This is a genomic window from Marinomonas ostreistagni (assembly GCF_016888445.1).
GTDB lineage: Bacteria > Pseudomonadota > Gammaproteobacteria > Pseudomonadales > Marinomonadaceae > Marinomonas > Marinomonas ostreistagni.
In genome coordinates this window covers 1-57384 of sequence record NZ_JAFEKF010000008.1, presented here as the reverse complement: position 1 = coordinate 57384, position 57384 = coordinate 1, and the positions used below count along the sequence as shown (strand labels likewise).

Here is a 57384-nt window from a genome sequence, read left to right as displayed (position 1 = left end):
GACTGCTATTAACCGCAAAGCCAAGCGTGGCGACCAGCAGTGACACATTTAAAAAGATCGGCGTAATCGCAGGTACACCATACTCACCGTGAGCGTTTAAAATCCCGCCGGCGAGCGCGGTCAGCGAAATAAACAACAAATACGGGAACGTTACCGTCAACAAGGTCGCCGCCAAAGACAGCTGCTCAGTATTGTCGGCAAAGCCCGGTGCAAACACATACACCACCCACGGCGCCGCCACCATAAACACCGCCGTCACTAACAACAGCACCAGTGACAGTGAGCCAGTTACGACTGCCACCAGCTCACGCACGGCTGAGTGTCCCTGATTAACACGATAATCACTTAACACTGGCACAAAGGCTTGTGCAAACGCCCCTTCGGCAAATAAGCGCCGAAAAAAGTTGGGGATCTTAAACGCCACATAAAAAGCATCGGCCCCAGCACTGGCCCCCAATACGGACGCTAACGCCGCATCGCGGGCCAAGCCCAAGATGCGCGACAAGAAAGTACACACAGACACCAGCAAGCCAGAGCGTAAAAGTGATCGAGATTTGTTCGATTGAGAGGCGGCCATAAGATCATGATCTAACAAAAAATTTGCCCAAGAATAGCATTTAGCTGGTGGTCAAACAGCCAAAAAATACACTTTTCACATGGAATTATTTGTGTTTGGGGTTGTAGCAATGCTAAAAGCTGGTAAAATCCGCCGCGAGATTTTCAAGTTTAACTTGACATTCACAAGCGACCTAACAGCCCGTTTTGTCGTTTTAATTATTGAAAGATTGAAGGAGCCAGACTGTGGCAAACTCCGCCGGTTCAAAAAAACGTGCGCGCCAGGCGATCAAGCGTCGCGCTCATAACGGTAGCCTGCGCTCTATGGTGCGCACATACTTGAAAAAAGTAGATGCAGCTATTGAAGCAGGTAACAAAGAAGAAGCTCAAGCAGCATACTCTGTTGCAGTGTCTAAACTAGACAAAGCAGCTGACAAAGGCCTATACCACAAAAACAAAGCAGCTCGTCATAAGAGCCGCTTGAACGCTAAAATCAAAGCGTTGGCCTAATCCCATAAAAAAACCGGCGCGAGCCGGTTTTTTTATGTCTAGGAATCACCCTAGTTAAACAACAAGAACAGCCAGACTACACCCGCCAGACTTAAGCTCAGCATTACCGCTGCAGACCCCAAATCTTTTGCTCGCCCTGACAACTCATGCTTTTCATCGCTGATGCGATCCACTATCGCCTCAATGCTGGAATTGACTGTTTCCACGACCAACACCATACCGACCGAAAAGATCATCATTGCCTGTTCCAGTGCATTATCGCCCAGCCATAGCGCCAACGGCACCATCACTAAAAACAACCACACTTCTTGGCGGAATGATGCCTCGTAGCGCCACTGCGCACGCAATCCTTGATAAGAATAGCGCGACGCATGTAGGACGCGCTCCAAACCAATTTTACCTGGCTTTGCCATGTTTCCTCTGCTCGCTAGATTATGACCAAATCGTCGCGATGAATCAGCTCCGGCTCTCCCTCATAACCCAAGATAGCCGCACGCTCACTAGACGGCTTACCCAGCAACTTAAGCGTTTCAGCAATGGTGTAATTGGTCAGGCCTCGCGCCACAATGCGGCCGTTGCCATCAACACACTTGACCATGTCACCACGAGAGAAACTTCCCTCGGCATCCTTCACGCCCACCGGCAACAAGCTGGTGCCTGACTGACGTAAGGCTCGCACTGCACCATCGTCCAAAAACAACGTGCCACGGGTCTTAAGATGCCCAGCCAACCACTGCTTACGCGCGGCCAAGCGACCGTGTTCTGGCTGCAGCCATGTCCCGAGGTTTTCACCTTGAGCCACACGCAAGATCACACTACCTTCACGACCAGAAGCAATCACTGTATCCGCCCCTGAACGCGCCGCTAAGCGTGCCGCTCGCACTTTGGTCAACATACCGCCACTGCCCAATACGCCAGCGCCACCGCTTGCCATATCATCTAAGCTTTCATCGCTAGCAGAAGCATGGGATATTAATGTTGCATCTTTATGATCACGCGGATTTTTATCAAATAATCCATGCTGATCCGTCAAAATAATCAACGCATCCGCTTCCACCAAATTGGCGACAAGCGCTCCCAAAGTATCATTGTCACCAAAACGAATCTCATCGGTTACAACCGTATCGTTTTCGTTAACAATGGGTACAACACCCAGACTTAGCAGCGTACGCAGCGAAGATCGAGCGTTTAAGTAGCGTCGACGGTTAGACAAATCTTCATGCGTTAGCAGAATTTGTGCCGTACATAGGCCGTGTACTTCAAAGTGAGATTCGTAAACGCCTACCAACTCCATCTGCCCAACCGCAGCGGCCGCCTGTAGCTCGTTTACCTGTGTCGGTCGTGAAGAGAAGCCTAGGCGCTTCATGCCAGCTGCAATGGAGCCCGATGACACCAGCACAACTTCTTTGCCTTGTGCACGCAACTGGGCGATCTGCGCCACCCATTGACCAATATTCCCCACATCTAGGCCTTGGCCATCATTAGTGAGCAATGCACTGCCTATCTTTACGACCACACGTTGGGCGGCCGCAATCTTCTCTCTCGTTTCCATTTACTGCTTTTCTCGCTTTGTTTTATTGAACGTATTCTACGTCCACATCGTAATCGTCATCATCAAAGTCATCATCGTCATCGCCCTGAGCAGCGTTACGACGGTTCTTACGTAGCTGCTGAATACGTTCACGACCTTCTTCGTCGATCAAGGCACGTACCGCACGTTCTTGTGCTTGCGCTTCTTCATCATCGATAAGGTTCTGACGCATTTCATCCAACGCCGTCATCAGATCCAGACAAAGTACTTCTGTACCTTCGCCAGAGATGGCCGAGATACGATAGGTTTTACCTTCCCAACCCAACGCATCAATAACGCTTTGACAGCGCGCTTCACGCTCTTCTTCTGGCACCATATCGAGCTTGTTCAGCACCAACCAGCGCTCACGCTTCTCCGCCAATGCTGGCGAGAATTCGTGCAACTCATTCACGGCAATTTTTGCCGCTTCTGCAGGAGTGATTTCATCCCACGGCGCCATATCAACGATGTGCAGCAAAATACGGTTACGTACCAAGTGCTTCAAGAAGCGGATACCTAAACCAGCACCATCCGCAGCACCTTCGATGATGCCTGGAATGTCAGCAATGACGAAGCTCTGGTGCTTCTTCACTTTTACCACGCCAAGGTTTGGTACCAAGGTCGTAAACGGGTAATCAGCTACTTTTGGCTTGGCAGAAGACACCGAACGAATAAACGTCGACTTACCGGCATTCGGTAAACCTAGCAAACCCACGTCGGCCAGCACTTTCATCTCAAGCTTCAAGTTACGCTCTTCACCGACCGTACCTTTGGTGGTCTGACGCGGCGCACGGTTAGTACTCGATTTAAAGCGCGTGTTACCCAAGCCTTTGTGGCCGCCTTGCGCAACTTTTAGACGCTGACCAATTTGTACCAAGTCGCCAAGTGTTTCGCCGGTATCTTCGTCGATCACGGTCGTACCAACAGGCACTTTAATTTCTAGATCAGGCGCTTTGGAGCCTGTCATGTCACGGCCCATACCGCCTTGGCCATTTTCAGCGATGTACTTTTTGGTAAAACGGAAATCGATCAGTGTGTTTAATGACTCATCCGCCACCAACACAACACTACCGCCATCACCACCATCACCGCCGTCTGGTCCACCTTTCGCGACAAACTTTTCACGCCAAAAGCTCAAACAGCCATTACCACCTTTACCTGCGCGAACGTAGATCGTGGCTTCATCAACAAATTTCACAGCATCACCTCTTAGGTGCGTTATCAGAGTTCAGTGCCCTGATTATAGAATTTTTCCAAAAAAAAAGCCCCGCATTGCGGAGCTCTTTTTGATCATTCGCTTAGCGATTAGGCAGCAGCAACGACAGAAACTGTACGACGCTTGAACTTACCTTTCACTTCGAATTTCACTTGACCTTCAGCAACAGCGAATAGAGTGTGGTCTTTACCAACACGAACGCCTTCACCAGCGTGGAATTCAGTACCACGTTGACGAACTAGAATGTTACCTGGTACAACAACTTGGCCGCCAAAGCGTTTAACGCCTAAGCGTTTCGACTGACTATCGCGACCGTTCTTAGTACTACCACCAGCTTTTTTGTGAGCCATGATTTACTCCTAAATATTGAATCTGTAGAGGCTTAAATTACTTGATACCAGTAATTTTAACTTCTGTGAACCACTGACGGTGACCCGCGCGTTTCATAGAGTGCTTACGACGACGGAACTTCAAGATTTTAACTTTATCGCCACGGCCGTGAGCAACAACTTCAGCTGTTACTTTAGCGCCTTCAACAACTGGTGCGCCAACTTTAACGTCGTCGCCGTTGCTTACAAGAAGAACGTCGTCGAACTCAACAGCAGAACCAGCTTCAACAGCTAGTTTTTCAACTTTAAGAGTTTGACCTTCTTGTACGCGGTATTGTTTACCGCCGGTTTTGATCACTGCAAACATTGTTTCTCTCCAACTAAATTTACCCGGCTACTGGATTGTATTTGACCTACTTCTAGTGGCTAATTAATGGTAAGCCAATCAAAGACTTACACTTCACCATATGATAGGGAGCAAAATGTGGGTAAATCGGACGCCGAATTGTACAAAAGAGAACCAGCAAACACAAGCCAAATCGCCTTGTGATCAGGATTTTTACAGTTTTGGGTTGACCCCGTGTGGGCGCTTACCTAGCATTGACGCCACTTGCTATTCAGCTTGACTATTTTTTGGCTTCGGAAGTTCCATGCAACCAACTAAAATACATGATGTGGTGGCCGATGAGTTCGGTCAGGTAAATGACTATATCCTTTCGCAACTTAAAAGCGAAATCCCGCTCATTGAGCAAATCGGTTACTACATTATCAGTAATGGCGGAAAACGCTTACGCCCGCTGATGGTTCTACTGGCCGCGCGTGCCGCACAACCTAGTACAGGCTTGTCTGAAGCAGCGCTGACCAATGCCGTCAAAATGGCATCGATCATCGAATTTATCCACACTGCTACTCTATTGCATGATGATGTGGTCGACGAATCCGATATGCGCCGTGGCAAAAAGACGGCTAACGAGGAATGGGGCAATGCACCCAGCGTATTGGTCGGTGACTTCCTTTACACGCGCGCCTTTCAAATTATGGTCGATGTTGGCAGCTTCCAATGCATGGAAATTTTGTCCGGCACCACCAACATCATTTCCGAAGGCGAAGTACAACAGCTAATTAACTGTGGCGATCCTGACACTACCGAAGAGAGCTACATTAAAGTCATTCAGTACAAAACCGCCAAACTGTTTGAAGGCGCAGCTCTGTGTGGCGCAGTCGTTGCCGAAGGCAACACGGACTACCAAGAAGCCTTACGCCAATACGGCATGTATGTCGGTACCGCTTTCCAGCTGATTGATGATGTGATGGACTACACGTCCACCGCTGAGGAAATGGGCAAAAGCGTCGGTGATGATTTAGCCGAAGGCAAGCCCACGCTACCGCTTATCTTTACCATGAAGCATGGCACATCAGAAGCCAGCGCCCGCGTGCGTTCTGCCATCGAAACAGGCGGCCTTGATCATCTTGAAGAGATTCTAGAAGACGTCCGCGCTTGTGGTGCCATCGAGTACACTGAGCGCGAAGCACAACGCCAATCAGAATTGGCTATCGCCGCGATCAATGACCTACCCGAATCAGACTACAAAGCTGCGCTGATTGCATTGGCCAATGCTGCGGTACACCGTCGCACCTAATCCTTAACGACGAATCCGGCGTGCACTGCTTGTTGTGCGCCGGCCTCCCCTTCTACCATAATCGACTTTACCAAGGCAGCAGTTTGCTCTGGATACTGCAGCATAAAGCAGTGACCACCCGTCACCTTGATCAAACGAATATTGGGATTAAGCTGCTCGGCTAATTGGTACGCTGCCTTAAACATATCGTAGGTTTCATCCCCGTAGACAATATAAGTCGGCGTCGTCACGGACTTCACTAGCCGCCACAAGCCTTTGGGAGCGCTACCAAATACCGCCGCCTCAAGCCAAGTTGGGCAGTTCAAATGACACTTGCCATCATCCTCTTGGTGCATGGCGTAGCGCACATAATCCCATAAGCAGCGATCTTGCCAGCCCTTAAATGTACCTCGCCCCTGCAAGCTAGCAAACGCCTGTTGCGGACTTGGCCAAGTCGTACGGCGGCGCTCCGTTTGGCGCACTAAGGGTAATTTACGTTTCAAGCCTGACCAGCGAATACTGTTGAGCAACCAAATCATTTTCGGCGGATACAATGCTGGGTCCAACAGTATGGTACGCTCAAACAATTCAGGGTCTCGCGCACTCATCAACAAAGTCATGCAACCACCAAAGCTATGCCCGACACCGACTAATGGCTGATCTTGATAGACCTGATGATATTGGCGCAACACATTAAGAAAATTAGAGGCAGCTTTATTCCAACCTAAAAAGCGCGCCCCCGTAGGCGATTTGCCATGCCCTTGCGCATCTTGAACAATGAGATTGAGCTCGTCTGCGAACTGTTCTAACATGGCTTCGTAAGTTCGTACCGCAAAGCCATTACCATGAAGAAAATGCACATTCTTGGTCGCACAGGCTTGGCGATGAACATGAGCTGAGAGCACCACATCTTGGGCGGTCATATAAGACTGTTCAAAGGACAAAGTGGACACTGACAGCTCCTAAACGTTAACCAATACATCGAGTATGAAATTCTACAAGCTACTCAGTCTAGGCGCTATAGAAGCGCGGGCATTGTAAATTTTCGCTTTTGAATGCGTAAATAGACAAAAAAAACGGCCATTTACCGACTCCAAATTGGTTTTTTTCCGCTCAAACATTCATATTGTTTGCCTGAACCGATATAATCGCTTGGATTTTCATACTGCTAACTGGACCACACGTTTCACTCCTTTAGATGACTAAAGCAGGGGCGGTGGAAATAGGACTATAATGACTACAGCTTCATCGTTTGAAAAAGACGAACTTTTAAAGTGCGGCTACGGCGAAATGTTTGGCGAAGGTAACGCACAGCTACCTGTCGGCAACATGCTAATGCTAGACCGAATCACTCATATCTCCACAGAGGGCGGTGCTTTCGGTAAAGGTGAAATCATTGCTGAATTGGATATCAACCCAGACCTTTGGTTCTTTGAATGCCATTTCCCAGGTGACCCTGTCATGCCTGGCTGTCTAGGCTTGGATGCAATGTGGCAACTGGTTGGCTTCTTCTTAGGTTGGAAAGGCAATGATGGCCGCGGCCGTGCACTAGGCTCTGGCGAAGTGAAATTCACAGGTCAAATCCTACCTACCGCTAAAAAAGTAACGTTCCGAATTGACCTTAAGCGTGTGATCGAACGCAAGCTGGTTATGGGCATTGCGGACGGAAGTGTTTCTGTTGATGGCCGTGAGATTTACACTGCTAAAGACCTACGCGTAGGCTTGTTCACTTCAACTGAAAACTTCTAACAGATTAAGAGTATAAGAGGCACATAATATGCGTCGTGTAGTTGTAACTGGCCTTGGCATTGTTAGCTGCCTTGGCAATGACAAACAAACTGTTCTTGAGTCACTGCGTGAAGGCCGTTCTGGCATTCGCTTCGCGGAAGACTACCAAGAAAAAGGCTTCCGCAGTCACGTATGTGGCCGTATTGACCTAGACGACAGCGTGATCGATCGTAAAGTGCGTCGTTTTATGGGCGATGCTGCGACTTACGCATACGTTTCTATGGAACAAGCCATTGCTGATTCTGGTCTAAGCGAAGATCAAGTTTCTAACATCCGTACTGGATTGATTGCAGGTTCTGGTGGTGCGTCTGCACGTAACCTAGTGGAATCTGCTGACACGCTACGTGAAAAAGGCGTTAAGCGTGTAGGCCCATACCGTGTCACCCAAACGATGGGTAGCACCGTATCAGCCTGTCTTGCGACACCGTTCAAAATCAAAGGTGTGAACTACTCGATTACCTCTGCGTGTTCAACCAGTGCACACTGTATCGGTAACGCGATGGAGCTTATCCAACTAGGTAAGCAAGACGTTGTGTTCGCAGGTGGCGGTGAAGAAGAAAGCTGGACGCAAACATGCATGTTCGATGCAATGGGCGCACTGTCTTCTAAATACAATGACACCCCAGAAAAAGCCTCTCGCGCATACGATGCGACACGTGATGGCTTCGTTATCGCAGGCGGCGGCGGTATTCTTGTGCTTGAGGAACTTGAGCACGCTAAAGCACGTGGCGCGAAAATCTACGCTGAAGTCGTAGGTTACGGTGCAACATCTGACGGCTACGACATGGTAGCGCCATCTGGTGAAGGTGCTGTTCGTTGTATGCAAATGGCCATGAGCACTGTTGACGGTAAGATCGACTACATCAACACTCACGGTACTAGTACCCCTGCTGGCGACATGAAAGAGCTACAAGCCGTACGTGAAACGTTCGGTTCTGAGATCCCAGCGATCAGCTCAACTAAGTCTCTATCTGGTCACTCACTGGGTGCGGCGGGTGTTCACGAAGCTATCTACAGCTTGCTAATGATGGAAAACAAATTCATCACAGCGTCTGCCAACATTGAAGAGCTTGACCCTGAAGCAGGTGATATTCCGGTAGCGGTAACACGCCAAGACAACGTCGAACTGACACACGTTATGTCTAACAGCTTCGGCTTCGGCGGCACCAATGCCAGCCTAGTATTCAAAAAGTTTGAAGGCTAATCCGAGTAATTAATGCTACAAAAAAACCGCACAATGTGCGGTTTTTTTATGCCTATCATAAAGACCTGAACTTAAGGGTGTTGGCGCATCGCTGCGCGCATCCAAGTTTCCATCTCTTCATGGATTTGGCCAGTATCTTTGCCATCCACCTCAATCAAGGGGCCAATCACCACCGTGATGGTGCCAGGATAACGACGCCACGTGCGGCCCGGCCAAACATGACCCGCGTTGTGCACCAATGGCAAAATAGGCGCCTGCGCCGACGCGGCTAGCATCGCAGCCCCCTTATTAAAGGCGCGCTCAGAGCCTGGCGGCGTACGCGTACCTTCTGGGAAAATCAGCACCGAACGACCATCTTTAAGACGCTCTTTGCCTTGCTTTAAGATTTGCTTTAGAGCACCCGCCTTTTTCGCACGATCAATGGCGATCGGCTGCACCATGCGCAACCCCCAGCCAAAAAATGGAATCGACAACAGCTCTTTTTTCAGCACCGTCGAAATGGGGGTTTTCAACACTTGCAGCAAATAGGTTTCCCACTCACTTTGGTGATTCGACGCCAATACCACGGCGCGGCCCTCAGGCAAATGCTCACGACCAATAATCTCGACCTTGACGCCACAGATGACGCGAAATAAAAACAGTAAGATATGATTGTGAACGTTCAATACCGGCTGGCGCCATTTTTTAGGTAACATCCACGCCACTAGGGGCGCAAGCAATCCTGTAAACCCCGTTAGAATGCCGTAGCATACAGCAAACAGTACCGAGCCAATCAATGAGCGCAGTGAATTATGCGGTGTCATGAAGCGCATCTCCGTATTCAGTGTAAATTAGGCAGTCTGACGTTCTTGTTGCTGCAATAGTGGGTTGGCGTACATACGCAACACCGTTTCACGCAACGCATCAGGACAAGTCGCCATGTACTCTTCAAATACAGCGTCATCGCACGGCTCACCATTCAGCATTTTTAAGGCGGCCTTGTTGGTCGACTGAATCGCATATTGGCTGATGATCTGACGGTCCACTTCGGCGACCATCTCATCGGGAGTTTCGCAGCTTGCATCGATTACATCACCAAAGGTGACAATGACCTTCCCTTTGCGACCCACAATACCTTTACGAATGCTGTCAATGTCTTCAAATTCGGTTTTTTCGTAACGCCCTGTGGTCGACTTCTGATGTAACTCATGCGCTTTTTCAAAGGCACATGGATCATACTCATAAGAAATCGATACCGGCACGATTTTGAGATTTTTCATGGCCTCGGCAAAACTAACTTTCTGCTTCTTTTGGCTCATGTAAAACATCTTGATGATCGCCGGATCAGTTTGGTCGATACCATCTTTGGCACGACCTTCTTTTTGGGCAATCCAAATATTGCAGTGCTCTTTGGTCAACGAGTGAGTAATGTAATCCGACAGCTGGCCAAAGGCTGCCATCATTTCACGAATACCATTGGCTGAGCGCTTCACAATAAAACTCTTATTAAGACGCATCAGGTCCGACACAAACGGTCGACGCAGCAAATTATCACCAATGGCAATGCGCACTGTATCTAATCCATTTTTGTATAAACCGTAGTTTACGAAGGCTGGATCCATAGCAATGTCACGGTGATTAGAGAGGAATAAATAACCCTCATCTTTCGCTAGCTTTTCAATGCCACGATACTCCACATCCGCGGTCGTGGTTTTGATCATACGTTCCATGTAATTGGCCACTTGCGTCTGGAAAGCACGCACATCGCTGATTTTACGCACTTCCTTTTGCAAGACATGTTTAACCACCATAGCAAGTGGGCCACGGCTCCATTTAGGCCATTTAGCAAATTTAAAACCGACAATCGTATCGATAAAGTCCGGTGTATTTACCAAATTTTGTAACACCCCGGCGACCTCATCGTCGTTGTAAGGGCGTATATCATGAAACTGATCCATTGAACTGTCCATTTGGGTTTAAATTATCGTTGTGTTTATAAATTACAAACGTCGAAGCCTTGGTCGGCTAACAACTGTTTGTGGGCCGAAGATGTCACAACGGCCGTATTCTCGTTTGCTTGAGTAAGGTACAACTGCGCCACACGTTTAAGATCTTCGAGCGTCACCGCTAAGATATTAGCACGCAGGGTTTCACGGTAAGCTTGGCTACGGTTATGTAGCTGCAAGAAGAAATCACTCTGAGCTTCACCCGCTGGCGAGCCAGGTTTATCCATCGAACCAATCACTCCAAGAATCGCTTCCTCAAGCGCGCCATAATTATGATCGCTGTTGATCAGCCACTCAATCGACGCATCAAAATCTGCCAATGTCTCAAGTAGACGTGGATCACGGTATGAGAAGAAACGGAATGCACCCGCACTCGCATCAAACGTCGCACCACCGCCGTAAGCGCCACCCTGCTCACGGATAGCACGGTGTAAGAAGCCATTACGCAAGAAACCAGCTAGTACTGTTAGTGGAGCCACATCTGGATGATCACCTGCGACGGCTTTAAAAGACTTAGCACAGAAGCTCACCTGTGTCGCGGTAACCCAAGCTTGCTTCACCGTCTGCTCAACAGCGGGCAGGGTGAAATTTGACGCTTGTGCATGGTTGTTAACCGCGTCCCACGCTGGTGTAATTGCCGCCAACACTTCCTCTTTATAATGCGGCTCCGCTACCAACAGCACTTGCTTAGAAGCGCCCATTAATTTCTCATGAATCGACGCTAACGTGTCGCGTAACTCACCCATAGCCTGATCATCGTTGCGCAGCGCATCGTCTAATGCGATCAGCTCTTGGATGCCTGTCATACCACCCCACGCTTCTTGCTGAGCAGCCAAGCCAGACATACCTGCCGACGCGGCGCTCATTGCCAACACATGACCTTGACCCGTGATCGAACGCTCACGACGGGCGCGGCGTTGAGCGATAAGCTCTTTGATGCGACCCGCTTCGTCAAAACGAACTTGATTAAACGTCTGCGCCATTAATTCGGTCATCGCTGCAGCGTTTGGCACCAAGGCTTTGGAGCTCAGCACGAAGTAACCGTGCACTTGTTGCTTATCAGCCAGCTCAGTACGGATCGATGTCGACGCACCAAGGCCACCACACACCTGTGCTTGCAGCGATTGGATTGCCAAGTAATCTTGCTCGCCTAGACCGACTTCGGTCATTAGGTACGAGTAAATCGGTAGCAGCTTGGTTTCTTCTTCTGTCAGAGCAGGTAGCTCAGTGACCAGTTGCTGGTACACTAAACCATTAGTACCTTGTGGGTAGAAGGTAATCGGCAAGCTTTGCTCTAGCGCTTCATGATCGTACTCTGGAAGACGTGCAGGGACATCTTCTAGCCCAACTTTGGGCAACAGGCTCATGTCATCGACTTGCTCTTGGCGCGTTTTCAAAGCTTGGCTACGCTCAATGATATGTTGCGTTTGCTCTTCATTAAGGCCTGCTTTGATCTTGCTCAAGCGGTCTTTTTCAGCTTGGTTGCGGCGCGCCTCTAGCGCTTCATCAGGGCTCAGAGTCAGCGTAATACGGTGAGCGTTGTTCAGTAGCAGCTCACGCACCAAAGTTGGGATGTAATCTGGCTCTGCCACTTTGTCACGCATCTGTTCGATCACCGGATCTAGATCAAGCTGAGCGATCACATCACCTTGGTGCACAGCGGTCGATAGCGCCGTCAAAATCAGCTGTAAACCATACGGGTAGCTGTCGCCACCGATTTCACGTTGGCTCAGCTCTAGCTGGTGCAACATGGCATCAACCATCTCTTGCTCGACGCCATTGTCGGCGATGTCTTCGAGGGTCTGTAGGATTAAGGCTTCTACTTGCGCACTTTGCTCACGGCGCACACCTTCTAAACCACACATGAAACTCATCTCTTTATTGCTGTCTTCAAGGCCACAAAGTGGCGACGGTGACGAGCCCAACTCGGAGTTTTCTAAGGCACGACGTAGCGGCGAAGCCGAGTTATCCAGTAACACGCTCGACAGCAAATGCGCTTCGAATTGTTGAGCCAAATCGGTACTTTCGCCTAATAACCAGCCCACCACGACATGACTGCCGTCTTCTTTGGCTTCGTCTGCGGCATAGCCTTCTTCCACACGCAGAGGCGAGAAGTAACGCTTCACATTCGGCACGCTGACTTGGTCGTCCAAACGCTCAAAGCGGCTTAACACTTTGCTTTCGAACTCAGCTTGTAGCTCTTGAGCTGGAATATCACCAAAGGTCATGAACACCGCATTGGATGGGTGGTAATGCTTACGGTAAAACGCCAACAAGTCATCGTATGACAAATCTGGGATATCAGACGGCTCACCGCCTGAATTAAAGTGGTAGGTATTACTTGGGCACAGATATTTGGTCACTGCTTGCCACAATACCGACGTGGGCGAACTCATTGCGCCCTTCATCTCGTTGAACACTACCCCTTTGTAAGTCAGCTCAGACTCTGGGTTAGTCGGCTCGGCAAACTCCACACGGTGGCCTTCTTGGGCGAAATCAAGCGGATCTAAGCGCGAGAAGAACACTGCATCCAAATACACATCCAACAGGTTACGGAAGTCTTTTTTGTTTTTGCTGGCAAATGGATACGCCGTCCAATCAGACGAGGTGAACGCGTTCATAAAGGTATTTAAAGAACGGCGAATCATCATGAAGAAAGGATCACGCACTGGGAAACGCTCAGAGCCACACAACACGGTGTGCTCCAAAATATGCGCAACACCCGTGGAATCTGTCGGCACGGTTTTTAAGCCCACCAAAAAGACGTTTTCATCGTTGTCAGAGGCGATATGAAAGTGCTTGGCACCGGTTACCTTATGTTCGTACTCTTCAACAGTAACATTAAGTGCCTCGATAAATTCGCTGCGAACCGCCGTAAATGCTGGGTGGTGTGCGGTGTTCTGTGTCATGTGTTACCCCTATAAAATGCTCGTTCTATAACTAGAATGATTGGGAATTTTTTTTGCAAACTCAAGTAAGAGAGACGCTGCTTACAAGGACCTTACTAATGGTCTCAGCCCTAGCGTTTTTGGTGACGCTCCCAGTTTTCTAGGCGCGCTTTCTCACTTTTACGAAATAATACATAGACGGCGCCGAGGCCGCCGTGATGTCGCTGAGCCGTATGGAAGGCCATGACATCATCTAAGTCTTTGAGCCACTTATTAATGTGGCTTTTAATCGTCGCTTGATCTTGCGGGTCCGGTGTACGGTCACCTTTGCCATGCACGATAATACCGACGCGAATGTCGTGGCGCATACAGTCCTCGACAAACTGAAACACTTCTACGCGCGACTGCTCTACCGTACGGCGGTGCAAATCTAGGCGCGACTCAATGCCATACTTACCTTGGCGTAACTTCTTGAATACGCCATCTTGCACGCCATCCTTTTTGTACTCCAGCATATCATTGGGATCGACACGCTCGACATAATCTTTGGATAGGTAGTTACGGTCTACAACCTCTGCTAGCAGCGCGGCTTTTTTGCGCTCCTGATAATCCACTTCGCCCTGCTTTTTACCGAGGTAAACTTCGGTCTTTTGCAGCGGGCGGATCCCTTGTACTTCTTGCGCGAACAAAGAGAAATCATCATCCTCTTGCATACGTCACCTCAAACTGTGCACCCCATACCGTATTTATGACAGCTAGAGACAGGAAAGGCTCCCGTGGGAGCCCCGTGCAAGCTGTAGGGTGGGCTTCTGGTTAACCCAGTGAAATTAAAAACGAATCCCGTGAGTATAACAGCAATCTGCCTCGAACCACTAATCTACGGCGCTTCCACCGTTAACGCTTACGTCGCTCGAACTTTTTCACCGTGCCAGAAAACTGGAAAATCAAAAAACCCATCAGCGATAATAAAATCGCCAATTCATAACGGCTGTAGGCCACGGCAACGCCAATTGCCCCAGTGTTCCAGATACCCGCGGCTGTGGCGGTACCGGAGACAGAATCGCCGCCTTTAAAAATCGCACCGCCGCCGATGAAGCCCATGCCAGTGATCACCGCATACATCACTCGCGCTTCAGCGTCTGACCCTTCGTAGACACTCATGCCCACCAGCATGAAAGCGCAGGAGGCAATTGTCACCAGTGGAAAAGTACGCAGACCAGCCCCACCATCGTGATGCTCACGGTTGAGTGCAATCGGTAACGCCAACAAAAACGCGACTCCCATCTGCGTTAGATGATGAAAAATCAAATCAAAATCCAAGTCCAACATAGGCCACTCCCTGTTTTATTATTTTGCTTTAAGCTAGCGCTGTGTAAGTCACCAAGCAACTGAGCATCCGTTTTTTCCTTGTTAGCTACGAAAAAGGCCGCACAATGTGCGGCCTTGATACGAAGACTATGACGCTTAAGTAAGCGTTAGAACGGGATATCGTCGTCAAAGTCATCAAAGTTTGGCGCAGGTTGCTGCGGCTTCGCAGGCTGCTGCTGAGGTGGTTGTTGCGCCGGTTGCTGTGGCTGTGCTGGTTGTTGTGGCTGATTGCCCCAGCTGCCGAATGATTGAGGTTGCGCTGGCGCTTGTTGTGGTTGACCGTAGCCACCTTGTTGACCGCCAAAACCGCCGCCTTGTTGTGGCTCGCCACCGTAGTTACCTTGCTGTGGTTCAGACTGTTGCGGCGCATTGCCGTAGCCGCCCTGTGCACCGTAACCGCCACCTTGTTGCTGGCCGCCACCAAAACCGCCGCCTTGGCCTTGCGGGCCGTCGGCACGGCCGTCTAGCAATTGCATTTCGTTCGCCACGATTTCAGTGGTGTAACGTTTAATGCCGTCTTTTTCCCACTCACGCGTACGCAGCGAACCTTCGACGTAAACTTTTGACCCTTTCTTAATGAAATCGCCTGCGATTTGACCTAGACGGTAATTACCACGGTCCATAAATGCCACGCGGTGCCATTCGGTGCGCTCTTGCATTTGACCAGTTTGACGATCACGCCAGCTCTCTGATGTCGCCAAGCTGACATTGGCAACCGCTGCGCCAGACGGCATGTAACGTACTTCCGCATCGCTACCAGCGTTACCTATTAAGATTACTTTGTTTATTCCACGTGCCATGACGTTACTCCAATTTTAAAGGTAATTCGTATTACTTCACTTGAGGCGCGATGCGTTGAAGCGCCTCTTTATCAAGTTGCTTCTTATCCACTTTTAGATAAGCGGTTTGCTCATCGGTAAAAATCTGCATATCTTCCACTCCTTGGATCGACATTAATTGTTGTTTCAAGTGAGCCACATCGGCCTCACTGTGTGCGGCAATGCTAAATGCCATACTGCCCAATTGGCGTGGTGCAGGTTGCTTGGCACTGACCACAGCCCATAGTAACCAAAGCCCGCCAATGACGCTGAACAGCACCTCCACTGAGGTCTGCTGTAACAACCAGCCACCACCGGCACCGCCGACAAATGCTCCCATAAACTGATGCGTCGAGAACACTCCCATCGCCGTACCACGGTAGCCCACCGGCGCAAGCTTACTGACCACAGATGGCAGCGTCGCTTCTAAGGTATTAAACGCAACGAAGAAAAAGCACACGGCCAAAGCAAATAGCCACAGCTGTTGTGCCCACTCCATCACTAAAGTTGTTAACCCCAATACTAGAATCACTAAGGTTAACACTTGCTTCATCTTACCACGACCCTCGGCCGCAATGATCAAGGGCAACATGGCCACAAACGCCGCCGCCATAATGATCAAATATAAAATACTATGCTGGCCTAACGCCAAATCATAACGCGCAATCAGCATCGTCGGGATCGCTACAAACAAAGCGGTCAAACTGCCATGCAGTAAGAAAATGCTGATGTTTAAAAAGCGCAAGCCCGAGTCTTTTAACACCGCACCCAACGCCACTTTACTAGGCGTCGTATCACGGCGAAAGGCATGCTGCGTAACATTCGGCACGACCCAATACACCAACGCCATGCCCATCAAGGAAAAAGCAAACGACAAGTAGAACAGACCCGATAGCGCTAGCCATTCAAACAAGATCGGTCCAAGAATCAACGACAACATAAACGACGCACCAATGCTGATGCCCACCATCGCCATCGCCTTGGTGCGGTTTTGTTCTTTGGTCACATCACTTAGTAACGCCATGAGGGTACTGGCAATGGCCCCGGCGCCCTGAATCGCCCGCCCGATGATCAACGTTGTGATACTATCGGCATTGGCACAAATCACACTGCCCAAGGCAAACAGCACCAAACCAAATAAAATCACAGGTTTACGGCCCACACGATCCGAGATCATGCCCATCGGAATCTGTAGCGATGCCTGGGTAAAACCATAAATACCGATCGCTGCACCAATTAATGCTGCATCGGCTCCGTCCAGTCCATCTGCCGCCACACTGATGACTGGCATGATCAGAAACAGGCCCAGCATACGGAACAAATACACCATAGCTAGGGCAAAGACAGAACGGCGTTCAATAACATCCATAAAGGCTACTACTTACGTAATTTGAAGTGATTGTTGAAAGATCGCAGATTTTACTAAAAATACCGTTGAAGCTCTATTTTAACTACTGTAAAAATAGACAGTTATTGTATTTTGAATGACTTTTTCCTTGGTTGCATTACATTTTTGGAGACACATGGACACTATTACCATTCGCGGTGCGCGGACCCACAATCTAAAAAATATCGATTTGGACATTCCTCGCGACAAATTGGTAGTGATTACTGGGCTGTCAGGATCGGGCAAATCATCGCTAGCGTTTGACACCCTGTACGCAGAAGGACAGCGCCGTTATGTGGAATCCTTATCCACCTACGCGCGTCAATTCTTGTCCATGATGGAAAAGCCCGATATCGATCATATCGAAGGCCTGTCTCCAGCGATTTCCATCGAGCAAAAATCAACGTCACACAACCCACGCTCGACCGTCGGTACCATCACCGAAGTCTATGACTACTTGCGCTTATTGTTTGCCCGAGCAGGTCAGCCACGCTGTCCAGAGCACGGTGAACCCTTAGAAGCGCAGACCATCAGCCAAATGGTGGATAAAGTACTGTCGCTGCCAGAAGAAAGCAAAATGATGATGCTGGCACCGATTGTCAAAGATCGCAAAGGTGAGCATCTGCACACCATCAGTGAGCTGCTAGCAAAAGGATTTGTACGTGCTCGCATTGATGGCATTGTGGTCGACCTTGACGATGCGCCAGCGCTTGAGAAAAACAAAAAGCACACCATCGAAGTCGTCGTGGACCGCTTTAAAGTGCGCTCAGATTTGCAGCTGCGTTTAGCTGAATCGTTCGAAACCTGTCTGTCATTGTCTGACGGTATCGCCAAAGTCTTGAATATGGACGACGAAAGCGATGAGTTGGTGTTCTCCAGCAAATTTGCCTGCCCAGTCTGTGGCTATGCGATCACCGAATTAGAGCCACGCTTGTTTTCGTTTAACAACCCTAATGGCGCTTGTCAGACCTGTGACGGCCTTGGCACCCATCAAGTATTTGATGCCGATCGCGTAATCCAAGACGAAAACTTAACGCTTGGCGAAGGTGCTATCCGCGGCTGGGGTCGTCGCAGTATCTTCTACTATCAGCAACTTAACGCGCTGGCAAACTTTTATGGCTTCGACATCAACGCTAAGTTCAAAGACATCCCGGAAAAGTACCAGCAAAAAATCCTGCATGGTTCAGGCAAAGACAAGATCGACTTTGTCTACATCAATGAGCGCGGTGATAAGATGACTCGCTCGCACGCGTTTGAAGGGGTGCTTCCGAACCTTAATCGCCGCTACCACGAAACCGAGTCCGACAGCGTGCGCGAGGATTTAGCCCAGTACATCAGTGTTCAGCCTTGTCCTACCTGTCATGGCAGCCGACTGAATAAAGCCGCGCGTAACGTCTTTATTGCCAGTGAAAGACTGCCAGATATCGTCAAAAAGCCAATCGCCGAGTGCTTACAGTACTTTGAAGAGCTTGAGCTTACCGGCGCTAAAGGCGAAATCGCCTCAAAGATCTTAAAAGAGATTCGCGATCGCTTAACCTTCTTGGTGAACGTCGGACTCGATTACTTAACCCTAGACCGTAAAGCGGACTCGCTCTCTGGTGGTGAAGCCCAACGTATTCGTTTGGCCAGTCAAATTGGTGCCGGCCTAGTCGGTGTCATGTATATCTTGGACGAGCCATCAATCGGCTTACACCAACGTGACAACGAACGCTTAATCAACACCCTGACACGCCTACGTGATCTGGGTAATACTGTGATTGTGGTTGAGCACGACGAAGACGCTATTCGTGTCGCTGATCACATCGTCGACATCGGCCCTGGCGCGGGTGTTCATGGTGGTCGCGTGATCGCTGACGGTACGCCAGAAGACATTATGGCGTGTCCAGAGTCGATCACTGGTCAATACCTTACCGGCAAACGTGCGATCCAAGTACCCGAAGTACGCCATAGCGCTCACGAAGGCAAACAGATCAGCCTGCAAGGGGCCAACGGCAATAACCTAAACGATGTCACACTGAATATCCCAGTGGGCGTAATGACCTGCGTAACTGGCGTATCAGGCTCAGGTAAATCAACCCTGATCAACGGCACACTGTTTCCATTAGCGGCGACCGTCCTCAATGGTGCCACCACCTTAAAGCCTGCAGGCTATAACAAGATCGAAGGCTTGGAGCACTTTGATAAGTGTGTCGACATTGACCAAAGTCCTATCGGGCGCACGCCACGTTCAAACCCAGCGACCTATACAGGCATCTTCACACCGATGCGAGAATTGTTTGCTGCGACTCAAGAAGCACGATCGCGTGGTTACAAACCAGGCCGCTTCTCGTTTAACGTCAAGGGCGGGCGCTGTGAAGCCTGTCAGGGTGATGGCGTTATCAAGGTAGAGATGCACTTCTTACCAGATGTCTATGTGCCATGTGATGTCTGTAAAGGGCAGCGCTACAACCGTGAGACACTAGAAATCACTTATAAGGGTAAAAACATTCACGAATGCTTAGAGATGACCATCGAAGAAGCCCGTGAATTCTTTGACCCCGTGCCATCGATCGCACGCAAGTTACAAACGCTTATGGATGTAGGCTTAGGCTATATTCGCTTAGGGCAAGCCGCGACCACACTCTCGGGCGGTGAAGCGCAGCGCGTGAAGCTAGCCAAAGAACTGTCTAAGCGCGACACTGGCAAAACCCTATACATCTTAGATGAGCCAACGACTGGCCTACACTTTGCGGATATCGAGCTATTGTTGTCGGTACTGCATCGTCTACGCGATCACGGCAATACCGTTGTCGTCATTGAGCATAACCTAGATGTGATCAAAACCGCAGACTGGATTGTTGATCTAGGTCCTGAGGGTGGCAGCGGCGGCGGTTACATCATTGCTGAGGGCACACCGGAGCAAGTAGCCGAGCATGAAAGCTCACATACCGCACGTTTCTTGAAGCCAATGCTGTAAACGCGCAACATCACAAAAACAAAAAAAGGAGCCTTTTGGCTCCTTTTTTTAACTCTAGAACACACTTAATGAGGTCTTGAGTTAATACGAAAAAAGCCGGGCTTGTGGCCCGGCTTTTTTACGCAAATGCTGTATTACTCAGCGTCTGCAGCTTCCGCAACTGGACGATCAACCAGTTCAACGTAAGCCATAGGTGCATTGTCACCTGCGCGGAAGCCGCATTTTAGAATGCGAACGTAACCACCAGGACGACCTTGGTAACGAGGACCAAGCTCAGAGAACAATTTACCTACTGCATCTTTGCTACGAGTACGTGCAAAGGCTAGGCGACGATTCGCAACCGAATCTTCTTTCGCCAATGTGATCAAAGGCTCAGCAACGCGACGAAGTTCTTTGGCTTTCGGCAACGTAGTCTTAATAACTTCGTGCTCGAATAAAGAAGCAGCCATGTTTTTGAACATCGCTTTACGATGTGAGCTAGTACGGTTTAAGTGACGTCCACTCTTACGATGACGCATTTTACATTCCTTACCAAACTACGGTGGTCAGGGAACAATGATCTAGCGAGCTAGAACTTTGCTATCGTCTTTCAAACTAGCTGGTGGCCAGTTTTCCAAACGCATTCCCAAAGACAGACCGCGCTGTGCTAAAACATCTTTAATTTCAGTTAATGACTTCTTACCAAGGTTAGGCGTTTTAAGTAGCTCAACCTCTGTACGCTGAATCAAATCACCGATGTAGTAGATGTTTTCTGCTTTCAGACAGTTAGCACTGCGAACGGTTAGCTCAAGATCATCAACCGGGCGTAGCAAAATCGGATCAATCTCATCCTCTTCTTCTTCAACCACTGTCTCGCTTTCGCTTTCAAGCGCAACGAATACAGCAATTTGCTGTTGAAGAATTGTCGCTGCACGACGGATGGCTTCTTCAGGGTCGATAGTACCGTTAGACTCAATGTCGATGACAAGTTTGTCTAGGTCAGTACGCTGCTCTACACGAGCATTTTCAACACTGTAAGCAACACGGCGAACAGGACTAAAAGAGGCATCCAGCTGCAAGCGACCAATAGGACGAGTCTCATCGTCGCTAGCAACACGAGCGTCAGCAGGCTCATAACCACGACCACGTGACACTTTGATCTGCATATTTAGCTCAGCAGTATCGTCTAAGTGACAGATTATGTGATCTGGATTGGCGATCTCAGAGTCAGCAACAAGTTGGATATCTCCAGCTGTTACGACACCAGGACCTTTCTTACTTAGTGTTAGAGTTGCTTCATCTTGCCCGTGTAGAGCGATCGCAACTCCTTTTAGGTTAAGAAGAATTTCAATAACGTCTTCTTTTACCCCTTCAATCGCACTGTACTCATGCAATACACCGTCGATTTCTACTTCGACAATTGCACAACCAGGCATAGAAGACAAAAGGATACGGCGCAATGCGTTGCCTAGAGTGTGTCCGAAACCACGTTCTAGTGGTTGCAGAGTCACTTTGGCGCGAGACTGGCCTAACTCTTGTACTTCGATGTTGCGTGGGGTTAACAATTCGCTCACTGAACGCTGCATAGATCCACCTATTTCTTAATCCTAACCATCTAGCTATTACTTAGAGTAAAGCTCGACGATTAGGTTCTCATTAATTTCAGCTGATAAATCGGCACGCTCTGGAAGAGCTTTGTAAGTTGCTTCCAGTTTAGTTGTGTCAACTTCGACCCAATGGATCGGTGCACGATTTTTAGATAGCTCTAGTGCGTTTTGTACACGCAACTGCTTCTTAGCTTTTTCACGGATAGACACAACGTCACCAGGTTTAACTTGGTAAGACGGAATGTTAACCGTTTCGCCGTTAACTAGAATGCCTTTGTGGCCAACTAGCTGACGAGCTTCCGCACGTGTAGAGCCGAAGCCTGCACGGTAAACTACGTTGTCTAGACGAGACTCAAGAAGTTGCAGAAGGTTTTCACCTGTAGCACCTTTGATGCGAGCCGCTTCTTTGTAGTAGTTACGGAATTGTTTTTCAAGAATGCCGTAAGTACGGCGAACTTTTTGTTTTTCACGAAGCTGTAGACCGTAATCAGAAAGACGACCACGACGTGCACCGTGCACACCTGGAACTGTTTCTGCTTTACATTTTGATTCTAGAGCGCGTGAACCACTTTTAAGTTGTAAGTCTGTGCCTTCACGACGAGACAATTTACAAGTTGGACCTAAATAACGAGCCATGTGTCTGTCTCCTCTTAAACGCGACGTTTCTTAGGCGGACGGCAACCATTGTGCGGGATTGGCGTCACGTCTGTGATGTTGTTGATGCGCAGACCCAATGCATTTAATGCACGAACTGCGGATTCACGACCAGGACCAGGGCCCTTGATCATAACGTCAACGTTCTTTAGGCCGAACTCTTGAGCAGCAGCTCCGGCACGTTCTGCAGCTACCTGAGCCGCAAATGGGGTACTTTTACGAGAACCGCGGAAACCAGAACCACCTGCAGTCGCCCAAGACAAAGCGTTGCCTTGGCGATCGGTGATAGTCACGATCGTATTGTTAAAAGACGCGTGTACATGAGCAACACCGTCGACGACCGTCTTTTTGACTTTTTTCTTGGTATTGCGCGTTGCTGGCTTAGCCATATTGCACTTTTCCTAAATCTAATGCTCAGCTCTAGCAGACTTAATGCACTAGAGCGAAACGCGTTGAATTACTTACGAATAGGCTTACGAGGGCCTTTTCGCGTACGAGCGTTCGTTTTGGTACGTTGACCACGAACAGGTAGGCTGCGGCGGTGACGGATGCCACGGTTACAGCCCAAGTCCATCAGACGTTTGATAGACATGCTGACTTCACGGCGGAGGTCACCCTCTACAGTAAACTTACCAACTTCGCCACGTAGACGGTCAAGCACTTCATCACTTAGAGAACCGATTTTATCAGTTTCTGCGATACCTGCCGCTTGGCAGATTTCTTGTGAGCGTGTGCGACCGATCCCGAAGATGTAAGTTAGAGAAATGACCGCATGTTTATTGTCAGGAATATTGACACCGGCTATACGGGCCATTCACTTTACTCCGTTGTTATGGATGAATTACTTCATCACTTTGCTTTCATGAGGGTGGCAGATTATGCCAGCATAGCGGACAAAAATCAACCACCCTCCCATCATCGAATAATCCGACTATTAACCTTGACGCTGTTTGTGTCGAGGTTCAGTACAGATCACTCGAACTGAGCCGTTACGACGAACGACTTTACAGTTACGACAGATTTTCTTTACAGATGCACGTACTTTCATGTTCAACTCCAACCTATGCTTAACGCATTAGGCCATTTGGACCATATCCAGTCAGATTAGACTTTTTCATTAATGATTCGTATTGATGACTCATCAAGTGACTTTGTACTTGAGACATAAAGTCCATCACTACTACGACTACGATCAACATCGAAGTACCACCGAAGTAGAAAGGAACGTTCCATGCCACGACAAAGAACTGAGGCATCAATGACACTAGCGTGATATACAATGCACCGAATAGCGTCAAACGAGTCATAACACCGTCGATATATCGAGCTGTATGGTCGCCTGGACGAATGCCCGGCAAAAACGCACCGGACTTTTTCAAGTTATCTGCCACATCTTTAGGGTTGAACACCAGCGCTGTATAAAAGAAGCAAAAGAAAACAATTGCTATCGCAAACAACAGCACATAGAGCGGTTGCCCAGGAGCTAGAGCCAAAGAAATATTTTGCAACCATTCCATTCCTTCGCCTTGACCGAACCATTGGCCGATCGATGCTGGGAATAGAAGAATACTAGAAGCGAAGATAGGTGGGATAACACCCGCCATGTTCACTTTTAGTGGCAAATGGCTCTTTTGTGCGGCAAACACCTTTTTGCCCTGCTGACGCTTAGCATAGTTGACAGTAATGCGGCGTTGGCCACGTTCGATGAAAACAACGAACGCAACCGTCGCGATTGCCAAAATGCCAATCAAAAGCAGTGCAAGGATATTGATATCACCTTGACGGGCCGATTCAAAGGAACGACCTAGAGCAGAAGGAAGACCAGCTACGATACCGGCGAAGATAAGGATCGAAATACCATTACCAATGCCTTTTTCCGTTACTTGCTCACCCAACCACATAAGGAATACCGTACCAGCGACTAAAGTAACGACTGCAACAGCGTAAAACTCTAGACCTGAACTGAACGAGATACCTTGGCTGGCAAGACCAACCGCCATAGAAGCAGATTGGACCAAAGCAAGAAGTACTGTACCGTAACGCGTGTATTGGGTGATCTTACGACGACCCGCCTCACCTTCTTTCTTAAGTTGCTCTAGCTGTGGGCTCACCACGGTCAATAACTGCATAATGATCGAGGCAGAAATATAAGGCAGGATACCTAGAGCAAAAATACTCATACGCTCCAATGCGCCGCCTGAGAATACGTTAAATAGACTCAGGATTGTGCCTTCGTTCTGGTCGAACAATGCAGACAGACGGTCTGGGTTAATACCCGGAACCGGAATGTGTGCACCGATTCGATATACAATAATTGCTAAGAAAACAAAACGGATTCGAGCCCAAAGCTCGCCAAGTCCGCTTTGCATACCTGCTGGTAGTGAGCCACGCTTTGTCATCTATTCCTCGACTTTTCCGCCAGCTGCTTCAATAGCAGCACGAGCACCTTTAGTAACTTTAAGGCCGCGTACAGTTACTGCTTTGTCGATAGAACCAGACAAGATAACTTTCGCTGACTTAAATTTGTCACCAATGATGTCGGCGCCTTTAAGAGCAGCCAAATCTACAACTTCTGCATTTACTGCGGCCAGTTCGTTTAGACGAACTTCAGCTACATACTGAGCCTGACGTGAAGTGAAACCAAATTTTGGTAGACGACGCTGGATAGGCATCTGACCACCTTCAAAACCTGGCTTAACTGAGCCGCCTGAACGAGACTTAAGACCTTTATGGCCACGTCCGCCAGTTTTGCCCAAACCGCTACCAATACCGCGGCCTACACGTTTAGGAGCATGCTTGCTACCTTCGCCAGGGCGAATAGTATTTAGGAACATGTTATTCTCCTACCACTTTAACCATGTAATAAACTTTATTGATCATGCCACGAACTGAAGGAGTATCTTCAAGTTCACGACGCTGACCGATCTTTTTAAGACCCAAGCCTTTAACTGTTTCACGGTGCTTTGGAAGACGACCGATAGGGCTACGAGTCAATTCAACTGTGATGGTGTTGTTAGCCATTTCACATTACCCCAAAATTTGATCGACAGACTTACCGCGTTTCGCAGCGATTTGCTCTGGTGCACGCATGTCAGCCAAACCTTTGATCGTTGCTTGTACAACGTTTACAGGGTTAGTTGAACCGTAACACTTAGCTAGTACGTTATGTACGCCTGCGATTTCAAGAACCGCACGCATCGCACCACCTGCGATAACACCAGTACCTTGAGAAGCTGGCTGCATGTACACTTTAGATGCACCGTGAACCGCTTTAACTGGGTACTGAAGAGTGTCGCCATCTAGAGCAACAGATACCATGTTGCGACGAGCTTGCTCCATCGCTTTTTGGATAGCTTGAGGTACTTCACGTGCTTTACCACGGCCGTAACCTACTTTACCGTTACCATCACCAACAACTGTTAAAGCAGTGAAAGAGAAGATACGACCACCCTTAACTACTTTAGCAACGCGGTTTACTTGTACTAGCTTCTCTTGTAGATCGCTAGTTTGTTGTTCGTTAACTGCCATTTGCTACCTCTTAGAACTCTAGACCAGCTTCACGCGCAGCATCTGCTAACGCCTGAACGCGACCGTGGTATTTGAAGCCAGAACGATCGAAAGCAACAGCACTAATGCCTGCTTCTTTAGCACGTTCAGCGATTAGAGCGCCCACTTTAGCCGCTGCGTCTTTGTTACCTGTCGCAGAAGAACGTAGGCTCGCATCTAGAGTAGAAGCGCTTGCTAGCACTTTGCTACCACATGGCGAAATAACTTGCGCATACATGTGACGAGGTGTGCGATTTACGGTAAGGCGGTTCGCACCTAGGTCACGAATATGCAAACGCGTGCGGCGAGCACGACGAATTCGAGATTGTTTCTTAGTGTTCATGAATGCTTACCTACTACTTTTTCTTAGCTTCTTTACGACGAACAGTTTCATCAGCATAGCGAACACCCTTGCCTTTGTATGGCTCTGGTGGACGGAAGCCACGAACTTCAGCAGCCACTTGGCCTACTGCTTGTTTGTCGATACCGCGAAGAATGATTTCAGTTTGAGATGCACATTCAGCAGTAACGCCTTCAGGCAACTCGTAATCTACTGGGTGAGAGAAACCTAGTGAAAGGTTCAATACGTTACCTTTAACAGCAGCACGGTAACCAACACCTTGTAGTAGTAGACGTTTTTCAAAGCCTTGGCTCACACCAACAACCATGTTGTTGACTAGGGCACGTGTAGTACCAGCTAGGGCCATGCTTTGCTTGCTGCCATCACGTGGAGCAAACGTCAGTACGCTTTCTTCATTTTTAACTTCAACGCTTGTGTGTACGTTAAGCTCTAGAGAACCTTTGCCGCCTTTAATAGCAACAGATTGTCCGTTTAGAGTAACTTCTACACCACTAGGAAGCGTCACAGGGCTTTTCGCAACTCGAGACATACTAACTCCTAGAATACTGTGCAGATTACTTCGCCGCCAATGCCTGCAGCGCGTGCAGCGCGATCAGACATAACACCTTTAGAAGTAGATACGATAGCCACACCTAGGCCCGCTTCTACTTTAGGTAGTTCAGCTGATGCTTTGTATTGACGCAAACTTGGACGAGAAACGCGTTTAATTTCTTCGATTACAGGCTTACCGTCGAAGTATTTTAGTTCGATAGTAAGAGTCGGTTTTGTACCTTCTTCTACGCTGTAACCAGTTACGTAACCTTCTTCGCTAAGAACGTTAGCAACAGACACCTTCATTTTTGATGAAGGCATAGACACAGTTGTTTTTGCAGCCAACTGTGCGTTACGAATACGAGTGATCATATCCGCAATTGTATCTTGCATACTCATTTAAGAGCTCCTAATAGAAAAAACCATTGTGCAGCAAATAGAGCTCGCGCATAGTACACAGCAGCGAGCAGAATGTCCAGTATTTAGACACCCTCTCACTGCCATGTATTATGATCGTGCTCTACTTGCTTACCAACTAGCTTTCTTCAAGCCTGGTACGTCGCCGCGCATTGCTGCTTCACGCAGCTTGATGCGTGATAGACCGAAACGACGGTAAACACCGTGTGGACGACCTGTCACTTGACAACGATTTACTTGGCGTGAAGAAGATGAGTCACGTGGAAGCGCTTGCAATTTAAGCGTTGCTTCCCATTTCTCATCATCCGATGCATTAACGTCGTTAATGATCGCTTTTAGAGCAGCACGCTTTTCAGCGTACTTAGCTACTAATTTTGCGCGCTTAGCTTCGCGTTGAATCATTGAAATTTTAGCCATGATTCCTACCTCTTATTTCTTGAAAGGGAAACTAAAGGCGGCTAGCAAAGCACGACCTTCTTCGTCGGTACGAGCAGTTGTTGTGATAGTGATATCAAGACCACGTACACGATCAACTTTATCGTATTCGATTTCTGGGAAGATGATCTGCTCTTTAACACCCATGCTGTAGTTACCGCGTCCGTCAAATGACTTCGGGTTTAGACCACGGAAGTCACGGATACGTGGGATAGCAACATCAACCAAACGGTCGAAGAAATCCCACATACGGTCGCCACGTAGAGTAACTTTACAACCGATCGGGTAACCGTCACGGATTTTGAAGCCTGCAACAGATTTGCGTGCTTTCGTTACTACCACTTTCTGGCCGCTAAGTGCTGTAAGATCATTTACCGCATTTTCAAGAAGTTTCTTGTCTGCGATAGCTTCACCAACACCCATATTCAACGTAATTTTAGTGATTTTAGGCACTTCCATTACGTTGTTGTAACCGAACTGTTCAGTCAGTTTAGCTACTACTTGATCATTATAAACTTGTTTAAGTCTCGCCATGGCTATAATTCTCGCTCTTAGGCGTCGATCGCTTCACTGTTAGACTTGAAAACACGTACTTTAGTACCGTCTTCATTCACTTTAAAGCCGACGCGATCCGCTTTACCAGTAGCATTGTTAAAAATGGCTACGTTAGAAACCTGGATAGGTGCTTCTTTTTCAACGATACCGCCAGTCGTACCCTTCATAGGGTTTGGCTTCTCATGTTTCTTGACCATATTGATGCCAGAAACGATGACGCGAGTTTCGTCTACTACCTTAACAACTTTGCCGCGTTTGCCTTTATCTTTACCAGCAATTACTACGACTTCATCGTCACGTTTGATTTTACGCATTCTGTCCCCTCCCTCTTACAGCACTTCAGGCGCAAGAGAAACAATTTTCATGAACTGCTCTGTACGCAATTCACGTGTCACAGGGCCAAAGATACGAGTACCGATCGGTTGGCCTGAAGCATTTAGTAGAACCGCTGAGTTTACATCAAAACGGATTACAGAGCCATCAGGACGACGCACACCTTTCTTAGTTCGAACGACAACTGCGTTCATAACTTGGCCTTTCTTAACACGACCACGTGGGATCGCTTCTTTAACTGTGACCTTGATAATGTCACCGATTGCAGCATAACGACGATGAGAGCCACCCAGTACTTTAATACACTGAACGCGCTTCGCGCCGCTGTTATCTGCTACATCAAGCATCGATTCTGTTTGAATCATTACTGCTCTCCAATCAAATTAGATAACAAGTCTCATGAAGGAAGGAGCTGCTTATACAGCAGCTGCTTTCTCAACAACTTGAGCTAGTTTCCAAGTTTTAGTTTTAGAGTAAGGACGTGTTTCTACAACCTTAACTGTATCACCAACTTGACACTCGTTGTTTTCATCATGAGCGTGCAGTTTAGTTGAACGACGAACGAACTTACCGTATAGAGGGTGACGTTCAGTACGCTCAACTAGTACTACGATGGACTTATCCATCTTATCGCTTACTACTTTACCAGTAGCTGTACGAGCTTGAGTTTCTACACTTGCCATCTTAGTTACCTGCCTTGTCATTTAGCACGGTTTTAACACGTGCGATATTGCGGCGAACTTGCGAGAGCAAATGAGTTTGAGCCAACTGACCAGTGGCCTTCTGCATGCGCAGTGTAAATTGCTCACGTAGCAGTTCGATCAAGGTCTGCTGTAGCTCTGCTACAGACTTTTCTTGCAATTCTTTAGCTTTCATCTACATCACCGTACGCGTTACGAAAGTTGTGGATAGAGGAAGCTTAGCCGCCGCTAGCGCGAACGCTTCGCGTGCTAGAGACTCAGATACGCCCTCAACTTCATAAAGCATCTTACCTGGTTGGATTTGAGCCACCCAGTATTCTACGCTACCTTTACCTTTACCCTGACGCACTTCTAGAGGCTTCTGAGTAATCGGCTTGTCTGGGAATACACGGATCCAAATTTTACCACCACGCTTGATGTGACGAGTCATTGCACGACGCGCCGCTTCAATTTGACGAGCGGTGATGCGACCACGTTCAGTCGCTTTCAATCCGAATTCACCAAAGCTAACTTGGTTGCCGCGAAGCGCTAGACCGCGGTTGCGACCTTTCTGCGTCTTACGGAACTTAGTACGTTTCGGCTGTAACATTTACTACCCCCTACTTAGACTTCTTCTTCTGTGCGCCTTTTTCAGCACGCACTTGTTCAATACCGCCCAAGATTTCGCCTTTGAAGATCCACACTTTGACACCAATGATGCCGTAAGTAGTGCTTGCTTCATAAGTAGCGTAGTCGATGTCAGCACGTAGTGTGTGTAGAGGCACACGACCTTCACGGTACCACTCTGCACGAGCGATTTCTGCACCGCCAAGACGACCACTAACCTGAACCTTGATACCTTTCGCGCCTGCACGCATTGCATTTTGCACTGCACGCTTCATAGCACGACGGAACATAACACGACGCTCTAGTTGGCCAGCAATGTTTTGCGCAACCAATTTAGCATCTAGTTCTGGCTTACGAATTTCTTCGATGTTGATGTGAACTGGCACGCCCATCATTTTAGAGACAGCGTTACGTAGTTTCTCAACATCTTCGCCTTTCTTACCAATCACGATGCCCGGACGAGCAGTGTGGATAGTAATACGAGCTGTTTGCGCAGGACGCTGGATCTCGATGCGAGAAACAGAAGCCTGTACAAGTTTGTCTTCTAGGTACTTACGAACCTGAAGATCATTTAAAAGTTGCTTAGAGTAGTTTTGGTTGTTCGCATACCAAGTAGAAGTATGGTCTTTAACTATCCCTAGGCGAATTCCAGTTGGATGAACCTTCTGACCCATTGGGTTTCTCCTAATTAGTCAGCGACTTTAACTGTAATATGGCAACCGCGTTTTAGAATACGATCGGCACGGCCTTTAGCTCGAGCTTTGATACGTTTTAGAGTCATAGCCTCATCAACGTAGATCGTAGACACACGCAAGTCATCGATATCAGCACCTTCGTTATGCTCAGCATTCGCTACAGCAGACTCTAGTACTTTCTTGACAATTGCTGCCGCCTTTTTAGGACTGAACGCCAAAATGTTCAGTGCTTCGCTTACAGATTTGCCGCGGATTTGATCTGCTACCAAACGGGCCTTCTGCGCTGAGAGGCGAGCACCCTTCAATGAAGCGCTTACTTCACTCATGATTAATACCCCTTAATTACCGTTTGGCCTTTTTGTCCGCAGCGTGACCCTTGTAGGTACGGGTCGGAGCGAACTCACCCAATTTATGACCGACCATGTCCTCAGATACTAGTACTGGGACGTGTTGGCGACCATTATGGACAGCGATAGTCAACCCTACAAATTCAGGGAAGATAGTAGAACGGCGCGACCAAGTTTTAATTGGACGACGGTCATTCTTTTCTACCGCAGCCTCTACCTTTTTCAACAAATGAAGGTCGATAAAAGGACCTTTTTTTAGTGAACGTGGCACAGTCGTTTCCTCTTATTACTTAGTACGACGACGTACAATAAGTTTATCAGTACGCTTGTTCTTGCGTGTCTTGTAACCTTTAGTAGGTACACCCCAAGGAGTAACTGGGTGACGACCACCTGAGCTACGACCTTCACCACCACCGTGTGGGTGATCTACTGGGTTCATTGCCGCACCGCGAACGGTTGGGCGAACACCACGCCAGCGCTTAGCACCTGCTTTACCAAGAACACGTAGAGTGTGCTCAGAGTTAGCAACTTCACCTAGCGTAGCACGACACTCAGTTAGGACTTTACGCATTTCGCCAGAACGTAGGCGAAGAGTAACGTAACGACCTTCACGAGCAACAAGCTGAGCAGAAGCACCAGCAGAACGTGCAACCTGTGCACCTTTACCTGGCTTAAGCTCGATACAGTGAACCACACTACCTACAGGGATGTTTTGCAGAGGCAAAGTATTACCTGTTTTGATAGGGGCATTTGCACCGTTGGAAACAACAGAACCCGCTTCCATACCTTTGGAAGCGATGATGTAACGACGCTCACCATCAGCATATTTTACTAATGCAATGTGTGCAGAACGGTTTGGATCATATTCCAAACGCTCAACTACCGCAGGGATACCATCTTTGTTACGACGGAAATCTACGATACGGTAATGCTGCTTATGACCACCACCTACGTGACGAGTAGTGATGCGTCCGTTGTTGTTACGACCACCTGACTTGCTTTTTTTGTCTAGCAAAGGAGCGTAAGGCGCACCTTTGTGCAAGTCACTGTTAACAACTTTAACAACGTGACGACGGCCTGCAGACGTTGGCTTACTTTTTACAACAGCCATTGACCTATCTCCCCTTATTCAGCGCCCAAGAAATCAATTTCTTGGCCTTCTGCCAAACGTACGTACGCTTTTTTAACGTCGTTACGCTTGCCTAGACCACGAGCTGTACGCTTAGTTTTACCTTTGTGGTTCAACGTGCGAACAGATTCTACTTTGACTTCAAACAACGCTTCGATTGCTTGTTTAATCTCTGGTTTAGTCGCGTCGTTTGTTACGCGGAATACGTACTGACCGTTACCTTCGGCAACGATAGTCGCTTTTTCAGAGATGTGTGGACCTAACAACACTTTATAAATGCGTTCGCCGATCATGCTAGTGCCTCCTCAACTTGTTTCAGAGCACCAACTGTCACCAACACTTTGTCGTATGCAATCAAGCTAACAGGGTCAACAGACGCCGCATCACGAACGTCAACGTTCGGGATGTTACGCGCAGCTAGGAACAAGTTGTTGTCTAGCTCTTGCGCAACTACAAGCGCGTTTTCAACATTCAATTCAGCCATTTTAGCTTTGAATAGCTTAGTTTTCGGAGCTTCGATAGAAAGCTCTTCAACTACAACAAGACGGTCTTGACGAGCAAGCTCAGACCAGATGGTGCGCATTGCTGCACGATACATCTTCTTGTTTACTTTCTGAGAGTGGTCTTGTGGTTTCGCAGCGAAAGTCACACCACCAGTACGCCATAGAGGACTACGGATAGTACCAGCACGTGCACGGCCTGAGCCTTTTTGACGCCATGGCTTCTTACCACCACCAGCTACTTCAGAGCGAGTTTTCTGAGCACGAGTACCTTGACGAGCACCAGCCAGGTAAGAAGTAACAACCTGGTGAACTAGCGCTTCGTTGTATTCACGCGCAAAGGTCACATCAGAAACTTCTACAGTTCCTTCAGCACCTGTTAGATTCAAGTTCATTGTCTACCCCTCTTAGCGAGCTTTAACTGCTGGTTGAACGATTACGTCACCATTTACAGCGCCAGGAACCGCACCTTTTACAAGGATAAGGTTACGTTCAGCATCAACACGAACAACTTCTAGAGATTGAGTTGTTACTTGAGCTGCGCCCATGTGACCAGCCATCTTTTTGCCTTTCCAAACACGACCAGGTGTTTGACATTGACCGATGGAACCAGGAGCACGGTGAGACAATGAGTTACCGTGTGTAGCATCTTGCGTGCTAAAGTTGTGACGTTTAACGCCACCTTGGAAGCCTTTACCTTTAGATTGACCGATAACGTCAACTTTAGAAATAGACTCGAAATCAGCTACTGTTAGCTCATCACCAACGTTGATTTCTTTTTCGTCACCAGAAAGGCGGAACTCCCACAAACCACGACCCGCTTCAACGTTAGCTTTTGCAAAGTGACCTGCAGCTGCTTTAGTGACACGGTTAGCACGACGTGAGCCAACAGTTACTTGAACAGCTGAGTAGCCGTCAGTGTCTGCATTTTTCACTTGTGTTACGCGGTTCGGTTCAACCTCGATGACGGTTACTGGCACGGATACACCATCTTCATTGAAGATACGTGTCATTCCGGCTTTACGTCCGACTAATTGAATAGCCATTTTATACCTCAATTGCCAGTTGTGTACGGGGCTGTCACCCGCTACGGCTGATCATTCCAGATCATTCCACGATTGTGCTTAGGCCAACAGATACCTGCTGGTTATCGCACCCCTAAACCTTTGGGGATTAACCCAAAGAAATTTGTACTTCCACGCCTGCCGCAAGATCTAGCTTCATTAGAGCGTCAACAGTTTTTTCTGTTGGCTCAACGATGTCTAGAACACGTTTGTGTGTACGGATTTCGTATTGGTCACGCGCATCTTTGTTTACGTGTGGAGAAATCAGTACTGTGTAACGTTCTTTGCGAGTAGGAAGCGGAATAGGACCACGTACTTGAGCACCAGTGCGCTTAGCAGTGTCCACAATCTCTTGCGTTGAAGCATCAATCAGACGGTGATCGAAAGCTTTCAAACGAATACGGATTTTTTGGCTTTGCATTTCCAACTCCAAATACTATGTTCGATAGGTCACCTGTACAGAATTTGACCTACCATCCTTATTTAAGGACGGCGAATGTTAGCGTCTTAAAAATTGGTTGTCAAGTAACCAATTCGAAAAACCCTCATTACAAAAAAAGGCCGCCCTTTCGAGCGACCTTTTTCATGCAGTTAGATCTAATTTATGCCGAAGCAAAAATTATTTAAGGATCTTAGCAACTACACCAGCACCAACTGTACGACCACCTTCACGGATCGCGAAACGTAGACCTTCGTCCATCGCGATTGGGTGAATTAGAGATACAGTCATCTGGATGTTGTCACCAGGCATAACCATTTCAACGCCTTCTGGAAGCTCACAAGCACCAGTTACGTCAGTTGTACGGAAGTAGAACTGTGGACGGTAGCCTTTGAAGAATGGCGTGTGACGACCACCTTCATCTTTAGACAGAACGTATACTTCTGCTTCGAAGTCAGTGTGCGGGTTGATAGAACCAGGCTTAGCTAGTACTTGACCACGCTCAACTTCGTCACGTTTAGTACCACGTAGAAGTGCACCGATGTTCTCACCTGCACGGCCTTCGTCTAGCAGTTTACGGAACATTTCAACACCAGTACAAGTTGTCTTAGTAGTTTCTTTGATACCTACGATTTCAACTTCTTCACCAACGTTGATGATACCACGCTCTACACGGCCAGTTACTACAGTACCACGACCTTGGATAGAGAATACGTCCTCGATAGGCATGATGAATGCACCGTCGATTGCACGCTCTGGCTCAGGAATGTAAGAATCTAGAGCTTCAACTAGTTTAGTTACTGCAGTAGTACCCATTTCGTTGTCGTCTTCGCCGTTCAATGCCATTAGGGCAGAACCTGGGATGATTGGAGTGTCATCACCTGGGAAGTCGTACTCAGAAAGAAGGTCACGAAGTTCCATCTCTACAAGCTCTTGCATCTCTGCGTATTCTTCAGTGTCAGCACCGCCACAGTCTTCAGCTAGAAGGTCTGCTTTGTTTAGGAATACAACGATGTAAGGTACACCTACCTGACGAGAAAGAAGGATGTGCTCACGAGTTTGTGGCATAGGACCGTCAGTCGCACCACATACTAGGATCGCGCCGTCCATCTGTGCAGCACCAGTGATCATGTTTTTAACATAATCGGCGTGTCCTGGACAGTCTACGTGTGCGTAGTGACGAGTTGGAGAATCGTACTCTACGTGAGATGTTGCGATTGTGATACCACGATCGCGCTCTTCAGGAGCGTTATCGATACCATCGAATGCAACAGCTGTACCGCCGAATACTTCAGCACATACACGAGTAAGTGCTGCAGTTAGAGTAGTTTTACCGTGGTCAACGTGACCGATAGTACCAACGTTTACGTGTGGTTTACTACGGTCGAACTTTTCTTTTGCCATGATACATACACCTTATGAATAGTAAGTATGATGATTAAATTTCATTTTTGATGATCGCGTCTGCCACACTAGCTGGCGCTTCAGCGTATTTTAGGAATTCCATTGCGTAGCTTGCACGCCCTTGCGACAAACTGCGCACATCCGTTGCATAACCGAACATTTCACCTAACGGCACTTCTGCTCGGATTATCGTCCCGGATGGGGAGTCTTCCATACCCTGTACAAGTCCACGACGACGATTCAGGTCACCCATCACATCACCCATGTACTCATCAGGGGTTACAACTTCTACTTTCATCACCGGTTCAAGAACACAAGGTTCTGCATCTGCAGCACCTTTCTTAAGCCCTTGAGAAGCTGCAATTTTAAAGGCCATTTCATTAGAGTCAACATCATGGTAAGAACCATCGAACAATACTACCTTCAATCCCAATAAAGGATAGCCGGCAATAACTCCGTTCTTCATTTGCTCTGAAATACCTCGTTCGACAGCTGGGATGTATTCCTTCGGAATAACACCACCGACAATCTCATTCACAAATTCCAAACCTTCATTTTCGGTTGGAATCAGCTTCATTACAACGTGGCCATACTGTCCTCGGCCACCAGATTGCCGCACAAATTTGTGGTTAACTTCCACTTCTTTGCGAATTTTCTCTCGGTAGGATACCTGAGGCTTACCGATATTTGCATCAACTTTAAACTCACGTTTCATTCGGTCGACGAGAATATCTAGGTGAAGCTCACCCATACCAGAGATAATGGTTTGACCTGTCTCTTCGTGCGTTTCAACGCGGAAAGACGGATCTTCCTGCGCCAGCTTACCAAGAGCCACAGCCATTTTATCTTGATCCGCTTGAGACTTAGGCTCTACAGCGACAGAGATTACTGGCTCTGGGAATTCCATACGCTCTAGGACAACAATATCTTTGCCGTCACATAGGGTATCCCCAGTGGTTACATCCTTCATACCAATCAAAGCCGCAATATCGCCTGCGCGTACTTCTTTGATTTCTTCTCGACTATTCGCGTGCATTTGCACCATACGACCCACACGCTCACGCTTGTGTTTCACCGAGTTGTATACCGCGTCGCCAGAATTTAGCATACCCGAGTATACACGTATAAAGGTCAGCGTACCCACAAATGGATCAGTGGCGATTTTAAACGCCAATGCAGCAAATGGAGCGTCGTCGTCTGCCTCACGGGTAACCACAGTCTCAGCATCCTCTAGGGTGCCTTCGATTGCTTTAACTTCCAAAGGAGACGGTAGGTATTCTACAACGGCATCAAGTACCGCTTGTACGCCTTTGTTTTTAAAGGCAGAACCACAAGTCACCAAAACAATTTCGTTGGCCAGTGTGCGTGCACGCAAGCCTGCTTTGATGTCTTCGACAGACAAATCACCTTCTTCAAGGTATTTATCCATTAACTCTTCATCTGCTTCTGCTGCCGACTCAACCATTTTTTCACGCCACTCTTGAGCAGTAGCAACGAGATCCGCTGGAATATCTTCCAACGTGTACGTCATACCGCTATCAGCGTCGTTCCACATAATGGCTTTCATTAGCAACAAATCTACCACACCGGCAAACTCGTCTTCTGTACCAATATTAATTTGAATCGGTACAGCGTTTGCGTTCAAGCGCTCTCCAAGCTGTCTTACGACACTGAAGTAGTCCGCACCGGTACGGTCCATCTTATTGACGAACACCATACGTGGCACTTCATATTTGTTAGCTTGACGCCAGACGGTCTCAGTTTGTGGCTGCACACCAGACGATCCACACAGCACGACAACAGCACCGTCAAGTACACGTAATGAACGCTCTACTTCAATGGTAAAGTCTACGTGCCCAGGGGTGTCGATAATATTAATGCGGTGTTGATCAAACTGCTGATTCATCCCATTCCAGAAGCAAGTTGTTGCCGCTGAAGTGATCGTGATACCACGCTCTTGTTCTTGCTCCATCCAGTCCATGGTGGCTGCGCCATCATGGACTTCACCGATCTTATGTGAAAGACCGGTGTAGAACAGAACACGCTCAGTAGTTGTCGTCTTACCCGCATCAACGTGCGCACAAATACCAATATTGCGGTAACGATTGATGGGTGTCTTACGTGCCACTTAAGCTTCTCCGGATGATTAGAAACGGTAGTGAGAGAACGCTTTGTTCGCTTCAGCCATACGGTGAACGTCTTCACGTTTCTTAACAGCTGAACCTTTGTTCTCAGACGCATCTAGAATTTCGCCTGCAAGACGTAGTGCCATTGACTTCTCACCACGTTTACGAGCAGCGTCTACCAACCAACGCATAGATAGCGCTGAGCGACGAGCTGGACGTACTTCAACAGGTACTTGGTAAGTCGCACCACCAACACGGCGAGATTTAACCTCAACCATTGGCTGGATAGATTCTAGTGCTTTTTCGAAGATAGCCATAGCATCTTCAGATTTAGTGCGTTCTGCAACTGTGTCTAGCGCATTGTAAACGATGCTTTCAGCTGTAGATTTCTTGCCACTAACCATTACGTGGTTAATGAATTTTGCAAGAAGTTGGCTTCCGTGTTTCGGATCTGGAAGCACTTCACGCTTAGCGACGACGCGTCTTCTAGGCATGGATTATATCCTCTTCAGGTGAGTCCGAGACCATCTCTGTGCTCGGCCTTACTGTTTAAAAAATTATGTCTAAACGAGTTAAGTAGCTGTGCTAGCTTACTTAGGACGCTTAGTACCGTATTTAGAACGGCCTTGCTTACGATTTTGTACGCCAGAAGTATCCAAGCTACCACGTACTGTGTGGTAACGAACACCTGGAAGGTCTTTTACACGACCGCCGCGAATCAGCACTACGCTGTGTTCTTGCAGGTTGTGACCTTCACCACCGATGTAGGAAGTAACTTCATAGCCGTTCGTCAAGCGAACACGACATACTTTACGCAAAGCCGAGTTAGGCTTCTTAGGCGTAGTAGTGTATACACGTGTGCAGACGCCGCGGCGTTGCGGACAAGCTTGTAACGCAGGAACGTCACTTTTTGCCACTTTACGTTTACGTGGTTTACGAACCAACTGGTTAACGGTTGCCATTTAACAAGCTCCACATCCAATTCTATTGGCGGAAATCGCCAAAAATAAGGAGGCGCAAGTGTAATTTGCGCCTATAAAACAGTCAATAGGGAGGCGAACAAAAATTCACCTCCCGTGCTAATACAATGACGTCTAGTCTTTCAATGCGGCACTTAATGCTTCTTCTACATCCGAAGCACTTACTGATGCATTACCTTCTGCCGTTGCTTGCGCAAGCTCTTTCTTAGCTTTGCGACCGCTATGGTATGCCAAACCTGTACCCGCAGGGATCAGACGACCTACCACAACGTTTTCTTTCAGACCACGCAAGTGGTCTTTCTTACCAGTTACCGCACCTTCTGTTAGGACACGAGTCGTCTCTTGGAACGATGCCGCAGAGATGAATGACTCAGTCGCCAAAGAAGCTTTAGTAATACCCAGTAGAACGCGCTCAAACTTAGATGGGAAACGACCTTCAGCTTCAGCAGCTTCGTTCGCTTCTTGCATTTGCGTGTATTCTACTTGGTCACCCTGAATCAGGTTGGTATCACCTGAATCAGTGATGTCTACTTTGCGCAGCATCTGACGCACGATCACTTCGATGTGCTTATCGTTGATGCCTACACCTTGTAGACGGTAAACCTCTTGGATCTCGTTAGTGATGTAGTCAGCTAGCGCTGTTACACCTTGAAGACGCAAGATGTCATGTGGGTTCAAAGGACCGTCGGCAATGATCTCACCCTTCTCAACTTCTTCACCGTCGAAGATGTTGATTTGACGCCATTTTGGAATCAAGGTTTCGATTGGGTCACCACCATCTTGTGGAGTAATCACCAAACGGATCTTACCTTTTGTCTCTTTACCGAAGCTTACTACGCCTGATGCTTCTGCCATGACAGCAGGATCCTTCGGACGACGTGCTTCGAACAAGTCTGCCACGCGTGGAAGACCACCGGTGATATCCTTGTTACCCTGTGTTTCTTGTGGGATACGCGCTAGTACTTCACCGGATTTCACCGTTGCACCGTGATCCAAGCTCAATAGAGCCTTCTCAGGAAGCATGTACTGTACTGGCATTTCCGTACCCGGAATCATCACTGGCGCACCATTTTCGTCTACTACCGAGATAGTTGGACGCAGGTCTTTACCAGATGATGGACGATCTTTCATCTCTAGGACTTCGATCGTTGTCAGGCCTGTTAGCTCATCCGATTGACGGCGAATCGTTACGCCCTCTTCCATACCAGAGAACTCAAGCTTACCTTGCATCTCAGATACGATTGGGTGAGTGTGTGGGTCCCAGTTAGCAACCACTTGACCAGCTGCCACTTCTTCGCCTTCACGAATACTTAGAACCGCACCGTAAGGTAGCTTGTAACGCTCTTTCTCACGACCTGCTTCATCAGCAATCGCCAATTCAGAAGAACGCGATACCACAACTAGCTGACCGTTTTCACGCTCGATGCTCTTCATCTTGTGGAAACGAACCGTACCGGCACTCTTGATCTGAACGCTGTCTACTGCAGACGCTCGAGAGGCCGCACCACCGATGTGGAAGGTACGCATGGTAAGCTGTGTACCCGGCTCACCGATAGACTGTGCAGCAACAACACCCACAGATTCACCGATGTTCACCAAGTGACCACGTGCTAGGTCACGACCGTAACACATACCACAGACACCGTGCTTCGTTTCACAGCTGATAACAGAGCGAACGATCATCTCGTCGACACCTGCTGCTTCGATTGCGCGCACGTTGTGCTCATCAATCAGCGTACCCGCTTCAACCACTAGCTCGCCTTTAGAGTCGATAACATCTTGTGCAACCACACGACCTAGCACGCGCTGACCTAGTGGCACAACAACGTCACCACCTTCGATCAAGGCACTTACTAGAAGACCTTCTTTCGCTCCACAGTCTACTTCTGTGATAACCAAGTCTTGCGCTACGTCTACTAGACGACGCGTTAGGTAACCAGAGTTGGCTGTCTTCAAGGCGGTATCGGCAAGACCCTTACGCGCACCGTGAGTAGAGGTAAAGTACTGAAGTACTGATAGACCTTCACGGAAGTTCGCAGTGATCGGCGTTTCGATGATGGAACCATCCGGTTTCGCCATCAGACCACGCATACCACCTAGCTGACGCATCTGAGCCACACTACCACGGGCACCAGAGTCGGCCATCATGTAAACAGAGTTAAATGATTGCTGCTCAACTTCGTTGCCGTCTTTATCGATAACCGTTTCTTTCGCCAAGTTTTTCATCATGGCTTCGGTAACGGTTTCGTTGGTACGAGACCATAAGTCGATTACCTTGTTGTACTTCTCGCCTTGCGTTACAAGACCGTCAGCGAACTGGTATTCGATTTCTTTAACTTCTTCTTCCGCTTGCGCGATGATCGCTGTTTTCTCTGGCGGGATAACGAAGTCATCAACACCTACAGAAGAACCAGACGCGGTCGCGTATTGGAAACCTGTGTACATCAATTGGTCAGCGAAGATACACGTCTCTTTCAAACCAACTTTACGGTAACACTCGTTGATTAGGTTAGAGATCGCTTTTTTCTTCATTGGCTGGTTGATTACCGAGAACGGTAGGCCATCAGGCACCACATCAAATAGCAACGCACGACCAACGGTAGTATCGGCGATAAACGTAGACGGGATTTTCTCACCTTCCAACGTTGTATCAACCTGATCTACACGCACTTTAATTTTTGCGTGCAACTCAACTTGCTTCGCGCCGTAAGCACGGTGTACTTCTTTGATATCAGAGAAGGCCATGCCTTCGCCTTTCGCGTTGATCTTCTCACGCGTCATGTAGTACAGACCCAATACAACGTCCTGCGAAGGCACGATGATCGGCTCGCCGTTTGCTGGTGACAAGATGTTGTTTGTCGACATCATCAAGGCACGAGCTTCTAGCTGTGCTTCGATGGTCAACGGTACGTGTACCGCCATCTGGTCACCGTCGAAGTCGGCGTTGTAGGCCGCACACACAAGTGGGTGCAACTGAATCGCTTTACCTTCGATCAGGATCGGCTCAAACGCTTGGATACCCAAACGGTGAAGCGTTGGTGCACGGTTAAGCATCACTGGGTGTTCGCGGATAACTTCATCAAGAATATCCCACACCTCAGGTGTTTCACGCTCAACCATTTTCTTCGCTGCTTTGATGGTTGTTGCCATGCCGCGAAGTTCTAGTTTAGAGAAGATGAATGGCTTGAATAGCTCAAGAGCCATTTTCTTCGGCAGACCACACTGGTGCAAGCGTAGAGATGGACCTACTGTGATTACAGAACGGCCAGAGTAGTCTACACGTTTACCCAAAAGGTTCTGACGGAAACGACCTTGCTTACCTTTGATCATATCTGCCAAAGATTTTAGAGGACGCTTGTTAGAGCCTGTGATCGCACGACCGCGACGACCGTTGTCTAGTAGCGCATCAACAGACTCCTGTAGCATACGTTTTTCGTTGCGTACGATGATGTCTGGAGCAGCTAGCTCAAGAAGACGTTTTAGACGGTTGTTACGGTTGATAACGCGACGGTATAGATCGTTCAAGTCAGACGTTGCAAAACGACCACCTTCTAGTGGCACTAGAGGACGAAGGTCAGGTGGCAATACTGGCAGAACTTCCAATACCATCCATTCTGGGTTGTTACCAGAATGATGGAACGCTTCAATCAGTTTAAGACGCTTAGAAAGCTTCTTAATACGTGTTTCTGAGTTGGTTGCGTTTAGCTCTTCACGCATCGTGTTGATCTCTTCAGCAAGATCAAGATCACGTAGCAAGCACTGAATCGCTTCCGCACCCATGCGCGCGTCAAATTCGTCACCGAATTCTTCTAGTGCTTCGAAGTATTGCTCATCGTTCAGTAGCTGACCTTTTTCTAGGGTCGTCATACCTGGATCAATTACGATGAATGATTCGAAGTACAGCACACGCTCAATATCACGTAGGGTCATATCCATGATAAGACCGATACGAGATGGTAGAGATTTTAGGAACCAGATGTGAGCCACTGGCGATGCAAGTTCGATGTGTCCCATGCGCTCACGACGCACTTTTGACAACGCAACTTCTACACCACACTTCTCACAAATGACACCACGGTGTTTTAAACGCTTGTATTTACCACACAAACATTCGTAGTCCTTGATAGGACCAAAGATTTTGGCACAGAACAGACCGTCACGCTCAGGCTTGAACGTACGGTAGTTGATGGTTTCTGGCTTTTTAACTTCACCATAAGACCATGAACGAATCATATCTGGAGAAGCTAAGCCAATGCGAATCGCATCAAACTCTTCTGATTGTCCCTGTGTTTTTAGAAGACCTAATAAGTCTTTCATGGATATTCGCCCCACTCGTAAGGCTGGGAAGGCTTAACCTTCCCAGCAGGTCAAATGTGATTCGTGCTTATTCGTTTTCTAGCTCGATGTCGATACCAAGAGAACGGATTTCTTTCACCAATACGTTGAAGGATTCAGGCATGCCTGGCTCCATACGGTGATCGCCATCTACGATGTTTTTGTACATCTTAGTACGGCCGTTCACGTCGTCCGACTTAACAGTCAACATTTCTTGTAGTGTGTATGCTGCACCGTATGCTTCAAGTGCCCATACCTCCATCTCACCGAAACGCTGACCACCGAATTGTGCTTTACCACCCAGCGGTTGCTGAGTAACAAGGCTGTACGAGCCAGTAGAACGAGCGTGCATCTTATCATCTACCAAGTGGTTCAACTTGAGCATGTACATGTAACCAACGGTTACAGGACGCTCAAACGCTTCACCAGTACGGCCGTTGAACAGTTTCACCTGTCCACTTTCGTTGATGCCCGCTAGACGCAGCATACGCTTGATCTCAGCTTCTTTAGCACCATCGAAGGCACCAGACGCCATCGGTACACCTTTCTTAAGGTTAGACGCTAATACAAGGATCTCTTCATCAGAGAAGCTGTCTAGGTCTTCTGTACGCGCTGGACGAAGATCACCCTCGTAGCCGTTATAGATTTCGTTTAGGAACGCACGAAGCTCTTTAACTGTGTCAGCTTTTTCACGCTCAAGCTTGAGCATTTCGTCGATCTTACGGCCTAGGCCTTTCGCTGCTGCACCCAAGTGAGTCTCTAGTACCTGACCCACGTTCATACGTGACGGTACACCCAGTGGGTTTAGAACGATATCAACCGGATCACCGTTTTCGTCGTACGGCATGTCTTCCACAGGCATGATCTTAGAGATTACACCCTTGTTACCGTGACGACCGGCCATTTTATCACCAGGCTGGATACGACGTTTCACTGCCACATAAACTTTAACGATCTTCAACACACCAGGTGCTAGATCATCGCCAGTTTGTAGCTTGCGTTTCTTGTCTTCGAATTTCGCATCAAGATCTTTACGACGCTCAATCAAAGCCGCTTGCGCTTTTTCAAGCTGCTCGCTCGCTTCTTCGTTCGCTACGCGAATTTTGAACCACTCTGGGTGATCTAGGTTCGCTAGATACTCTTCAGTGATCACTGCATTGCGCGCAAGACCAGGGCCGCCTTCTGCTTGTTGACCAACTAGCGCTTCCGCTAGACGTTCAAACGTTGCTTTCTCGACGATACGGAACTCTTCGTTCAAGTCTTTACGAACTTCGTCTAATTGAGCTTTCTCAATTGACTTAGCACGCTCATCTTTCTCGATACCATCGCGTGTAAACACTTGTACGTCGATAACTGTACCGCGCGTACCGGTTTTCACACGTTGTGACGTATCTTTTACGTCAGACGCTTTTTCACCGAAGATGGCACGTAGAAGTTTTTCCTCAGGCGTTAGCTGGGTCTCGCCTTTCGGCGTTACTTTACCAACTAGGATGTCACCTGGTTCAACTTCTGCACCGATGTATACCACACCTGCGTTATCCAATTTCGATAGCGCACCCTCACCTACGTTCGGGATGTCTGATGTGATTTCTTCAGGCCCAAGCTTGGTATCACGAGCCACACACGTTAGCTCTTGAATATGAATCGACGTGAAACGGTCTTCTTCAACTACACGCTCAGATACTAGGATCGAGTCCTCGAAGTTGTAACCATTCCAAGGCATGAAGGCGATACGCATGTTTTGACCAAGGGCCAAATCACCCATGTCGACAGACGGACCGTCAGCCATGATGTCACCGCGACCTACCACATCACCTTTGAGTACCAAAGTACGCTGGTTGATACATGTGTTTTGGTTCGAGCGAACGTATTTAGTCAGGTTGTAGATATCTACACCCGCTTCACCGGCTTCGGTCTCTTCCGAGTTCACACGTACGACGATACGGCTTGCATCCACAGACTCAATCACACCGCCACGACGAGCGACGATACAAACACCAGAGTCTTTCGCGACGTTCTTCTCCATACCGGTACCGACCACTGGTTTTTCAGCGATAAGCGTTGGTACAGCCTGACGTTGCATGTTCGATCCCATCAAGGCACGGTTGGCGTCATCGTGCTCTAGGAATGGGATAAGCGATGCCGCTACCGACACAACCTGACGTGGTGACACGTCCATTAGGTTTACTTTTTCTTTCGGGATAAGTGTGGTTTCGTGCATGTGACGAACCTGCACCAACTCATCCACCAAACGGCCTTCTTCGTCGACATTTACCGACGCTTGGGCGATAACGTATTTCGCTTCATCAATCGCTGAAACGTATACCGTTTCGTCCGTCATCTTGCCGTCTACTACCTTACGGTAAGGCGTTTCCAAGAAGCCGTAGCTGTTGGTACGCGCATAAGTAGAAAGCGAGTTAATCAGACCGATGTTTGGACCTTCCGGTGTTTCGATTGGACACACACGACCGTAGTGCGTTGCGTGAACGTCTCGAACCTCAAAGCCAGCGCGCTCACGTGTTAGACCACCAGGTCCTAACGCTGACACACGACGCTTGTGAGTGACCTCAGAAAGCGGGTTGTTTTGGTCCATGAACTGAGACAATTGGCTTGAGCCAAAGAACTCTTTGATCGCTGCCGCTACAGGCTTAGCGTTCAATAGATCTTGTGGCATTAGGCCGTCCGCTTCTGCCATAGACAGACGTTCTTTTACGGCACGCTCTACACGTACTAAACCAACACGGAATTGGTTTTCGGCCATTTCGCCGACAGAACGGATACGACGGTTACCTAAGTGGTCGATGTCATCGACCATGCCATTGCCGTTACGGATGTCCAGCAATGTCTTCAGTACATCAATGATGTCGTCATTATCTAGAATGCCTGGGCCTTCATCCTCATCGCGACCTAAGCGACGGTTGAACTTCATTCGACCTACGCCTGATAGATCGTAACGATCATCAGAGAAGAACAAGCTCTGGAACAGTGCTTCAGCAGACTCTTTGGTTGGTGGCTCACCAGGGCGCATCATACGGTAGATTTCGACTAACGCTTCCAACTGGTTATTGGTTGGATCAATACGTAGCGTGTCAGAAATAAACGGACCGTTATCTAGGTCGTTGGTGTAGAGCACATCAATATCAGTAATACCTGCCGCAACAAGTGCTTCTAATAGATCCACAGACATTTCTGTGTTCGCTTCCGCGATCAGCTCACCCGTACCTGGATGCACTAGGTTTTTAGCAGTCACTTTACCCAACAGGTACTCAAGTGGTACAGAGAGACGCTCTAGACCAACTTTTTCCATCTGACGGATATGTTTTGCAGTGACGCGACGACTTTCTTCAACGATCACATTACCTTCTTGGTCAGTGATATCGAATAGAGCTGTCTCACCACGTAGGCGGCTTGCAGTAAGCTCCATTTCGATGCCATCACGACTTAGGTAGAAGTGGGTAGTATCGAAGAATTTTTCTAAAATTTGCTCAGTATCAAAACCTAGTGCGCGTAACAAGATTGTTACAGGCAACTTACGACGACGGTCGATACGAACGAAAACGCAGTCTTTTGGATCAAACTCGAAGTCCAACCAAGAACCACGGTAAGGAATTACGCGAGCTGAATGCAGCAGTTTACCTGATGAGTGAGTCTTACCACGATCGTGGTCGAAGAACACACCAGGAGAACGGTGTAACTGAGATACGATTACACGCTCAGTACCGTTGATTACAAACGTACCATTTTCAGTCATTAATGGGATTTCGCCCATGTAGACTTCTTGCTCACGAATGTCTTTGATTGCCTTGTTCGCTGATTCTTTATCGTAAATGATAAGACGTACACGAACACGTAAAGGAGCGGCATACGTAACACCACGTAGCTGACACTCTTTTACATCAAATACTGGCTTGCCCAATCGGTAATCGACGTATTCTAGCGCCGCATTGCCGGAAAAGCTGACCATTGGAAAGACAGATTTAAAGGCCCCATGCAGACCTAGTTCCCCACGCTCTGCAGGATTTTTACCTTCCTGCAAGAAGTTACGGTAGGATTCAAGCTGAATTGCCAGCAAGTATGGCACATCCAAAACGGGCGGCAGTTTACCGAAATCCTTACGGATACGTTTTTTCTCAGTGTATGAGTAAGCCATCAGCATTCCCCAGCTTGTGCACATTGACGCAAAAGGCCTCTTAGTCAGGCCTTACCGAAACGAGAGAGTATTCTCTCAGAAATATATTCAAATTTTAATAGGGTTTTACAAACCCAAAAAGGCCGGTGGCAAAAAACCACCAGCCATTTCGACTAGATGCCGAACTTTTTTGAAACAAGTAGCATTACTTGATTTCGACAGAAGCACCTGCTTCTTCAAGAGCAGCTTTAAGCTCTTCTGCTTCTTCTTTAGAAGCGCCTTCTTTAACAGTCGCTGGAGCGCCGTCAACCATAGCTTTCGCTTCTTTAAGGCCAAGACCAGTTGCGCCACGAACAGCTTTGATAACGTTAACTTTCTTATCGCCAGCAGCAGTAAGAACTACGTCAAATTCTGTTTGTTCTTCAGCAGCTGCGCCAGCATCGCCAGCAGCAGGAGCTGCAGCAGCAACAGCAGCAGTTACGCCGAATTTTTCTTCCATTGCTTCGATCAGTTCAACAACGTCCATTACAGACATTTCTGCTACTGCATTGATGATATCTTCTTTAGTTAGAGCCATGACTCAGATTTCCTAACATTTTGTAGTTGCCATAAGTGGCAACAAAAACCAATTGAATTCAAGTAAGCGCGTTTTAAAATTACGCTGCTTCTTGTTCTTTCTGATCGCGAATCGCTGCCAGTGTACGAGCAAGTTTGCTTGTCGCACCTTGGATAACGCTCATTAGTTTCGCGATTGCTTCGTCGTATGTTGGCAAAGTTGCCAAACGATCAATGTCGCCAGCTGCGATCAACTCACCGTTGAACGCTAATGCTTTAACTTCTAGGTTGGCGTTTTCTTTCGCAAATGTTTTCAACAAACGAGCAGCCGCACCTGGGTGCTCGTTTGAGAATGCGATAAGAGTTGGGCCAACGAAGCTTTCTGTCAAGCATTCGAAGTCAGTGCCTTCAACTGCGCGGCGAGCTAGAGTGTTACGTACTACACGTACGTATACACCCGCTTCACGAGCCTGCTTACGTAGAGCTGTCATATCATGCACGGCAACGCCGCGTGAATCAGCTACTACAGCAGACAATGCGCTTTGGGCAACTTCGCTAACTTCGGCGACAATGGCTTTTTTGTCTTCTAGACCTAATGCCATTGGTTTTCTCCTGGATTAGCCGGGGCATAAACACCCCTAATTTTACCAACTCTCCGAATATTCGGAGTACTTACTGGTGAGTTGGATCCAGCTATATCTGAATCGGGCCACACCATCTGCGCAGGACAAACGTTTCGCAACGGTCTGATTAAATCATTAGATTCCTGCGGTCTTTGACGGCCTATACGTAATGTACAGGCCCCAAAGCTCTGACTTAGAAGCTTAACGCACCTAAATCAATTGTTAGACCAGGTCCCATTGTAGAGGACAAAGTCACTTTCTTCATGTAGACACCTTTAGAAGACGCAGGCTTAGCACGACGTAGGTCAGCTAGAAGCGCTTCAAGGTTGCCTTTGATAGCATCTGCAGCGAAATCAATAGAGCCAACGCCAGCGTGGATGATACCATTTTTGTCAGTACGGTAACGTGCTTGACCTGCTTTAGCGTTTTTAACCGCTGTCGCAACGTCAGGTGTTACAGTACCAACTTTAGGGTTCGGCATAAGACCACGTGGACCAAGTACCTGACCTAGTTGACCAACGATACGCATCGCATCAGGAGAAGCGATTACTACGTCAAAGTCTAGGTTACCAGCTTTTACTTGCTCAGCTAGATCTTCAAAACCTACAACGTCTGCACCGGCTTCTTTCGCTGCTTCAGCGTTAGCGCCTTGTGCGAATACAGCAACGCGAACGTCTTTACCTGTACCATTAGGAAGAACAGTAGAACCACGAACAACCTGATCAGATTTACGTGGGTCAACGCCTAGGTTAACAGATACGTCTACAGACTCTTTGAACTTAACAGTTGAAAGTTCAGATAGAAGAGCTACTGCTTCTTCTACAGAGTACAGTTTTGCTGCGTCTACTTTTTCAGCGATCAAGCGAGCGCGTTTAGTTAGCTTAGCCATTAGTTCACACCCTCAACATCTAGACCCATTGCGCGCGCACTACCAGCGATAGTACGTACAGCTGCATCCATATCCGCCGCAGTCAAGTCAGCCTGCTTAGCGTTAACGATCTCTTCTAGCTGTGCACGAGTTACTGTACCAACTTTCTGAGTGTTTGGACGTGGTGAACCACTCTTAAGGCCAGCAGCTTTCTTAAGAAGAACTGAAGCCGGAGTAGATTTCGTTTCGAATGTGAAGCTACGGTCACTGTATACAGTGATGATAACTGGTGTTGGAAGACCTGGCTCAAGACCTTGAGTTTTGGCATTGAACGCTTTACAGAATTCCATGATGTTCACACCGTGTTGACCAAGAGCTGGACCAACTGGTGGACTTGGGTTCGCTTGACCCGCTTTAACTTGTAGCTTGATGTAAGCTTGGACTTTTTTAGCCATTATTTACTCCAAATGGGTCACCGCCCGAAGGCTACCCGATTAGTACGTGATCAGGTTTTTTCAACCTGACTAAATTCCAAATCAACTGGCGTAGAGCGCCCAAAGATAAGCACGGCCACTTTGATTCGGCTTTTATCGTAATCAACCTCTTCAACCACACCGTTGAAGTCTGCGAATGGACCTTCGTTAACACGAACCACTTCACCCACTTCAAACAATGTCTTAGGACGAGGTTTATCCACACCTTCAGTAACACGCTGCAGAATCGCATCCGCTTCACGGTCAGTGATCGGTGATGGTTTATCCGCTGTGCCGCCAATAAAGCCAAGCACACGCGCTGTTCCTTTGACTAAGTGCCAAGAGTCATCATTCATATCCATCTGAACTAACACGTAGCCCGGATAGAATTTACGCTCACTCTTGCGCTTCTTGCCATCGCGAATCTCAACTACTTCCTCAGTCGGAACTAGGATATCGCCAAAATAATCTTCCATGCCCATAATGCCAACACGCTCTTTCAGCGAACGCATTACGTGCTTTTCATAACCTGAGTACGCTTGTACCACATACCATCGTTTCGTCACGAGCAACTCCTAACCTATTACTGCAGAAACGATCCAGCCAAGGAGCGAATCAACTCCCCACAGTACGAGAGACATAAAAATAACAACCGCCAAAACGATCAACGTTGTTTGAACCGTTTCCTGTCTCGTTGGCCATACAACACGACGAATTTCTGTCTTTGCCTCTTTTGCAAGCTTTGCAAAAGAACGCCCTTTAGCCGTATTTAGCGCAACGAAGCCAGCAATACCAGCCAGAACCAAAACAGCAATCAAGCGATACAGCAACGACTCAGCAGAAAAATAGTTGTTACCGACTACCGCTACGGCTACAAGAAGGACAACAACCGCCCACTTAAAAACGTCTCCGCGAGACTCTTGAGTTTCAGCACTCGAACTCATACTTCAGGTGATCCCTAGCTAAGAAATTGGATACGAAATATGGCAGGCCAGGAGGGATTCGAACCCCCGACATTCGGTTTTGGAGACCGACGCTCTACCAGCTGAACTACTGGCCTACATTCGTATGGGCGGAGGATGATACCGACTTGTTTAATATTTAGCAAGTGGTATTTGCCCAAAAATCAGACAATAAAATTGGCTACTTGAAATTCGCCAGTTTTAGCATTGAGAAATGCTGGAGCTCATGAGCAGATTTGAACTGCCGACCTCACCCTTACCAAGGGTGTGCTCTACCAACTGAGCTACATGAGCAACTTGGAGCGGGTAGCGGGAATCGAACCCGCCTCTTCAGCTTGGAAGGCTGAGGTAATAGCCACTATACCATACCCGCTAAAGTGGTGGAGGGAGGTGGATTCGAACCACCGAAACTTTCGTGGCAGATTTACAATCTGCTCCCTTTGGCCACTCGGGAACCCCTCCACGGATTCAAGGCATTGCGACAACGCCCCAAAAGGTGGAAGCCATTATATGAATCGAATTTTCAAATGCAAGCGTTAACAAGGATTTTTTTCTATTTTTATTAACAGCTTGGACAAATCTAGACGCGACAAGAACGCCTCCCAGTCAGTGACCGCAATCGGCTCGTCTAACAGCAACTCCGTCACACTCACTGTGCGTTGATGCTGATAAATGCTGACCAGCATATTGGTCTGATCAGCAATCGACTCCTGCGCCTGCTGCGCGCGCATCTGTGAAGAGAATAAACCCAAGGAAATCCGCCCCTGCATCTCACCACTGCCGACCACATAACTATCGATGCCCTGCTGCTTTAGCTGATTAACCATGCTACGCGCCCTAGCCGACGACCCTGGCGCAGGAATGTAGAGCCAATACTTTTCACGCGCCACATCACTTTGCTGACGCGTAAACGCCAACCCAGCTTGCCCTAACGCCGCCTCAACGACGCCTTGATCTTGTGACCGCTCAACTTCAATGGCTGGACAGAGCAAGGAAGTTTGAGACTCATTACTCGAAGTCTGTACCACCGCTTGATTAATCTCTGACGCGACTCGCTCACTTTGACTAATACTTGGCGCTGACGCGACTGGCGTGGCACTTTCACCGCTCACCTCATCCACCAGATAAATTTTCTCACTAACAGGCGGGCCATAAATCGGTGCCTCAGCTACCGTATTATCCGCCCCCGAAAATCCCTGCCATGCGATAAAGCCAGCATTTGCTAATACCAGCAGTAAAAACAACCACTTCATACGTTACTCACTGTATTAACGTCCATTCGCCACATAATAAGCCCCTTTGGCGACCAAATGTTCATCCATGATACATGGCAAATTCAGTAACGACATCAATTCTCTACCGGTGCCCCCCGTAACCAACCATGTAGCCTCGCTGTGCTGCGCATAGATCCGTTGCAAAAAGCCTAACGCCATTTGCAAGCAGCCTTGACTCACGGCATCCGCGGTCGAATTTGGAATGCTGTTGTTGGCCGATATTTCTGCTTGAGTGAAACGAATACGCGCCGTGTTGGCCACTAAGCTTGAGGACATTAGCTCTAAACCTGGCACGATGTAGCCCCCTAGGTGCAGGCCCTTCGCATCAATAAACTCGACTTTAATTGCCGTCCCAGCATCCACCACCACACACGGGCCACCATAATCACGATACGCCGAGATGGCGGCTAGCCATCGATCGACGCCGAGCCGCTCCGGCTCGGCATAAGAATTCTGTACACCGCACACAGCGGTTTCTGTATGCACCTGCGTCTGACTAATATTGGCATAAGTCGAGCTCAGCAGCTGTTGCAGCGCGTGCGTTTGCGCTGCAGAGCGCACACTAGCAATAATAATTCGCTCAGGTGTTACATCCGGTGGAGTGTCTGACGTCCACTTTTGCGACACTTCTCCAGCGTCAAACAAGGTCCACTTCAACGCTGTATTACCAGCATCCAGCACCAGCGTCTTACTGTTTACGGACACTAATTTCTCCTCCATGTAGCAACTCGATGCCTGACTCTGTCTCCAAGCGCAGCGCACCACTTTCATCCACACCGCGAGCGATGCCTTCTTGCTGTCTAGTACCACTGAACACCCTGACAGGCTGATTATAAAGCACATCAAACGCCTGCCATTGAGGCAAGTAATGACTCAGCCCTTGCCCCCGCTCAAACACTTCACAGACTTCCTGTAACCCCTGCACGATCGCCGCTATCACCTGATTACGATCTGGCACGCTAGACAAACGACGCGCTAAATCTGTCCATGGCTGATCGACCTTTTCTTCTTGCTCTTGCGTTGACTCGACATTTAAACCAATCCCGATCACCACCCGACACACATCTTGATCAGCCACCATCTCTAATAAAATGCCACAAATTTTTTGCCCATCGATATGGATATCGTTGGGCCACTTTAGGCCAGGGTTGGGAATCCCAAGCTGACGCAACACCTGCGCAATCACAACACCTACCGCGAGACTCAGCCCCTCAATCACACTCGGACCTTGATCAAACTTCCAACCAAACGACATAGTGATGTTTTTGGCCACACCACTTTCCCAGACGCGCCCGCGACGACCTTTGCCTTGGGTCTGATGCTCTGTAACGACCAGAGCTGGCAGGCTGCTGCCCAAGGCAATTTTTTGCTTCAGTATGTCATTGGTCGAAGGCGTATCAAACGGCACATCAATACCAATGTTGGAAGCCACACCTGCAGCACGCAAACGCGCCTCTGACAACAAGGTAATAGGGGCAGGAATACGATAGCCGCGCCCCTTCACTGAGTGAACCGTGATACCCGCCGCATCAAGCTTCTTAAGTCGCTTCCAAACTGCAGCTCGGGTAATTCCTAATGCCTCTCCCAACTCCTCTCCAGAGTGGAATTTACTGTCACTTAATAAGGCAAGCACATCACGCATTGGCATGTCCTATACAAATACATATCATTTTAAAACCGGAAGCTAGCGTACGTCTGCCACTTCCATAAAGGTCGCAACCTGCTGCATCAACTCAGCAAAGTAGGGGTTCCAAGTTAATCGCGCGGCGCTATTACTGCGCTCAGTTAGTGCCGCACTGCGCTCACCAAACCAATTATGCGGCGTATGCCGACAAGCATCATATTGAGCTTTATCGTCAAGATACCAACCACATTGTCGGTAACTCCCTTGCGCTCCGTAATAAGGGTTATCCGGCGCACCATGCACCGATATATGTGACAAGCCATGAATACGCTGCTCAGGCAAAACACTGTTCACCACTTCATATTCACTATTATCAGCCTGAGAGGCTTGCGTACTATAGAGTGTCAAACGACTACCGGAATGCACCGCCATAGACTGACGATAAACCTCCAGTGTCACCTCTGAATCCACCGTCGCATCCTCGGCCGACAAAGCAATGAACACCGGCAACGGCGCTGTGGAGGTCGCTACCGTTTGTCGCACTTCTTTGGCTAGCGAGTACGCCTGCGCAATAGCAGGCACCGGAATGGATGCATACTTGGCGTAATCATCCGTAGGGTGATGATCGAGCCAATCAATAAAAGGCGCTAACCAAGGTGCCAGCCAATCAATACCGCTATTGATTTTAAACAGCGGAGAAAATAGCACCACACCTTCAATGTCATCCGCATGTTGCCACGCATACTCGGTTACAAGGGCTCCACCAGTAGAAAAGCCGCCGAGATAAACCTGATCGACTTCACCAGCAAACTCCTTGACCGCCTGAGCCACTGCTTTACGCCAAGAATCACGTTCAATGTCAATCAAATCTTCTGCCTTACTACCATGGCCTGGCAATAACATCACACGAGTATGTACGCAGTATTCAGAAAGCGCCTTGGCAGGATCACGTAACGTGAATGGTGAGTCCGATAAACCATGAAACAACAACAAACCCACGCTATCGGACGTCGCACAGCGCTCTGCATCAGGCTGATACTCAAACGGCAACACCGCAGCCACTTCCGTAGTTTTGTTATTAGCGTCAACCCACGCCTTATGCGTCCAAAAATAGTCACTAAGACGCTCGCGATATTCGCTAAAGGGCTCCCCCGTCTGCTGTACGGCCACATCATCTTGTGCCGATACCAGTGCACTCATGGCCATTAGTCCAATCGCCAGCCAGCGTGACAACATGTCGCTCTCCCATTGAGTCAGTCTTTAAAACGCTTATCATAGCGGATATACACTAAATCACTAGCGTGGAGCACAAGTTTGCCACCTATAATCCAGCCGATTGCCGTAGAGCCACTTTGGTTTCCTCTGGTTAAAAAGTTCTACCAAGCCTACTACCCTAGCGGCAAACCCAATAAAGCCGAACCGATGTGGGCGATTAAAGATGGCGCAACCATTATCGCCGCCGTGCGCTTAAAACCCTTCGCAGACTGCCAATTACTAACGGCCCTCGTTACTCATCCACAAGCTCGTGGTCAAGGTTACGCACGCCAATTGGTACAGCACCTGCAACCACAACTAACAGCACAGCCAAGCTTTTGCATGAATCATCGCGACTTAAAGCACTTCTATGAACAGTGCGGCTTCAGCGAAGTATCAGCCGATCAGCTTAGCAACCTTCCTGATGACATCACAGGACGCTTCCAACGCTACTGTTTAAAACAGCCCAACTTGATACTGATGCAATTTAATCAGTCATAAAAAAAGCCCCTTAAGGGGCTTTTCAATCTAGAGGGCGCTACTTTAAGTGGCCCGCGTTATACAGCTCACGATCTTCAGCAGCCGGTGGTGTCCACTGGTACTGCCAAGTTTCAGACAACACCTGACCATTTGCTTCTAGGTGAACCTTGATATTGATCGGTTCTTGCGACTCATCAAGCGGTACTAAATCGAACATAGCTCGGTAGCCACCAATATGATGCTGTGGGCGAGCGGAGGTGATTTCGACACGGCCACGAGACGTTTCGATCACAGGTTTTACTTTCGCGGTTTGACCTAACATATCAAAGATCTCGCCTTCAAAATCGATCGCGAAGCGTTTGCTGTAGTATTCGCGCTTCTTACCTACTACACCACCGATACCTGTGTAGGTGCTTTGTACCGTTGCTTTGCCTGATTCGAATGGCGCTTCGCTACCCCAGTACATGTTGTAGCTGTATAGCAACTCTTGGCCAGGCTTAACTTCTTCAGCAGGGTTCCAGAAAGCGACGATGTTATCGAACGTTTCATCCAGTGTTGGAATCTCCACTAACTGTACTGAGCCCTTACCCCAGTTACCAATCGGCTCGATCCAAAGGCTCGGACGCTTCTCATAAAACACACCATCATCTAGGTAATGATCAAAGTTGCGATCACGCTGCATCAAGCCAAAGCCTTGCGGGTTCTCATCCATGTAGGCATTAAAACGCAGTTGCTCAGGGTTACCCAGTGGTCGCCAGATCCAGTCGCCGTTTCCTGTTAACATTTCTAAACCATCAGAGTCATGAATCTCTGGACGCCAATCGTAGTTAGTACGACGGTCATTTTCACCAATCATGTACATACTCGTCAGTGGCGCAACACCCAAACGCTCGATTTCTTTACGAGGGTATAAAGCTGAATCAACGCGCATTGTTAGCGGCTCACCAGCTTTAATATCAAAACGGTAAGCACCAGTGATGCTATCTGAATCCATCAACGCATAAATAGTCACTTCATCAGCACCTGGTTTTGGTTTCTCAAACCAGAAATGCGTGAACACAGGAAACTCTTCAGGCTTGTTCATGGCCGTATCGATCGCAAGTCCCCGAGCCGATAAGCCATACTGCATTTCTGCCCCCACCGCACGGAAGTAACTCGCGCCTAAGAAAGCGACAATATCACGCTCCCAATCCGTGCCGTATTGCATGCGAAAACCCGCGAAGCCTAAATCTTTAGGTAACGAGTTACCGTTCACAGGCGTCTTACCGTAATCAAACATGTCTGCATCGTACTCTACAGGCTCTGCTTCACCATCTTCGATCACATTGATCTGTACCGGCGTCACAAAACCCTGACCCAAGTGGAAAAAGCCCGCACGAAAAGCAGTATCTTCTTTTTGCCACAGACTTTCTTCACGTTTGAAATGCAACTGCTGATACTCATCCCAGTCCAGACCAGACAATACGCTTGGCACATCACCTTGATGACTCTCATAAGGCTGCTCAGAAAGGTTTTTGGCGTAACCCTTCAACCATGCATAATCAAACTTTTCGCCGTCCTGAGGGTTCACAGAGGGCGTCACAGCGCATGCTGTCACACTCACCAAAGCGCTTACCATCAGTGCCGTCTTACTTGCCAACACAGCGGAGCGTTTTGCCCACTGACCCACTAACATTCCTTGCTTGAAATCTTGATAAGAAAACAAAGTCACACCCTTCAAAGTAACAGCCGATATTAGTGATAATGCTACTTATTTGAGCCTCACACATACAGCGGACATTAGGTAAAGAAAGTTGAATTACACAGTACTGAATTAAGGATTGGCACTATAGTGGCGCACAATTGCTACTTTTATGACATAAACAAGCGTTGCTTGCGATCGCGCGTGAAACGCCCTCGTACAAGAACCGAAGCCCTGAAGAAACTTTGAGGTAGGCGTCATAACCCTTTTGCAGCGCCCATTTCATATTGGCGCGTGGTGCCGATATGTGGCGCGCAAAAGGTGTTTGGCGCCGACTTTTACTGATAGACGGTATCGCGGCCTATTTTCGCCAGACGTAAAAAAGCCCTGACCGCGTTAGCGATCAGGGCTTCTTAATTAAAAGCTTGACGACGACCTACTCTCACATGGGATCTCCCACACTACCATCGGCGATGGCGCCTTTCACTTCTGAGTTCGGGATGGGATCAGGTGGTTCAACGCCT

The 57384-nt window shown here is 48.3% G+C and carries 65 protein-coding genes, 4 tRNA genes and 1 rRNA gene (1 of these 70 only partly in view); 6 read left to right on the top strand and 64 right to left on the bottom strand.

What is annotated here, in order from left to right; genetic code table 11:
* Positions 1-577, bottom strand: the start of a protein-coding gene (gene murJ / locus JQX58_RS14910; RefSeq protein WP_204147637.1) for a murein biosynthesis integral membrane protein MurJ. It extends 983 nt beyond the left edge of the window; only the first 577 of its 1560 coding nucleotides appear in the window; the start codon lies at positions 575-577; its stop codon lies off the left edge, out of view.
* Positions 578-801: 224 nt separating this feature from the next.
* Here murJ and rpsT point away from each other — a divergent pair, with 224 nt between their 5' ends.
* Entirely contained in the window at positions 802-1065 is a 264-nt protein-coding gene (gene rpsT / locus JQX58_RS14905; RefSeq protein WP_204147636.1) for a 30S ribosomal protein S20, read from the top strand.
* Between the two features lie 50 nt (positions 1066-1115).
* On the opposite strand, the gene JQX58_RS14900 is transcribed toward rpsT, so the two are convergent.
* From JQX58_RS14900 to rplU, 5 genes are all read right to left on the bottom strand, one after another.
* Positions 1116-1478, bottom strand: a complete 363-nt coding sequence (locus JQX58_RS14900) for a diacylglycerol kinase (RefSeq protein ID WP_204147635.1) — start codon at positions 1476-1478, stop codon at positions 1116-1118.
* Positions 1479-1492: 14 nt separating this feature from the next.
* A complete protein-coding gene (proB, locus tag JQX58_RS14895) occupies positions 1493-2617 on the bottom strand; it encodes a glutamate 5-kinase (protein WP_204147634.1) in 1125 nt (374 codons plus the stop codon).
* A 22-nt stretch (positions 2618-2639) separates the two neighbouring features.
* Positions 2640-3833, bottom strand: a complete 1194-nt coding sequence (gene cgtA / locus JQX58_RS14890) for an Obg family GTPase CgtA (RefSeq protein WP_204147633.1) — start codon at positions 3831-3833, stop codon at positions 2640-2642.
* Positions 3834-3940: 107 nt separating this feature from the next.
* Positions 3941-4201: a 50S ribosomal protein L27 gene (gene rpmA / locus JQX58_RS14885; RefSeq protein ID WP_055462841.1), complete on the bottom strand. Its 261-nt coding sequence runs from the start codon at positions 4199-4201 to the stop codon at positions 3941-3943.
* A gap of 37 nt (positions 4202-4238) precedes the next feature.
* Positions 4239-4547, bottom strand: a complete 309-nt coding sequence (rplU, locus tag JQX58_RS14880; protein ID WP_204147632.1) for a 50S ribosomal protein L21 — start codon at positions 4545-4547, stop codon at positions 4239-4241.
* 283 nt (positions 4548-4830) lie between these two features.
* Between rplU and ispB the strand changes: the two genes are divergently transcribed.
* Positions 4831-5820, top strand: a complete 990-nt coding sequence (gene ispB, locus JQX58_RS14875) for an octaprenyl diphosphate synthase (RefSeq protein WP_204147631.1) — start codon at positions 4831-4833, stop codon at positions 5818-5820.
* On the opposite strand, the gene JQX58_RS14870 is transcribed toward ispB, so the two are convergent.
* Positions 5817-6752, bottom strand: coding sequence for an alpha/beta fold hydrolase (locus JQX58_RS14870; RefSeq protein ID WP_204147630.1), 936 nt, complete (start codon positions 6750-6752; stop codon positions 5817-5819). The genes ispB and JQX58_RS14870 overlap by 4 nt on opposite strands.
* Positions 6753-7032: 280 nt before the next feature.
* Here JQX58_RS14870 and fabA point away from each other — a divergent pair, with 280 nt between their 5' ends.
* Both fabA and fabB read left to right on the top strand, forming a co-directional pair.
* Positions 7033-7548: a 3-hydroxyacyl-[acyl-carrier-protein] dehydratase FabA gene (gene fabA / locus JQX58_RS14865; protein WP_204147629.1), complete on the top strand. Its 516-nt coding sequence runs from the start codon at positions 7033-7035 to the stop codon at positions 7546-7548.
* 28 nt (positions 7549-7576) lie between these two features.
* Positions 7577-8791, top strand: a complete 1215-nt coding sequence (gene fabB / locus JQX58_RS14860) for a beta-ketoacyl-ACP synthase I (protein WP_204147628.1) — start codon at positions 7577-7579, stop codon at positions 8789-8791.
* A gap of 71 nt (positions 8792-8862) precedes the next feature.
* Here the strand turns inward: fabB and JQX58_RS14855 are convergent, their stop codons facing one another.
* The 7 genes from JQX58_RS14855 to JQX58_RS14825 form a co-directional block, all read right to left on the bottom strand.
* The gene (locus JQX58_RS14855; protein WP_204147627.1) at positions 8863-9594 is read right to left on the bottom strand and encodes a lysophospholipid acyltransferase family protein; all 732 of its coding nucleotides are present in this window, start codon (positions 9592-9594) and stop codon (positions 8863-8865) included.
* Positions 9595-9621: 27 nt separating this feature from the next.
* Positions 9622-10728 carry a lysophospholipid acyltransferase family protein gene (locus tag JQX58_RS14850; RefSeq protein ID WP_204147626.1) on the bottom strand — a complete coding sequence of 369 codons (1107 nt, stop codon included), beginning with the start codon at positions 10726-10728 and terminating at the stop codon, positions 9622-9624.
* A gap of 35 nt (positions 10729-10763) precedes the next feature.
* Positions 10764-13685, bottom strand: coding sequence for an insulinase family protein (locus JQX58_RS14845; protein WP_204147625.1), 2922 nt, complete (start codon positions 13683-13685; stop codon positions 10764-10766).
* Between the two features lie 110 nt (positions 13686-13795).
* The gene (smrA, locus tag JQX58_RS14840; protein WP_204147624.1) at positions 13796-14377 is read right to left on the bottom strand and encodes a DNA endonuclease SmrA; all 582 of its coding nucleotides are present in this window, start codon (positions 14375-14377) and stop codon (positions 13796-13798) included.
* A gap of 181 nt (positions 14378-14558) precedes the next feature.
* Complete coding sequence (locus tag JQX58_RS14835; protein ID WP_204147623.1) at positions 14559-14993, bottom strand: MgtC/SapB family protein; 435 nt, start codon at positions 14991-14993, stop codon at positions 14559-14561.
* A gap of 146 nt (positions 14994-15139) precedes the next feature.
* Positions 15140-15832 carry a single-stranded DNA-binding protein gene (ssb, locus tag JQX58_RS14830; RefSeq protein WP_204147622.1) on the bottom strand — a complete coding sequence of 231 codons (693 nt, stop codon included), beginning with the start codon at positions 15830-15832 and terminating at the stop codon, positions 15140-15142.
* A gap of 31 nt (positions 15833-15863) precedes the next feature.
* Positions 15864-17219 (bottom strand): MFS transporter, encoded by a 1356-nt coding sequence (locus JQX58_RS14825; protein WP_204147621.1) that lies wholly within the window; start codon positions 17217-17219, stop codon positions 15864-15866.
* 154 nt (positions 17220-17373) lie between these two features.
* On the opposite strand from JQX58_RS14825, the gene uvrA reads away from it, so the two are divergent.
* Positions 17374-20193, top strand: a complete 2820-nt coding sequence (gene uvrA, locus JQX58_RS14820) for an excinuclease ABC subunit UvrA (RefSeq protein ID WP_204147620.1) — start codon at positions 17374-17376, stop codon at positions 20191-20193.
* A 134-nt stretch (positions 20194-20327) separates the two neighbouring features.
* On the opposite strand, the gene rplQ is transcribed toward uvrA, so the two are convergent.
* From rplQ to JQX58_RS14580, 48 genes are all read right to left on the bottom strand, one after another.
* Positions 20328-20711, bottom strand: coding sequence for a 50S ribosomal protein L17 (rplQ, locus tag JQX58_RS14815; RefSeq protein ID WP_055462827.1), 384 nt, complete (start codon positions 20709-20711; stop codon positions 20328-20330).
* A 42-nt stretch (positions 20712-20753) separates the two neighbouring features.
* Positions 20754-21758 carry a DNA-directed RNA polymerase subunit alpha gene (locus tag JQX58_RS14810; protein ID WP_204147619.1) on the bottom strand — a complete coding sequence of 335 codons (1005 nt, stop codon included), beginning with the start codon at positions 21756-21758 and terminating at the stop codon, positions 20754-20756.
* A 36-nt stretch (positions 21759-21794) separates the two neighbouring features.
* Positions 21795-22415 carry a 30S ribosomal protein S4 gene (gene rpsD / locus JQX58_RS14805; RefSeq protein WP_204147618.1) on the bottom strand — a complete coding sequence of 207 codons (621 nt, stop codon included), beginning with the start codon at positions 22413-22415 and terminating at the stop codon, positions 21795-21797.
* Between the two features lie 14 nt (positions 22416-22429).
* Positions 22430-22822 (bottom strand): 30S ribosomal protein S11, encoded by a 393-nt coding sequence (gene rpsK / locus JQX58_RS14800; RefSeq protein ID WP_133565216.1) that lies wholly within the window; start codon positions 22820-22822, stop codon positions 22430-22432.
* Positions 22823-22890: 68 nt separating this feature from the next.
* Positions 22891-23247: a 30S ribosomal protein S13 gene (gene rpsM / locus JQX58_RS14795; protein ID WP_204147617.1), complete on the bottom strand. Its 357-nt coding sequence runs from the start codon at positions 23245-23247 to the stop codon at positions 22891-22893.
* A gap of 120 nt (positions 23248-23367) precedes the next feature.
* Positions 23368-23481: a 50S ribosomal protein L36 gene (rpmJ, locus tag JQX58_RS14790; RefSeq protein WP_082861045.1), complete on the bottom strand. Its 114-nt coding sequence runs from the start codon at positions 23479-23481 to the stop codon at positions 23368-23370.
* Positions 23482-23500: 19 nt separating this feature from the next.
* Complete coding sequence (gene secY, locus JQX58_RS14785; RefSeq protein WP_204147616.1) at positions 23501-24832, bottom strand: preprotein translocase subunit SecY; 1332 nt, start codon at positions 24830-24832, stop codon at positions 23501-23503.
* On the bottom strand, positions 24833-25267 hold the full coding sequence (gene rplO / locus JQX58_RS14780; RefSeq protein WP_204147615.1) for a 50S ribosomal protein L15: 435 nt from the start codon (positions 25265-25267) through the stop codon (positions 24833-24835).
* 1 nt (position 25268) lies between these two features.
* Positions 25269-25454 (bottom strand): 50S ribosomal protein L30, encoded by a 186-nt coding sequence (gene rpmD, locus JQX58_RS14775; protein WP_067223468.1) that lies wholly within the window; start codon positions 25452-25454, stop codon positions 25269-25271.
* A gap of 6 nt (positions 25455-25460) precedes the next feature.
* On the bottom strand, positions 25461-25961 hold the full coding sequence (rpsE, locus tag JQX58_RS14770; protein ID WP_133565208.1) for a 30S ribosomal protein S5: 501 nt from the start codon (positions 25959-25961) through the stop codon (positions 25461-25463).
* Between the two features lie 10 nt (positions 25962-25971).
* Positions 25972-26322: a 50S ribosomal protein L18 gene (gene rplR / locus JQX58_RS14765; protein WP_204147614.1), complete on the bottom strand. Its 351-nt coding sequence runs from the start codon at positions 26320-26322 to the stop codon at positions 25972-25974.
* A gap of 13 nt (positions 26323-26335) precedes the next feature.
* Positions 26336-26869 carry a 50S ribosomal protein L6 gene (gene rplF / locus JQX58_RS14760; protein ID WP_204147613.1) on the bottom strand — a complete coding sequence of 178 codons (534 nt, stop codon included), beginning with the start codon at positions 26867-26869 and terminating at the stop codon, positions 26336-26338.
* 8 nt (positions 26870-26877) lie between these two features.
* Positions 26878-27270: a 30S ribosomal protein S8 gene (gene rpsH / locus JQX58_RS14755; RefSeq protein ID WP_204147612.1), complete on the bottom strand. Its 393-nt coding sequence runs from the start codon at positions 27268-27270 to the stop codon at positions 26878-26880.
* 129 nt (positions 27271-27399) lie between these two features.
* Complete coding sequence (gene rpsN / locus JQX58_RS14750; RefSeq protein WP_204147611.1) at positions 27400-27705, bottom strand: 30S ribosomal protein S14; 306 nt, start codon at positions 27703-27705, stop codon at positions 27400-27402.
* 12 nt (positions 27706-27717) lie between these two features.
* Positions 27718-28257 (bottom strand): 50S ribosomal protein L5, encoded by a 540-nt coding sequence (gene rplE, locus JQX58_RS14745; protein ID WP_204147610.1) that lies wholly within the window; start codon positions 28255-28257, stop codon positions 27718-27720.
* A gap of 17 nt (positions 28258-28274) precedes the next feature.
* Entirely contained in the window at positions 28275-28592 is a 318-nt protein-coding gene (gene rplX / locus JQX58_RS14740) for a 50S ribosomal protein L24 (protein WP_204147609.1), read from the bottom strand.
* A gap of 15 nt (positions 28593-28607) precedes the next feature.
* Positions 28608-28976, bottom strand: coding sequence for a 50S ribosomal protein L14 (gene rplN / locus JQX58_RS14735; protein ID WP_067037076.1), 369 nt, complete (start codon positions 28974-28976; stop codon positions 28608-28610).
* A 51-nt stretch (positions 28977-29027) separates the two neighbouring features.
* Positions 29028-29294 carry a 30S ribosomal protein S17 gene (rpsQ, locus tag JQX58_RS14730; protein ID WP_204147608.1) on the bottom strand — a complete coding sequence of 89 codons (267 nt, stop codon included), beginning with the start codon at positions 29292-29294 and terminating at the stop codon, positions 29028-29030.
* Between the two features lies 1 nt (position 29295).
* Positions 29296-29487, bottom strand: coding sequence for a 50S ribosomal protein L29 (gene rpmC, locus JQX58_RS14725; RefSeq protein WP_055462810.1), 192 nt, complete (start codon positions 29485-29487; stop codon positions 29296-29298).
* Positions 29488-29901, bottom strand: coding sequence for a 50S ribosomal protein L16 (gene rplP, locus JQX58_RS14720; RefSeq protein ID WP_204147607.1), 414 nt, complete (start codon positions 29899-29901; stop codon positions 29488-29490).
* 10 nt (positions 29902-29911) lie between these two features.
* Positions 29912-30592 carry a 30S ribosomal protein S3 gene (gene rpsC, locus JQX58_RS14715; protein WP_204147606.1) on the bottom strand — a complete coding sequence of 227 codons (681 nt, stop codon included), beginning with the start codon at positions 30590-30592 and terminating at the stop codon, positions 29912-29914.
* A 14-nt stretch (positions 30593-30606) separates the two neighbouring features.
* On the bottom strand, positions 30607-30939 hold the full coding sequence (gene rplV / locus JQX58_RS14710; RefSeq protein ID WP_055462807.1) for a 50S ribosomal protein L22: 333 nt from the start codon (positions 30937-30939) through the stop codon (positions 30607-30609).
* Positions 30940-30955: 16 nt separating this feature from the next.
* On the bottom strand, positions 30956-31231 hold the full coding sequence (gene rpsS, locus JQX58_RS14705; protein WP_055462806.1) for a 30S ribosomal protein S19: 276 nt from the start codon (positions 31229-31231) through the stop codon (positions 30956-30958).
* A gap of 15 nt (positions 31232-31246) precedes the next feature.
* On the bottom strand, positions 31247-32071 hold the full coding sequence (gene rplB, locus JQX58_RS14700) for a 50S ribosomal protein L2 (RefSeq protein ID WP_204147605.1): 825 nt from the start codon (positions 32069-32071) through the stop codon (positions 31247-31249).
* 14 nt (positions 32072-32085) lie between these two features.
* Positions 32086-32382, bottom strand: a complete 297-nt coding sequence (gene rplW / locus JQX58_RS14695) for a 50S ribosomal protein L23 (protein WP_204147604.1) — start codon at positions 32380-32382, stop codon at positions 32086-32088.
* The gene (rplD, locus tag JQX58_RS14690) at positions 32379-32984 is read right to left on the bottom strand and encodes a 50S ribosomal protein L4 (protein ID WP_204147603.1); all 606 of its coding nucleotides are present in this window, start codon (positions 32982-32984) and stop codon (positions 32379-32381) included. The genes rplW and rplD overlap by 4 nt, the downstream gene beginning before the upstream one ends.
* A 12-nt stretch (positions 32985-32996) precedes the next feature.
* Positions 32997-33635 carry a 50S ribosomal protein L3 gene (rplC, locus tag JQX58_RS14685; RefSeq protein ID WP_204147602.1) on the bottom strand — a complete coding sequence of 213 codons (639 nt, stop codon included), beginning with the start codon at positions 33633-33635 and terminating at the stop codon, positions 32997-32999.
* Between the two features lie 127 nt (positions 33636-33762).
* Entirely contained in the window at positions 33763-34074 is a 312-nt protein-coding gene (gene rpsJ, locus JQX58_RS14680; RefSeq protein ID WP_012071937.1) for a 30S ribosomal protein S10, read from the bottom strand.
* Between the two features lie 198 nt (positions 34075-34272).
* A complete protein-coding gene (tuf, locus tag JQX58_RS14675) occupies positions 34273-35496 on the bottom strand; it encodes an elongation factor Tu (protein WP_204147601.1) in 1224 nt (407 codons plus the stop codon).
* Between the two features lie 34 nt (positions 35497-35530).
* Positions 35531-37624 carry an elongation factor G gene (gene fusA, locus JQX58_RS14670; protein ID WP_204147600.1) on the bottom strand — a complete coding sequence of 698 codons (2094 nt, stop codon included), beginning with the start codon at positions 37622-37624 and terminating at the stop codon, positions 35531-35533.
* Positions 37625-37642: 18 nt separating this feature from the next.
* Positions 37643-38116 (bottom strand): 30S ribosomal protein S7, encoded by a 474-nt coding sequence (gene rpsG, locus JQX58_RS14665; protein ID WP_204147599.1) that lies wholly within the window; start codon positions 38114-38116, stop codon positions 37643-37645.
* Positions 38117-38212: 96 nt separating this feature from the next.
* Positions 38213-38584, bottom strand: a complete 372-nt coding sequence (gene rpsL / locus JQX58_RS14660; protein WP_204147598.1) for a 30S ribosomal protein S12 — start codon at positions 38582-38584, stop codon at positions 38213-38215.
* A 132-nt stretch (positions 38585-38716) separates the two neighbouring features.
* Positions 38717-42919: a DNA-directed RNA polymerase subunit beta' gene (gene rpoC, locus JQX58_RS14655; RefSeq protein ID WP_204147597.1), complete on the bottom strand. Its 4203-nt coding sequence runs from the start codon at positions 42917-42919 to the stop codon at positions 38717-38719.
* A gap of 67 nt (positions 42920-42986) precedes the next feature.
* Positions 42987-47087, bottom strand: coding sequence for a DNA-directed RNA polymerase subunit beta (rpoB, locus tag JQX58_RS14650; RefSeq protein ID WP_204147596.1), 4101 nt, complete (start codon positions 47085-47087; stop codon positions 42987-42989).
* A gap of 184 nt (positions 47088-47271) precedes the next feature.
* Positions 47272-47643 carry a 50S ribosomal protein L7/L12 gene (gene rplL / locus JQX58_RS14645; RefSeq protein WP_204147595.1) on the bottom strand — a complete coding sequence of 124 codons (372 nt, stop codon included), beginning with the start codon at positions 47641-47643 and terminating at the stop codon, positions 47272-47274.
* A 79-nt stretch (positions 47644-47722) separates the two neighbouring features.
* The gene (gene rplJ / locus JQX58_RS14640) at positions 47723-48223 is read right to left on the bottom strand and encodes a 50S ribosomal protein L10 (RefSeq protein WP_204147594.1); all 501 of its coding nucleotides are present in this window, start codon (positions 48221-48223) and stop codon (positions 47723-47725) included.
* A gap of 214 nt (positions 48224-48437) precedes the next feature.
* On the bottom strand, positions 48438-49133 hold the full coding sequence (gene rplA, locus JQX58_RS14635) for a 50S ribosomal protein L1 (protein WP_204147593.1): 696 nt from the start codon (positions 49131-49133) through the stop codon (positions 48438-48440).
* On the bottom strand, positions 49133-49567 hold the full coding sequence (gene rplK / locus JQX58_RS14630; protein ID WP_204147592.1) for a 50S ribosomal protein L11: 435 nt from the start codon (positions 49565-49567) through the stop codon (positions 49133-49135). The genes rplA and rplK overlap by 1 nt, the downstream gene beginning before the upstream one ends.
* Positions 49568-49617: 50 nt before the next feature.
* Complete coding sequence (gene nusG, locus JQX58_RS14625; RefSeq protein WP_204147591.1) at positions 49618-50151, bottom strand: transcription termination/antitermination protein NusG; 534 nt, start codon at positions 50149-50151, stop codon at positions 49618-49620.
* A 9-nt stretch (positions 50152-50160) separates the two neighbouring features.
* The gene (gene secE, locus JQX58_RS14620) at positions 50161-50529 is read right to left on the bottom strand and encodes a preprotein translocase subunit SecE (protein ID WP_204147590.1); all 369 of its coding nucleotides are present in this window, start codon (positions 50527-50529) and stop codon (positions 50161-50163) included.
* A gap of 40 nt (positions 50530-50569) precedes the next feature.
* Positions 50570-50645 (bottom strand) — tRNA-Trp (locus tag JQX58_RS14615).
* Between the two features lie 120 nt (positions 50646-50765).
* Positions 50766-50841: transfer RNA gene (locus JQX58_RS14610), tRNA-Thr, on the bottom strand.
* A 4-nt stretch (positions 50842-50845) separates the two neighbouring features.
* Positions 50846-50920 (bottom strand) — tRNA-Gly (locus JQX58_RS14605).
* Between the two features lie 5 nt (positions 50921-50925).
* Positions 50926-51009: transfer RNA gene (locus JQX58_RS14600), tRNA-Tyr, on the bottom strand.
* A 74-nt stretch (positions 51010-51083) separates the two neighbouring features.
* Complete coding sequence (locus tag JQX58_RS14595) at positions 51084-51800, bottom strand: SPOR domain-containing protein (protein WP_204147589.1); 717 nt, start codon at positions 51798-51800, stop codon at positions 51084-51086.
* Between the two features lie 15 nt (positions 51801-51815).
* Positions 51816-52526 (bottom strand): type III pantothenate kinase, encoded by a 711-nt coding sequence (locus JQX58_RS14590; protein ID WP_204147588.1) that lies wholly within the window; start codon positions 52524-52526, stop codon positions 51816-51818.
* A complete protein-coding gene (locus JQX58_RS14585) occupies positions 52510-53463 on the bottom strand; it encodes a biotin--[acetyl-CoA-carboxylase] ligase (protein ID WP_204147587.1) in 954 nt (317 codons plus the stop codon). The genes JQX58_RS14590 and JQX58_RS14585 overlap by 17 nt, the downstream gene beginning before the upstream one ends.
* 42 nt (positions 53464-53505) lie before the next feature.
* Positions 53506-54681, bottom strand: coding sequence for an alpha/beta hydrolase (locus tag JQX58_RS14580; protein ID WP_204147586.1), 1176 nt, complete (start codon positions 54679-54681; stop codon positions 53506-53508).
* 78 nt (positions 54682-54759) lie between these two features.
* On the opposite strand from JQX58_RS14580, the gene JQX58_RS14575 reads away from it, so the two are divergent.
* On the top strand, positions 54760-55200 hold the full coding sequence (locus tag JQX58_RS14575; protein WP_204147585.1) for a GNAT family N-acetyltransferase: 441 nt from the start codon (positions 54760-54762) through the stop codon (positions 55198-55200).
* Between the two features lie 37 nt (positions 55201-55237).
* Here the strand turns inward: JQX58_RS14575 and JQX58_RS14570 are convergent, their stop codons facing one another.
* Complete coding sequence (locus tag JQX58_RS14570; protein WP_338040750.1) at positions 55238-56848, bottom strand: OpgD/OpgG family glucan biosynthesis protein; 1611 nt, start codon at positions 56846-56848, stop codon at positions 55238-55240.
* Positions 56849-57283: 435 nt separating this feature from the next.
* Positions 57284-57384, bottom strand: a 5S ribosomal RNA gene (gene rrf, locus JQX58_RS14565); the annotation flags it as partial.

Coding starts and splice junctions, on each gene's coding strand:
- JQX58_RS14900 (WP_204147635.1), bottom strand. CDS start 1,478: ATGGCAAAGCCAGGTAAAATTGGTTTGGAGCGCGTCCTACATGCGTCG.
- proB (WP_204147634.1), bottom strand. CDS start 2,617: ATGGAAACGAGAGAGAAGATTGCGGCCGCCCAACGTGTGGTCGTAAAG.
- rpmA (WP_055462841.1), bottom strand. CDS start 4,201: ATGGCTCACAAAAAAGCTGGTGGTAGTACTAAGAACGGTCGCGATAGT.
- rplU (WP_204147632.1), bottom strand. CDS start 4,547: ATGTTTGCAGTGATCAAAACCGGCGGTAAACAATACCGCGTACAAGAA.
- ispB (WP_204147631.1), top strand. CDS start 4,831: ATGCAACCAACTAAAATACATGATGTGGTGGCCGATGAGTTCGGTCAG.
- fabA (WP_204147629.1), top strand. CDS start 7,033: ATGACTACAGCTTCATCGTTTGAAAAAGACGAACTTTTAAAGTGCGGC.
- fabB (WP_204147628.1), top strand. CDS start 7,577: ATGCGTCGTGTAGTTGTAACTGGCCTTGGCATTGTTAGCTGCCTTGGC.
- JQX58_RS14855 (WP_204147627.1), bottom strand. CDS start 9,594: ATGACACCGCATAATTCACTGCGCTCATTGATTGGCTCGGTACTGTTT.
- JQX58_RS14850 (WP_204147626.1), bottom strand. CDS start 10,728: ATGGATCAGTTTCATGATATACGCCCTTACAACGACGATGAGGTCGCC.
- JQX58_RS14845 (WP_204147625.1), bottom strand. CDS start 13,685: ATGACACAGAACACCGCACACCACCCAGCATTTACGGCGGTTCGCAGC.
- smrA (WP_204147624.1), bottom strand. CDS start 14,377: ATGCAAGAGGATGATGATTTCTCTTTGTTCGCGCAAGAAGTACAAGGG.
- JQX58_RS14835 (WP_204147623.1), bottom strand. CDS start 14,993: ATGTTGGACTTGGATTTTGATTTGATTTTTCATCATCTAACGCAGATG.
- ssb (WP_204147622.1), bottom strand. CDS start 15,832: ATGGCACGTGGAATAAACAAAGTAATCTTAATAGGTAACGCTGGTAGC.
- JQX58_RS14825 (WP_204147621.1), bottom strand. CDS start 17,219: ATGGATGTTATTGAACGCCGTTCTGTCTTTGCCCTAGCTATGGTGTAT.
- uvrA (WP_204147620.1), top strand. CDS start 17,374: ATGGACACTATTACCATTCGCGGTGCGCGGACCCACAATCTAAAAAAT.
- rplQ (WP_055462827.1), bottom strand. CDS start 20,711: ATGCGTCATCGTAAGAGTGGACGTCACTTAAACCGTACTAGCTCACAT.
- JQX58_RS14810 (WP_204147619.1), bottom strand. CDS start 21,758: ATGCAGCGTTCAGTGAGCGAATTGTTAACCCCACGCAACATCGAAGTA.
- rpsD (WP_204147618.1), bottom strand. CDS start 22,415: ATGGCTCGTTATTTAGGTCCAACTTGTAAATTGTCTCGTCGTGAAGGC.
- rpsK (WP_133565216.1), bottom strand. CDS start 22,822: ATGGCTAAGCCAGCAACGCGCAATACCAAGAAAAAAGTCAAAAAGACG.
- rpsM (WP_204147617.1), bottom strand. CDS start 23,247: ATGGCCCGTATAGCCGGTGTCAATATTCCTGACAATAAACATGCGGTC.
- rpmJ (WP_082861045.1), bottom strand. CDS start 23,481: ATGAAAGTACGTGCATCTGTAAAGAAAATCTGTCGTAACTGTAAAGTC.
- secY (WP_204147616.1), bottom strand. CDS start 24,832: ATGACAAAGCGTGGCTCACTACCAGCAGGTATGCAAAGCGGACTTGGC.
- rplO (WP_204147615.1), bottom strand. CDS start 25,267: ATGTTCCTAAATACTATTCGCCCTGGCGAAGGTAGCAAGCATGCTCCT.
- rpmD (WP_067223468.1), bottom strand. CDS start 25,454: ATGGCTAACAACACCATCACAGTTGAATTGACTCGTAGCCCTATCGGT.
- rpsE (WP_133565208.1), bottom strand. CDS start 25,961: ATGGCAGTTAACGAACAACAAACTAGCGATCTACAAGAGAAGCTAGTA.
- rplR (WP_204147614.1), bottom strand. CDS start 26,322: ATGAACACTAAGAAACAATCTCGAATTCGTCGTGCTCGCCGCACGCGT.
- rplF (WP_204147613.1), bottom strand. CDS start 26,869: ATGTCTCGAGTTGCGAAAAGCCCTGTGACGCTTCCTAGTGGTGTAGAA.
- rpsH (WP_204147612.1), bottom strand. CDS start 27,270: ATGAGTATGCAAGATACAATTGCGGATATGATCACTCGTATTCGTAAC.
- rpsN (WP_204147611.1), bottom strand. CDS start 27,705: ATGGCTAAAATTTCAATGATTCAACGCGAAGCTAAGCGCGCAAAATTA.
- rplE (WP_204147610.1), bottom strand. CDS start 28,257: ATGGCGAGACTTAAACAAGTTTATAATGATCAAGTAGTAGCTAAACTG.
- rplX (WP_204147609.1), bottom strand. CDS start 28,592: ATGCGTAAAATCAAACGTGACGATGAAGTCGTAGTAATTGCTGGTAAA.
- rplN (WP_067037076.1), bottom strand. CDS start 28,976: ATGATTCAAACAGAATCGATGCTTGATGTAGCAGATAACAGCGGCGCG.
- rpsQ (WP_204147608.1), bottom strand. CDS start 29,294: ATGGCAAGTGTAGAAACTCAAGCTCGTACAGCTACTGGTAAAGTAGTA.
- rpmC (WP_055462810.1), bottom strand. CDS start 29,487: ATGAAAGCTAAAGAATTGCAAGAAAAGTCTGTAGCAGAGCTACAGCAG.
- rplP (WP_204147607.1), bottom strand. CDS start 29,901: ATGTTACAGCCGAAACGTACTAAGTTCCGTAAGACGCAGAAAGGTCGC.
- rpsC (WP_204147606.1), bottom strand. CDS start 30,592: ATGGGTCAGAAGGTTCATCCAACTGGAATTCGCCTAGGGATAGTTAAA.
- rplV (WP_055462807.1), bottom strand. CDS start 30,939: ATGAGTGAAGTAAGCGCTTCATTGAAGGGTGCTCGCCTCTCAGCGCAG.
- rplB (WP_204147605.1), bottom strand. CDS start 32,071: ATGGCTGTTGTAAAAAGTAAGCCAACGTCTGCAGGCCGTCGTCACGTT.
- rplW (WP_204147604.1), bottom strand. CDS start 32,382: ATGATCGGCGAACGCATTTATAAAGTGTTGTTAGGTCCACACATCTCT.
- rplD (WP_204147603.1), bottom strand. CDS start 32,984: ATGAACTTGAATCTAACAGGTGCTGAAGGAACTGTAGAAGTTTCTGAT.
- rplC (WP_204147602.1), bottom strand. CDS start 33,635: ATGGCTATTCAATTAGTCGGACGTAAAGCCGGAATGACACGTATCTTC.
- rpsJ (WP_012071937.1), bottom strand. CDS start 34,074: ATGCAAAGCCAAAAAATCCGTATTCGTTTGAAAGCTTTCGATCACCGT.
- tuf (WP_204147601.1), bottom strand. CDS start 35,496: ATGGCAAAAGAAAAGTTCGACCGTAGTAAACCACACGTAAACGTTGGT.
- rpsG (WP_204147599.1), bottom strand. CDS start 38,116: ATGCCTAGAAGACGCGTCGTCGCTAAGCGTGAAGTGCTTCCAGATCCG.
- rpsL (WP_204147598.1), bottom strand. CDS start 38,584: ATGGCAACCGTTAACCAGTTGGTTCGTAAACCACGTAAACGTAAAGTG.
- rpoC (WP_204147597.1), bottom strand. CDS start 42,919: ATGAAAGACTTATTAGGTCTTCTAAAAACACAGGGACAATCAGAAGAG.
- rpoB (WP_204147596.1), bottom strand. CDS start 47,087: ATGGCTTACTCATACACTGAGAAAAAACGTATCCGTAAGGATTTCGGT.
- rplL (WP_204147595.1), bottom strand. CDS start 47,643: ATGGCTCTAACTAAAGAAGATATCATCAATGCAGTAGCAGAAATGTCT.
- rplJ (WP_204147594.1), bottom strand. CDS start 48,223: ATGGCATTAGGTCTAGAAGACAAAAAAGCCATTGTCGCCGAAGTTAGC.
- rplA (WP_204147593.1), bottom strand. CDS start 49,133: ATGGCTAAGCTAACTAAACGCGCTCGCTTGATCGCTGAAAAAGTAGAC.
- rplK (WP_204147592.1), bottom strand. CDS start 49,567: ATGGCTAAAAAAGTCCAAGCTTACATCAAGCTACAAGTTAAAGCGGGT.
- secE (WP_204147590.1), bottom strand. CDS start 50,529: ATGAGTTCGAGTGCTGAAACTCAAGAGTCTCGCGGAGACGTTTTTAAG.
- JQX58_RS14595 (WP_204147589.1), bottom strand. CDS start 51,800: ATGAAGTGGTTGTTTTTACTGCTGGTATTAGCAAATGCTGGCTTTATC.
- JQX58_RS14585 (WP_204147587.1), bottom strand. CDS start 53,463: ATGCGTGATGTGCTTGCCTTATTAAGTGACAGTAAATTCCACTCTGGA.
- JQX58_RS14580 (WP_204147586.1), bottom strand. CDS start 54,681: ATGTTGTCACGCTGGCTGGCGATTGGACTAATGGCCATGAGTGCACTG.